Genomic DNA, 50,876 nt, shown 5'->3' on the forward strand with positions numbered 1-50,876 from the left:
GTAGTGCCGGCCGCTGGCCGGCAACCTCATGACGTCGGGACGTTTCCGTATTTGCCGGCCAGCGGCCGGTACTACCGACGGATGGTGCGCTGAGGTTGCCGGCCAGCGGCCGGCACTACCGGGGCTACTCTTCCTCTTCCGGCACATCCTGCGGGTTCAGCGTCTTGCTCTCCCGCTTCGGTGCGGTGAACGGCGTCGGCGTCGGTACGCCTTGCGGGCTGTTGCCGTAGATCATCCGTGCGCCGGCATTCAAACCGCCACCGGCAATTTCCAGCTCGAAGCGCTCGGCATCACGACGGCGGATCTGCTCTGCAATCTCCACCGCGTCATCCTCATCCGCACCCAGCTCCACCAGCGCGGCCTGGCCGAACAGCACTGCCGATTCAAAGGTCTCGCGGATCTGGAAATCGACACCGGCATGGATCAACCGCAGCGAATGCTCGCGGTCGAACGAGCGCACCATCAGCTTGGCCTGCGGGAACTCATGCGCCACCAGTTCCACGATGCGGTCAGCCGCTTCGGCCTTGTCCACGCACACTGCAATCGCGCGCGCGTTGGCCGCGCCGGAGGCATGCAGCACATCCAGCCGTGTGCCATCGCCGTAGTAGATCTTGAAACCGAAGCGCGCCGCGCTCTGGATCATCTCCACATCGTTGTCGATGATGGTCACGTCCACGTCGCGCGCAAGCAACGACTGGCTGGCGACCTGGCCGAAGCGGCCGAAGCCGATCAGCAGCACGCTGCCGGACAGGCCGTCGGCCTCGTCCACGCCGTCCATGTTAACCGTCGGCTTCGGTGCGATGCGCTTGTAGACCAGCACCACCAGCGGGGTCAGCGCCATCGACAGCACCACCACGGCGGTGAAGTTGGCATTGATCTCCAGATTGATCACGCCGGCCGATGCGGCGGCGGAGAACAGCACGAAGGCGAACTCGCCGCCCTGCGCCATCAGCACGCCACGGTCCAGCGCCTGTGCGTGGTCGCTGCCCATGATGCGCGCCACCACGTAGATGCACAGCGCCTTGGCCGCCATCAGCGCCAACACCAGGCCGAGGATCAGCTGCCAGTGCGCGGCCACCACGCTCAGGTCCAGCGCCATGCCGACGCTGAGGAAGAACAGGCCGAGCAGGATGCCGCGGAACGGTTCGATGTCCGCTTCAATCTGGTGGCGGAAGGTCGACTCGCTCAGCAGCACGCCGGCCAGGAACGCGCCCATCGCCATCGACAGGCCGGACAGCTGCATCAGCAGCGCCGCACCCAGCACCACCAGCAGCGCGGCGGCGGTCATCACCTCCCGCGCCTTCGATTCGGCCAGCACGCGGAACAGCGGGTTGAGCAGGAAGCGGCCGACCAGCACCAGGCCAAGGATGGCACCGACGCCGATCGCCACCGACAACCAACGCGAGCCCTCGCCGTCGGCACTGCCCGCGCTCGGGCCCATCCAGGCCACCAGCGCCAGCAACGGCACGATCAGCAGATCTTCGAACAGCAGGATGGAGACGATCTTCTGCCCCGACGGCAGCGCGATGTCGCCACGCTCGGCCAGCAGCTGCATGACCACCGCGGTGGAGGTGAGCACGAAGCCGGTGGCGCCGATGAAGGCCACCTGCCACGGCAGGCCGAACAGCTTGGCGATGCTGGTCAGCACCACCGCACAGGTGACGATCTGCAGCGTGCCCAGCCCGAAGATTTCCTTGCGCAGGCTCCACAGGTGCGAGGGCCGCATCTCCAGGCCGATCACGAACAGGAACATCACCACGCCGAGCTCGGCGGTATGCAGGATGGCCTGCGGGTCGGAGAACCAGCCCAGCCCGAACGGTCCGATCGCCAGGCCGGCAGCGAAGTAGCCCAGCACCGAGCCCAGGCCGGCCCGGCGGAACAAAGGCACCATCACCACCGCCGCGCCCAACAGGGCCACGACCTTGACCAGCTCGCTGGTCGCTGCTTCTACCGCCATGCGGTGTTTTCCCCAAGATCCAGAATCGGCTTCAACAATAGAGCAATGCCGATGACGGCAATAGCACGCATGTTGCGCCGGATTGTCTTGGAGGTGGAACGATGCTGGGAGCGACCCCCAGCATCATCCCGAAACCCGATACATCCATCCACGCATGGCGTGGATGAATCCCCGGACGGGTTCACCCACCCCGGCAAAACGCGGCGTAATCGATATACCCCGGGAACGGCACACCCGGCGCGCACACGGGGCAGTGCGGGTCCGGCCGGATGCCGGATTCCGAAACCATGCATCCGCGTCGGTGGGTGCCACCATGCACCCGCTTCGGTAGGTGCCAACCTTGGTTGGCACGAAAACGCCGACCAAGGTCGGCATCTACCAAGGCATTCCCCGGCCAGCCTCACCCACCCCGGCAAAACGCGGCGTAATCGATATACCCGGGGAACGGCACGCCCGGCGCGCACACCGGGCAATGCGGGTCCGGCCGGATGCCGGTCTCGCGGAAGCGCATGCCCAGCGCATCGAATCGCAGCAGGCGGCCGACCAGCGGCTCGCCGATGCCCAGCAGCAGCTTCAGCACCTCGGTGGCCTGCAGCACACCGGCCAATCCCGGCAGCACACCCAGCACGCCGGCCTCGGAACAGTTCGGCGCGAACTCCGGCGGCGGCGGCTCCGGGAACAGGCAGCGGTAGCACGGCGCCACGCCACGCTGGCGGCCAGCGTCAAACACGCTCACCTGGCCGTCGAAACGCTCGATGGCGGCGTACACCAGTGGCTTGGCGTGCTTGATGCAGGCGTCGTTGAGCAGGTAGCGCAGCGGAAAGTTGTCCGAGCCGTCCAGCACCACGTCCACGCCCTCCAGCAGCGCATCCACGTTCTCGGAGGTGACCCGCTCCGGCACCGCCTCGACCTCGATCGACGGGTTCAGCGCCAGCAATCGCTCGCGCGCCGAATCGACCTTGAGCTGGCCGACGCTGGCTTCGGTATGCACGATCTGCCGGTGCAGGTTGCTGCGCTCCACGCGGTCGTGGTCGGCGAAACGCAAGTGCCCTACCCCGGCCGCGGCCAGATAGAAACCGGCCGGCGCGCCCAGGCCACCCGCGCCCAGCACCAGCACCCGCGACTGCTGCAGCGTACGCTGGCCAGCCTCGCCCACCTGCGGCAGCAGCAGGTGGCGCGAATAGCGGTCGTAGAAGTCGCGGTCGGCGGCGCTGGCCAGCGGCTGCACCAGCGGCAGCGACTGCTCGCGCCAGGCCACGGTGCCGCCGCTCACGGAAGCCACATTGGTGTATCCAGCCTCCAGCAGGAACTGCGCAGCATCGGCCGAGCGCTTGCCGCTCTGGCAGATCAGCAGGATCTCCTGGTCGTGCTTTGGCAGATGCGCGGCCGGGTCGGCCTGCAGCTCGCCCTTGGCCACGCCGCGCGCGCCCTCGGCCATCCCGCCGGCCCGTTCGTGCGCCTCGCGCACATCGATCAGCACGGCGCCGTGGGCCAGGCGTTCACGCGCCTGCGCGGGGGAAAGCTCTTGGATGCTCATGGCCGCATTATCGCGCAGACACCCTCGACGCGCCTTGCCCCGAACATGGCACCATGCGGGCGTTGCTCCCTGCATCCCGGAACCGCTGCATGCGCTCTGCCACCGAATTCTGGCGTGACCCGCGCATGCCCTTCGTCGAAAGCCGACGGGCGTGCGACAGCCGCGCCTGCCATCGCCCGCACAGCCATGACACTTTCTCGATCGGCGCCGTGGACGCCGGCAGCAGTGTGTTCACCGGCGCGGTGGAAGGACCGCGCCTGCTGCAACCCGGCAATCTGGTCGGCGTACCCGCAGGCCGCGTGCATGCCTGCAACCCCCTGCCCGGCCAGGTCTGGAGCTACCAGATGCTGCACCTGGATGCGCGCTGGATGGCCGAAGTCCGCGCCGAGTATGACGGCCTGCCCGGACCCGACTGGCAGCAGGAACCCATCCGGATTTCCCACCATCGCCCGCGCTACCAGCAGTACTGCCAGCTCAACGAGACGCTGTTCTCCGACGATCCGGTCAGCGTCAAGGAAGCGGCCCTGATCGCGTTCGTCGGCGATCTGGATGAACACGATGGTGTAGCCGTCGCCGGCCCGCCTGAAGATGCCGCACTACAGCAGCGGATGCAGCCGGTGATGGACCTTCTGCGCCAGCGGCTCGAACACACCCCGGCCCTGCAGGAACTGGCATCGCTGGCAGGCATGAGCCGCTACCAGCTGATCCGCGCCTTCCGACGTGCCACGGGCCTGACGCCACACGCCTGGCAGATCGACCAGCGCATCCAGGAGGCTCGCCGACGGTTGTGCGAAGGCCAGGCACTGGCCGTGGTCGCGCATGCACTGGGCTTTGCCGACCAGAGTCATTTCCAGCGGGTCTTCAAGGCCCACGCCGGTGCGACCCCGGGCCAGTACCGGCGCTGAGCCTGCAATAACGTTCAATACCACCGCGCGGCACATCCTCAGACTGGCGCCCCAGCCAGCCGCCGCCGGACCCGATGGAACAGTTCCTGATCATCGCCACCGTTCATTTTTTCGCCCTGCTCTCACCCGGTCCCGATTTCTTCCTCGTTGCACGCACCGCGATCACCTCTGGCTGGCGCACCGCCAGTGGCGCCTGCGCAGGCATCGCCGTCGGCAACGGCGTCTTCATCGTGGCGGCTTTCACTGGAATGGCCATGCTGCGCGAGGGCAGCGCAGGATTCATTGCGGTGCAGTTGGCAGGCTGCGGCTTCCTGCTGTACCTCGGCACGCTGTTCCTGCGCCATGCGGGTTCGACGACGCTGCAGGCACCTGCCACGGAATCGCGCGCGGGCGATACGCACGGGTGGTGGAAGGCGGCAGGACTGGGCACTCTGTCTGCGCTGCTGAACCCGAAGAATGCGCTGTTCTACGCAACGTTGGCGGCAATGCTCAATGGCCCGCAGGCCAACGCCGCAACGAAATTCTTCTATGGCGCGTGGATGTTCGGCATCGTCCTGCTTTGGGATCTGCTGGTCGCCGCGCTGGTCGGCCACCCGTGGGTGCTGCGTCGGTTCGCCCGCGTCCTGCCCTGGCTGGAGCGGACCGCAGGGCTTCTGATGATCGCACTGGCGCTATGGATCGTCGTGTCGCTGTGGGCCGCCTGATGCCGGCGATTCGCGCCTGTCGCAATGGCGTTCAATACCGCGCGTTCACACCCGCCCACACTCTGCACTTTCTGTAGGTCAGTGGCAGGTTTACGTGCAGCAGTTCTTCATCGTCGCGGTGCTGTACGGCTTCGCCATGCTCCTGCCTGCTTCGCATCACGCGAAGATCCTGCGCACCGCGATGGGCGCGGGCGGGCACGCCGCCATGGCCGCGTCGTTCGGTATCGCCACCGGTACGGGCGTCATCTGCGCCACGGCTTTCGTTGCAGCGGCCATGCTGGGAAACCGCGGCCTGTGGACGCTGGCGATGCAGTGCACGGGCTGCCTCCTGCTGCTGCGCCTGGCGGGCATGTGCCTGCGCGACGCCGGCTTGACCCCGTTCTCTCCGCTTTCCCTGCAGATGCCCTTGGGCCGGCGCGCCCGCTCCCGTTGGCCGCACGCCGAAGCAGGATGCCTGCTGGCGCTCGCCAGCAGCAGCAACTGGATGCTGCAGTTCGCGATTGCAGCCCTGGTTACCGGCCTCGTTGCCGACACGGGCACCCAGGCCGCTTACGTGGCCTGCCTCAGTGGCGTCGCGCTGTCGCTCGGCCTGCTGATGGCGTGGCTCGGCAGCCATCCGCGCAGGGCACAGGGGTGTTGCCGATTGCTTCCATGGCTGGAGCATGCCGCGGGCCTGCTGATCGGGGCAGTGTCGGTGGCGTACCTGGCAGGTGCACTGGGTACGACCCTGGTCTGGGCAAGCATCACGGGGCAGGTGCAGCTGCCGGAATCGATCCCCGCCACAAGCCAGGTGCAACCGGCTTCAACATCGCAGCGCGGCCGAGGCATCCCATGCGCGTTGCCGCATTGCCGCGCTCGTCGCAGCAGTCCGCCCTGATCGAGTTCTGTAGATACACGGTAGTGGGGGGGGGGGGGGGGGGCGCCCGCGCCCGCCACCCCCCGCGCCGCGCGGGGGGGGGGCCGCGCCGCGCCCGCCCCCCCCCCCCCCCCCCCCCCCCCCCGCGGGCCCCCCCCCCCCCCCCCGCCACTACCACAAACGAAAAAGGCGGCCCTACGGCCGCCTTTCTCTGCATCACTTGCCCTTGACGTGCTTCATCAAGCGCCGCTTGGCCTTGACCTGCCGCTCGGTGAGGACGTTCTTCTTGCCCTCGTACGGGTTGGTACCCTCGCGGAAGATGAAGCTCACCGGCGTGCCGATCAGCTTGAAGCGCTTGCGGAAGAAGTTCTCCAGGTAGCGCTTGTACGATTCCTGCAGCTCCTTCAGGCGCGTGCCGTGCACGATGAAGGTCGGCGGGTTTGCCCCGGCCGGGTGCACGTAACGCAGCTTGGAGACATGGCCGCGGATGGTCGGCGGCGGGTTGGTCTCGTACGCCACTTCCAGCGCCTTGTTCACTTCGCTGGTGGTGAAGGTCTTGTTCGCCGATTCGTGCGCGCGGTGCACCGCACGGAACAGCTCACGCAGGCCCGAGCCATGCTTGGCCGAGATGCGCACCGACTCGGCCCACGGCACGAAGCCCAGCTTCAGCGACAGCATGGTTTCGGCCTGCTCGCGCTGGTACTCGGTCAGGCCATCCCACTTGTTGATGGCGATCACCAGCGCGCGGCCGGCGTCGAGCACGGCACCGAGCACGGTGGCGTCCTGGTCGGTCACGCCTTCGGTGGCGTCCAGCATCAGCACGGCCACCTGGCACTGCTCGATCGACTGCATGGTCTTGACCACCGAGAACTTCTCGACGACCTCGTCCACGCGCGAACGACGGCGCAGGCCGGCGGTGTCGATCAGGCGGTACTCGCGGCCATCACGCTCCAGGTCCACTGCGATCGAGTCGCGGGTGGTGCCCGGCACGTCGGAGGCGATCATGCGCTCCTCGCCGAGGATGCGGTTGACCAGCGTCGACTTGCCCACGTTCGGGCGGCCGACGAAGGCGATGCGGATGCGGTTCGGATCGTTGTCCAGCTCTTCGCCGCTGCCTTCTTCCGGCAGGCGCTGGATCACTTCGTCCAGCAGGTCGTCCAGACCCTGGCGGTGCGCAGCCGACACGGTCAGCATCTCGCCGAAGCCGTAACGGGCGAACTCCGAACGCACGGTGTCCTCGTCGGTGCCGTCGATCTTGTTGATCAGCAGCAGCGTCGGGCGCGACAGCTTGCGCAGCCAGGCCAGGATCTCGTCGTCCATCGCCGAGGTACCCTCACGGGCATCGACCACGAACAGGATCAGGTCGGCTTCCGCCGCAGCGGCACGGGCCTGGCGGGTGGTAGCCCCTGCCAGACCCTCTTCCTCTTCCGCGATACCGCCGGTGTCGACGACGAGGAAATGATTGTCCTCGTCCAGACGGCAGACACCGTAGTTGCGGTCGCGGGTGACGCCGGGCTGGTCATGGACCAGCGCGTCACGGGTGCGCGTAAGCGCATTGAAAATAGTCGACTTGCCGACATTCGGCCGTCCAACCAGGGCGACCAAAGGCAGCATCGCGATTACTCCAATTTTTAATTTGCCAACCGGAAGGCGGTCAGCTTGCCATCAACGTTCTGCACCAGCAGCACCCCGTCTACGACGATTGGCTGGGCCAGCAGGGCGTCACCGCCGCTCTTTGCCCGTGCCGCCATCGCACCATCGGAGGTCTGCAGCCAGTGCACGTATCCCTTGTAGTCGCCGACCACGACGTAGTCGCCGTGCAGTGCCGGGCCGGTCAGCGAGCGACGGGCCAGTGCGGTCTGCGACCACATCGCCGCACCGCTGGCCTTGTCCAGGCCGAACACGCCGCCCTTGTTGTCGGTGACGAACACATTGCCAGACGAGACCGCCACGCCACCGGCACCGCCATGGTCGCGCGCCCACAGCGGGCGACCGGTCGGGCCTTCGATGGCCATCGTCTGGTTCTTGAAGCTGCTCACGAACAGGGTGTTGCCATCCAGCACCGGCGCACCGTCGACATCGGCCATGCGCTCCAGCTCGGTACGGCCTTCACCGTTGCCCACATTCTGTTCCCACAGGGTGCGGCCATCCTGCTGGGCCAGGGCCGCAACCGCGCCCTCGTCCTTGCCGATGAACAGCACGCCCGGGCCGGTCACCACCGGCGCGTTGCCACGCACGGTCAGCGCCGGCAGCTCGCTCGGGTTGAACCACTTCTGGGTGCCGTTGCCGGCATCGAATGCGGTGATGCGGCCGTCATTGCTGCGCACGTAGACCGCGCCCTGAGCGATGGCCGGCGCGGCGATGACTTCACCCGGAACACGGGCGCGCCACTTCTCGCTGCCGTCGTTGATGTCCAGGGCGATGACCTGGCCATCGAGCGTGCCGATCACGACCAGGTTCTCACCGACCCCCGGGCCGCCGGACAGGCGCAGCTTGGCCTTCTTCTTTTCCTTCTTCGGCTCCCAGGTCCAGACCTTCTTGCCGGTCTGCAGGTCGATGGCGTGCACGCCACCGGTGAGTGCCGCAGCGAACACGTGGCCGTTGGCCACGGCCGGGCCCTGGCGCACGCCGATACGGCGCTCGCCCTTGCCGAGGTTGACCGACCAGGCCTTGTTGACCTTCACGGTCGGCTCGAACTTGACCAGCTCAGCCGGTTCCTGTGCCTTCTTCGCGGCCGCGTCCTTGCCGGCGAACCAGCCCTTCACGGTGCTGCAGCCGGTCAGGGCCATGCCCATCAGGAGCACGGTGGCGACGCGGGTGATCATGACCTTCTGACTCATCAAACCGACTCCGCAGGGGCGGCAACGGTGCCGCCGGCGTCCATAACCTTGGTTTCCAGCAGGCGCCGCTGCGGCGCTGCCACGTCCAGCGACTTCAGCGCTTTCTCGTACTGGCCTCGGGCGTCATCACGCTTGCCCTGCGCCATCAGCGCGTCGCCATGGATTTCCAGGCTGCTGCTGTCGGTGGCGCTGCCCAGCAGCTTGATCGCCTCGTCACTCTTGCCGGTGGCCACCAGCAGGCGGGCCACACGCTGGTCGACCACGCGCTGCAGGTCACCTTCGACCTTCACGCCGCGCAGGGTGGCCAGGGCTTCTTCGTTCTTGCCGGCGTCGACCTGGGCCTTGGCCAGCTGCAGCGCCGCGAGGTCGCCGTAGATGCTGGACGGGCCGGCTTCGAGCGCCTTGACCGCCTTGGAGGCGTCGTCGAGCTTGTTCTGCTGCAGGCCAACGAGCGCCTTCTGGTACTCGACATTGGCCGAGGCCAGCTTGCCGCCCTGATCCTTCTGGTACCACTGCCAGCCGGCAATGGCACCGATGGCGATGACTACGCCACCGAGGATGCTGGCGCCATTCTTCCGCAGCCAGCTGCGGACGCGTTCACTTTGTTCGTGCTCGTCGAGCAGATCGTCGATCGCCATGCGTACTCTCGCCCCGCCCATCGGGAGGGACCATTGGGATTAATCGAAGGTGGTGAAACCGCGCCTCAGTGCGAAACCGGGACTACGGAGCCTTCAGAGGATACCTGAAAGCGTGCCACGTTGGCTCGCTGGTAGGGGGTCAGATCGACGATAGCGCCGTTCTGCTGAACCTGGACCGCCGAGGCGTTGCCCAGGGTCACCCGGGTCACCTGGCCCGGCGTGAAGCTGCGGCTCTCGCCGGACTTGATCAGCGCCTTCTCGACGGTAGCGCCGTCCGGGCCGCCGATATCGACCCAGCTGTCGCCGCTGAACTGCATGTCCAGCGTGTTGGCGGCAGCCGCTGGTGCCGGGGCTGAACGCGGCACCGGGGCCAGCGAGGCTACGTACGGGGTGGCGGCCGGCTTGCTGGCCGGGGCGCTCGCCACGTCAGCCATGGCGGCCGGCTCGACGCCGGCGGCAGACGGGGTCACCGGCACAGCGGCCGGGATCGCGTCCAGCGAAGCGGTGTTCGGCGACGGCGTCGCACTGCCATCAAAATGACCACGGGTGGCGAACCACACCGGCACCGCCAGCACCGCGGTGATACCGACATACAGCACGCGACGGCCGAGATTCTCGGCAATGCGGCGCGCACGCGGGGTGTGGGTATGGCTGACCAGGGTGGGCGGAACCACCGGGCCGACCTGGGCCTGCTCCAGCAGCTGGCTCACATCCACGTCCAGCAGGCGCGCGTAGCTGCGCAGCTGGCCGCGCACGAACACCGGCGCCCCCAGCTTCTGCCATTGTTCCTCTTCCAGCGACTTGACCACCTGGACCGGCATGCGCAGGCGCGAGCCGACATCTTCGAGGGTCAGTCCGGCCGCCTCGCGGGCCTGGCGCAGGCGGCTGCCGCAGCCGGCCGCAGTCTCGAGAGCGCTCACAGTCTGGTCATCAATCACAATGCATCAACCCTGGAGTTAGGAGCCCGCTTCCTGCGGAAATTCCTGTCGAATGCGCTGAAGATAGCGGTCAGATGCCGCCCGATCACCCAGCCGCGCTTCGATTTGAGACGCAAGTTGTAACACGGAACGCGTTGCGGGTGCAGCCGCAATCCTACGTTCGGCGAAGGCCCGGGCCTCCATGAAGCGGCCCTGGCGGAAGCTGAGCTGGGCCATTGCCTCCAGCGCGACCGGGTTTCCCGGCAGCGTTGCCAGCGCCGCACGCAGGTCGCGCTCGGCACGTTCGAACTGGCCGGCGTCCAGCGCACAGCCCCCGGCATTGGCCTGGGACTCGGCCGGCGTGGCGTAGCCCGGCGCCTGCAGCGCACGATCGAACCAGACCAGCGACTCGGCCGGCCGGCCCTGCTGGCACAGCCACGCGCCGTAATTGTTGAGAATGTCCCCGCGCTGCGGCGCCTGCTCGGCAGCCCTGCGGAAGCTCTCGCCAGCCTGCTGGGTCCGGCCACGGCGCTCGTCGATGCCGGCCAGCAGCACCAGCGCATCGGGCGACTCGGGGGCCAGCTTCAGCGCCCCGCGCGCCTTGCGTTCGGCCGCATCGAGGTTGCCCACCTGCATGTCGCGGGCGGCCAGGGCCAGCAGGTCCTGCAGGCGCACCTGGCGGCGCACGCTGTCCGGATCACGGACCGAGTAGACCGGCGCCTCGCTGGGGCCCAGCTTGGCCTTGGGATGGGATTTGCAGCCGCCGATCGCAACGGCCAGCACGCCTGCGAACAGAACCAGCCAGAGGCGGTCAGGCCGCGGCATCGCTCCCCTTCCCCGCCTGCAGCGTCTTGTTGAACTCCGCCTGGCGGCGGGTGCGGTCCATCACCTGGCCCTTGAGCTGGCCACAGGCGGCGTCGATGTCGTCGCCACGGGTGCGGCGCACCATGGTCAGCACGTTGCTGTCGAGCAGGATCTTCTGGAAGGCACGGATGTGCGCTTCTTCCGAGCGCTCGTAGCGGGTACCCGGGAACGGATTGAACGGGATCAGGTTGACCTTGCCCGAATCCTTGGCCTGCACCGCGTTGTCGAACTGGCGCATCAGGCGGGCCAGCTCGCGGGCATGCTCGGGCTTGTCGTTGATGCCCTTCATCAGGGTGTATTCGAAGGTGACCGATTCGCGGCGCTTGTTGGCGCGCAGGTAGCGTGCGCACGAGGCCATCAGCTCGGCGATCGGGTACTTCTTGTTGAGCGGCACCAGGGTCTCGCGCAGCGCGTCGTTCGGCGCATGCAGCGACACCGCCAGCGACACGTCGCTTTCGGCAGACAGGCGGTCGATCTGCGGCACCAGGCCGGAGGTCGACAGGGTCACGCGCTTGTTGGCCAGGCCGTAGCCCAGGTCGTCGCGCATCACGCTCATGGCGCGCACGACGTTGTCGAAATTCATCAGCGGCTCGCCCATGCCCATCATCACCACGTTGGTGAGGCGGCGCATCTGGTGCGGCACGTTGCCCAGGTGGCGTGCGGCAACCCACACCTGGCCGATGATCTCGGCGGTGGTCAGGTTGCGGTTGAAGCCCTGGGTGGCGGTGGAGCAGAACGTGCAGTTCAGGCCGCAACCGACCTGCGAGGACACGCACAGCGTGCCGCGGGTCTTGTCCGGGATGTACACGGTCTCGATGGCGTTCTTGCCATCCACGCCCATCGCCAGCAGCCACTTGTGGGTGCCGTCGGCGGAGGGCTTGTCGAACACGATATTGGGAACCAGCACCTCGGCATGGGCCTGCAGCTTGGCGCGCAGGACCTTGCCGAGGTCGGTCATTTCATCGAAGTCGGTGACGTAGCGATGGTGGATCCACTTCATCACCTGATGGGCACGGAACTTCTTCTCGCCGAGAACCTCGACGAAGAACTTCTCCAGGCCCGCGCGATCGAGGTCGAGCAGGTTCTGCTTGCCAGCCGTGGGTGCCGACTTCGGCAGCGGCTGGATGGCGGGGGACTGTACGACCTCGTTCACGGCATTACTCTCAGCGCGAAACGACTTCGGTGGCGGCGAAGAAGTAGGCGATTTCAATCGCGGCATTCTCGACCGAGTCCGAGCCGTGGGCGGCGTTGGCATCGATGGATTCGGCGAAGTCGGCGCGGATGGTGCCCGCAGCGGCTTCCTTCGGGTTGGTGGCGCCCAGCAGGTCGCGGTGGGCCAGGACGGCGTTCTCGCCTTCCAGGGCCTGGATCATCACCGGGCCGGAGATCATGAACTCGACCAGCGCGTTGAAGAACGGACGCTCGCGGTGCACGGCGTAGAAGCCTTCGGCTTCACGGCGCGACAGCTGCTTGTACTTGGCGGCCACGACCTTCAGGCCGGCCTTCTCGAAGCGGGCGTAGATTTCGCCGATGACGTTCTTGGCAACGGCGTCCGGCTTGATGATCGAAAGGGTGCGCTCCAGCGCCATGGGATGTCTCCAATGGAATCGGGCCGCTGATGGCCCGAAGGGTAACATGAAAAAAACCCGCGTCGGGACGCGGGCTTAGCCTGATAAACGTAGGCGAATTGTAAAAGATCCCGTGCAGTAGTGCCAGCCCATGGCTGGCAGGCAGGATGCGGGATATCGAGCGCCGGAGCCTGCCCATTCAGGATCAAGCGTTGCCAGCCATGGGCTGGCACTACTGAATCCCTTGTAACCGGGCGACAGGATTTTGCTGCACTGCAAAATGCCATACGCTACCGTCTGGTCCTAGTATCAAACAATCGTTTGATTAAGGTCCGCCCGCCGATGGCCAAACCCGCCCACTTCTCGACCAAGGACCGGATCCTCGGCGCGGCCGAGGAGCTGTTCGCACAGCACGGCTTCGCCGGCACTTCGCTGCGCCAGGTGACCAGCCAGGCCGACGTCAACATCGCTGCGGTCAACTACCACTTCGGCTCCAAGGAAAACCTGGTCAACGAGGTGTTCCGCCGCCGCATGGACGAGATGACCGGCGCGCGCCTGGCGCAGCTCGAGCGCGCCCGCAGCGAACACCCCGGGCAGCTGCGCCCGGTGCTGGCCGCCTTCGTCGAGCCGGCACTGGCGCTGGCCCAGGACCGCCAGAACGGCGGCGCCTTCGTGCGCGTGATCGCCCGCGCCTACGCCGAGAAGAACGACAACCTGCGCAAGTTCCTGTCCGACCACTACGGTCACGTGCTGCGTGCGTTCGGCAAGGCGATTGCCGAATGCGCACCCGACCTGAGCAAGGAAGAGCTGTACTGGCGCCTGGATTTCCTGGCCGGCTCGCTCACCTATGCCATGGCCGACTTCGGGCTGATCAAGCGTCCCGCCGGTGTCACCGAAGCGGCGCATCGTGCCCATGCCGCCCACGAACTGATCCATTTCGCCGAAGCCGGGTTCCGCGCCGCCGCACGCGCCAGCGCCCTGCCCGCTTCCCCTTGATTCCACCCAGTAACTGCTGACCAACAAAGGCCCTACACCATGTCCAATTCCCTGCTAGTCCGCCGCGCCGCCGTGCTGGGTGCCGGCGTCATGGGTGCCCAGATCGCCGCCCACCTCACCAACGCTGGCGTCGACACCGTGCTGTTCGACCTGCCCGCCAAGGAGGGTCCGGCTGACGGCATCGTGCTGAAGGCGATCGCCAACCTGGGCAAGCTGAGCCCGGCGCCGCTGGCCAGCAAGTCGCTGGCCGAAGCCATCACCCCGGCCAACTACGAGTCCGGCCTGGAGCAGCTGAAGGACTGCGACCTGATCATCGAGGCCATCGCCGAGCGCATGGACTGGAAGCAGGACCTGTACAAGAAGATCGCGCCGTTCGTGGCCGACCACGCGGTGCTGGCCTCCAACACCTCGGGCCTGGGCATCAACAAGCTGGCCGACGTGCTGCCCGAGCAGCTGCGCCACCGCTTCTGCGGCGTGCACTTCTTCAACCCGCCGCGCTACATGCACCTGGCCGAGCTGATCCCGGCCACCACCACCGACGCCGCCGTGCTGGAAGGCCTGGAAGAATTCCTGGTCACCACCCTGGGCAAGGGCGTGGTGTACGCCAAGGACACCCCGAACTTCATCGGCAACCGCATCGGCGTGTTCTCGATCCTGTCCACCATCCACCACACCCAGCAGTTCGGCCTGGGCTTCGATGAAGTGGACGGCCTGACCGGCCCGCTGGTCGGCCGCCCGAAGTCGGCCACCTACCGCACCTCCGACGTGGTCGGCCTGGACACCATGGCCCACGTCATCAAGACCATGGGCGATACCCTGCCCAACGACCCGTGGCATGAATTCTTCAAGTCGCCGAAGTGGCTGGACGCGCTGATCTCCAAGGGCGCGCTGGGCCAGAAGACCGGCGCCGGCATCTTCCGCAAGGTCGGCAAGGACATCGTCGTCCTCGACCTGGAAAAGCAGGACTACCGCGCTGCTGATCGCACCGCCGCACCGGAAGTGGTCGAGATCCTGAAGATCAAGAACCCGGCGGAGAAGTTCGCCAAGCTGCGCGAGAGCCAGCACCCGCAGGCGCAGTTCCTGTGGGCGACCTTCCGCGACCTGTTCCACTACAGCGCCTACCACCTGGCCGACATCGCCGAGACCGCGCGCGACGTCGACCTCGCCATCCGCTGGGGCTACGGCTGGTCGCTGGGCCCGTTCGAAACCTGGCAGGCCGCCGGCTGGAAGCAGGTGGCACAGTGGATTGCTGATGACATCGTCGCCGGCAAGAGCATGAGCAACGCCCCGCTGCCGGATTGGGTGTTCGATGGCCGCGACGGCGTGCACGCCGCCGAGGGCAGCTACAGCCCGTCGCGCAACGCCAAGCTGCCGCGCTCGTCGCTGCCGGTGTATCAGCGCCAGCGCTTCCCCGATCCGCTGCTGGGCGAGAAGTTCGCGCCGGGCGAGACCGTGTTCGAGAACGACGGCCTGCGCATGTGGCACGACGGCGACGGCATCGCCGTGGTCAGCTTCAAGACCAAGATGAACACCGTGTCCGACCAGGTGCTGGACGGCCTGCAGGAATGCGTCAGCCGCGCCGAGAAGGACTTCCAGGGCCTGGTGATCTGGCAGCAGAAGGAACCCTTCTCCGCCGGCGCCGACCTGGCCGGCGCGCTGGGCCTGCTGCAGGCCGGCAAGGTCGACCAGTTCGAAGAAATGGTCGCCAACTTCCAGCGCACCAGCCAGCGCATCAAGTACTCGCTGGTGCCGGTGGTGGCCGCCGTGCGCGGCCTGGCCCTGGGTGGCGGCTGCGAGTTCCAGATGCACAGCGCCAAGACCGTGGCCTTCCTGGAAAGCTACATCGGCCTGGTCGAGGCCGGCGTCGGCCTGCTGCCGGCAGGCGGCGGCCTGAAGGAACTGGCCGTGCGCGCCTCGCAGGCCGCCGGTCCGGGCGGTGACGTGTTCGCCGAACTGAAGAAGACCTTCGAGACCGTGGCGATGGCCAAGGTGTCCAACTCGGCGGTCAACGCCAAGGAACTGGGCCTGCTGCGCAGCACCGACAAGGTGGTGTTCAACAGCTACGAGGCCCTGCACATCGCCAAGGCCGAAGCGCGCGCCCTGGCCGAAGCGGGCTACCGTCCGCCGCTGCCGGCACGCCGCATCCAGGTGGCCGGCGACGTAGGTATCGCTACCTTCAAGATGATGCTGGTCAACATGCTGGAAGGCCGTTTCATCAGCCCGTACGACTACGAGATCGCCGAGCGCATCGCCACCGTGCTGTGCGGCGGCAAGGTCGACCGCGGCACCCTGGTGGACGAAGAGTGGCTGCTGACCCTGGAGCGCAAGCACTTCGTCGAACTGGCCCAGCAGGAAAAGACCCAGGCCCGCATCGCGCACATGCTCAAGACCGGCAAGCCGCTGCGTAATTGATCGCCCCTCCCTGCTTTCGGTGGGTGCCGACCGTTGGTCGGCACTCCCTGATGTGGCAGTCGAGCATGGCTCGACTCTACAAAACCTATTCGAGAGATCACTGCAATGACCAAGCAAATCCAGGACGCCTACATCGTCGCCGCCACCCGTACCCCGGTTGGCAAGGCGCCCAAGGGCATGTTCCGCAACACCCGCCCCGACGACATGCTTGCGCACGTGCTGCGCAGCGTCGTCGCCCAGGCCCCGGGCGTGGACGTCAACCGCATCGATGACGCGATCATCGGCTGCGCCATGCCGGAAGCCGAGCAGGGCATGAACGTGGCGCGCATCGGCGTGCTGCTGGCTGGCCTGCCCAACACCATCGCCGCGCAGACCGTGAACCGCTTCTGCTCCTCCGGCCTGCAGGCCGTGGCGCAGGCCGCCGACGCGATCCGCCTGGGCAATGCCGACCTGATGCTGGCCGGTGGTACCGAATCGATGTCGATGGTGCCGATGATGGGCAACAAGATCGCCATGGCGCCGAGCGTGTTCGACAACGACCACGTCGCCATCGCCTACGGCATGGGCATCACCGCCGAGAAGGTCGCCGAAGAGTGGAAGGTCTCGCGCGAAGACCAGGACGCCTTCGCCCTGGCCTCGCACCAGAAGGCCATGGCCGCGATCCAGAACGGCGAGTTCAAGGACGAGATCAGCCCGTACGAGATCGTCTCGCACCTGCCGGACCTGGCCGATGGCCAGCGCATCATCACCCGCAACAAGATCGCCGACACCGACGAAGGCCCGCGCCCGGATTCCTCGGCTGAAGGCCTGGCCAAGCTGCGCCCGGTGTTCCGCAACGGCCAGTTCGGCGGCACCGTCACTGCTGGCAACTCGTCGCAGATGAGCGACGGCGCCGGTGCCGTGCTGCTGGCCTCGGAACAGGCGATCAAGGACTACGGCCTGACCCCGCTGGCTCGTTTCGTCAGCTTCTCGGTCGCCGGCGTGCGTCCGGAAGTGATGGGCATCGGCCCGATCGCCGCGATCCCGAAGGCACTGAAGCAGGCCGGCCTGACCCAGGACCAGCTGGACTGGATTGAACTGAACGAAGCCTTCGCCGCGCAGTCGCTGGCGGTGATCCGCGATTGCGGCCTGGACCCGAACAAGGTCAACCCGCTGGGCGGCGCGATCGCCCTGGGCCACCCGCTGGGCGCGACCGGCGCGATCCGCACCGCAACCCTGCTGCACGGCCTGCGCCGTCGCCAGCAGAAGTACGGCATGGTGACGATGTGCATCGGCACCGGCATGGGCGCAGCGGGTATTTTCGAGGCGCTGTAAGGTTCAAAGCGTTGCCGGTCGGGATGTCGGCTTACTGCAGGGCCCGGGTGGGTGAGACTGCCCGGGACACGCCGCAAGTACATCCCTGTAGGCTTGGCAGCGGCATCCATGCCGCTGACAGTCCCGGTCAGCCTCACCCACCCGTGCCATCCAACATTCCGCGCGGCGGAGGGGTGAGCAGAAGCAAAGGCTGGGGTCAGAGCCCTTTGCGGTGCAAAGGGATCTGACCCCGACTCGACGCTCGCGGAAACAGAAAAGGCAGCCATCGGCTGCCTTTCTGCTTTTGCTCTTGCCTTTGATTCCGCCCTTCCCGTCCGCGCCCGCAGGAAACATGACAGGCGGGGCGGGTGGGCCTTTGCAGGACCGTTCGCCGCATGGATGCGGCGACCGAGCCCCCATGGACGGGTTTACGGCGTGTCCTGCAAAGGCCCACCCGTCCCGCCCATCACGTATCAATCAAGGCGCAGCACGGAGCGCTTGATAAACCTTATTCCGCCAACATCGCCGTCAGTTTCTCCCGCGCCGGCCCTGCCAGCTTCGGGTTGTCCAGCGCGAAGCGGATCGTCGCCTCCACCAGCCCCAGGTGCGTGCCGCAGTCGAAGCGGGTGCCCTCGAAGCGGTAGGCATCGACCTCTTCGGTCTTCAGCAGCTGCGCGATCGCATCGGTCAGCTGGATCTCGCCACCGGCACCACTGCCGGTCTGTTCCAGCAGCTCGAAAATCTTCGGGCTCAGCACATAACGGCCAACCACCGCCAGGTCGCTCGGTGCGTCCTCCGGCTTCGGCTTCTCCACGATCTGCGAAATGCGACCCTTGCGGCCGTCGAACGCTTCAGTGGCAACGATGCCGTAGCTGGCAGTCTTGTCGTGCGGCACGTCTTCAACGGCGATCACGCTGGCACCACTGGCCTCGTTGAGGTCTGCCATCTGCTTCAGTGCGCCGTCGCCGCGGTTCCAGATCAGGTCGTCCGGCAGCAGCACCGCGAACGGCTCGTCACCGATCACGGCCTTGGCGCACAGCACCGCATGGCCCAGGCCCAGTGCTTCGGCCTGGGTCACGAAGATCGCGCGCACGCCATTGGGCAGCACATGGCGGATCATCTCCAGTTGCTCCTGCTTGCCGGCGCGCTCGAGCTTCTGCTCCAGTTCGTAGGCCTTGTCGAAGTAGTCGGCCACGGCATGCTTGTAGCGGTTGGTGATGAACACCAGCGTGTCGCAACCGGCTTCAATCGCTTCATCGACCGCGTACTGGATCAGCGGACGATCAATGATCGGCAACATTTCCTTCGGAACCGTCTTGGTTGCCGGCAAAAAGCGCGTCCCGAGCCCTGCCACTGGAAAAACTGCCTTGCGAATTCGCTTGCTCATTGGTGCCTGTTGGCCTCACGTGCCGGAAAGGGCACGACTTTAGCGGATGAAATGTAAGCATCCTGTTCGATGGGAGAGAACTCCGGCATCGTCGCGAACAGGATCTCCTGGATGCTGGTCGTGTCGTAACCAGCCACGGCATCGCGCAGGCGCGGGACATTGCCCAGCACCAGGTCACGCGAGAACGTACGTACACCGGCCTCGAGAATCTTCGGGTGCGCGGTGGAACGGTAGTCCTCGTCCGAATAGAACAGCGTCTCGTGCAGCTTCTCGCCCGGACGCAGCCCGGTGTAGATGATCGGAATGTCCTTGTACGGCTGCTTGCCGGCCAGGCGGATCATCTGCTCAGCCAGCACGCGGATCGGCACCGGCTCGCCCATGTCGAGCGTATAGATCGCACCATGCGATGCCGAAGCGGCCGCCTGCAGGATCAGCTGGCAGGCCTCCGGGATGGTCATGAAGTAGCGACTGACTTCCGGGTCGGTGACGGTCACCGGACCGCCACGCAGGATCTGTTCGCGGAACAGCGGCACGACGCTGCCGGCCGAGGCCAGCACGTTGCCGAAGCGCACCGTAACGAAACGGGTATGCGTGGACTTCTGGTCCAGGCTCTGGCAGATCATCTCCGCATAGCGCTTGCTGGCGCCCAGTGCATTGACCGGGTCGACCGCCTTGTCGGTGGAGATGAACACGAAATGCTCAACGCGCGCTTCCAGACAGGCGCGGGCCACGTTCTCGGTGGCCAGGATGTTGTTGCGCACCGCTTCGCGCAGCTGCCGCTCCAGCACCGGCACGTGCTTGTAGGCAGCCGCGTGGAAGGCGGTGTCGACCGGATGCAGCGACAGGGCGTGGCGGATCACCGCCGGGTCACCGCAGTCGCCCAGCACCGCTTCGATCTCGACATCGGGGAAGCTTCGCCGCAGCTCGCCTTCGATGGTCAGCAGCAGCAGTTCGCTGATCTCGAGCAGGATGATGCGGCCGGCACCATGCCGTGCGCACTGGCGGCAAAGCTCGGAGCCGATCGAACCGCCGGCACCGGTGACCATCACCGTACGCCCGCCCAGCCAGCCACGGATCAGGTTCCAGTCCGGCATGATCGGCTTGCGGCCCAGCAGATCCTCGATCGCCACTTCCTTCAGCTGCCCCGGCAGCGACTGGCCCTGCAGGATGTCGCTGAGCTTGGGCACGGTGCGGAACGGCACACCGGTGCTTTCACAGATGGCGACGATCCGCTGCATGCCCGCCGCGTCCAGCGACGGGATGGCGATCACCAGCAGCTTGGCCGCCGTCTCCCGGACCACTGTCGGCGCATCGTCCAGGGTGCCGAGGATCGGCAGGCCCTGCAGCTTGGCGCCGCGCAGGTGCGGCGCGTCGTCCAGCAGGCCGACCGGCTCGAAATTACCGGAACGGCGCAGGTCACGGACCAGGGTCTCGGCGGCCTGGCCGGCACCCAGGATCAGCACGCGGCGCGCGGACGAGTCCGACTGCAGTGCCTGATAGTCCTTCCAGGCCCGGTACAGCAGGCGCGGCGCGCCCAGCAGCGCCGACAGCGCGAACGGATAGATCACCAGCACCGACATCGGCACGCCGTCGAAGCGCTTCCACATCAGCACCAGCACGATGGCGACCATGCCGATGAAGCTGGCCTTGAAGATGTTCAGCAGGTCGCTGACGCTGGCGAACCGCCACAGGCCCCGATAGAGGCCCACGCGCCAGAACACCATGCCCTGCAGCAGCAGCACCAGCGTGGTGTCGACGTTCCAGAGAGGGAGCTCGGGGGCGTTGGCCAGGATCGAATACCGCCCCGCGTGGAGCAGCTGCCAGCATGCCCAGACCATGAACAGGTCGTGGCAGACGATGGCCGAACGCGGCATCAGGCCGAGGATTCTGTCCCGCCAGGGTGAAGCCATAAGTCAGGTATTTCCTTTTGGGTGGCGCAATCCATTGCGCAGGAGGAGCCAGAGGACGCTCAGCGCAATGAACCACGCGATCGCCACGGCAGCCTCCCACCTCGGCTGCAAATTGGAGCAGACATTAAGCACTGTAATACTGAACAGGCCCAAAGCAAAGTACATCCCTGTTACCTGGGCGTGACTGGCTCCTGCCTGCACCGCGCGCTGGTAGACATGCTGGGTATGGGGTTCCATCCAGCGTTGTCCCGAAATGATGCGCGCCAGCAGTGTGAAGCCTGCGTCCACAAAGAACGGCGATGCCGACACCAGCAGCAGGATCCAGTGGATGTCGGTCTTGACGCTGGCCAATGCCAGCACTGCCGCCACCGCGTAGCCCAGCGCGCCACTTCCGACATCGCCCATGAAGATCCGGGCCCGCGGGAAGTTGAACGGCAGGAAGCCCAGGCAGGCCAGGCCCAACGCGACCGCCGCCAGCGAGTACGGCCAGGGCAGCAGCGGCGCCAGCCCCAGCGCGACCACGATGGACTGGCTGGCCGCGATGCCGTTGATCCCATCCATGAAATTCCAGATGTTGATCAGCGAGGCGGTGAACAGCAGGACCAGCACGGCCAGCAGCCAGCTGCCACCGTGGACCTTGACCAGCGCGGCCAGCAGCGCGGCGGCGATGAAGTGCACCATCAGGCGGCGCATGGCCGGCAGCGGCCGGTGGTCGTCCCACCAGCCGATACCCGCCACCAGCGCCAGGCCAAGGCTGGCGACCAGCAGGCTCGGACGCGCTTCGGGCCAGGCCCACATGGCAACACCGGCGGTCACCAGCAGGCTGATGACAATGGCGATGCCGCCGCCGCGGGGTGTCGCCACGCTATGGCTGCGGCGCTCGCCCGGCTGGTCAAACAGTTGCCGGCGCAGCGCGTAACCCCGCGCCGCCCAGGTCAGTGCCGCACTCAGCAGGGCCAGGCCCAGCAGCGCGCCCATCACGAGCCACGGCATGGATCAGAGCACCGCGTAGTTCAGCAGCGGCTTGACCGTACCCCACTCCTTGCAGCTCGGGCACTGCCAGTGGTGGGTGCGCGCACCGAAACCACAACGGGTGCAGCGATAGGCCGGATTGCGCACCAGCAACTGGTCGGTGATGTGCTTGAGGTCGTGCAGGGTCGCCGTGGAATCGGCGCCTTCAGCCAGGGTCAGGTCGATCAGCGCGGACTCGCCACGCACCGACGGGCGATCCTTGAGCTGGCGGCCCAGGTAGGCACGGGCTGGCGCCACGCCCTCCTGCTCTTCCATCAGGCGGGTCAGCGCCAGCACCGGGGCGATGCCGCGATAGTGCTCGGTCATCTCCGACAGGAACGCGCGTGCGCCTGCCAGATCGCCCACCTTGCGGTAGTTCTGCATCAGCGCCGGCAGCAGTTCCGGCAGGTATTCGGGGTCGTTGCGCGCGGCACGCTCGAAGGCGCGTACGGCCGCTTCCGGATTGCCGGCATCGGTTTCCAGGCGTCCTTCAATGATGCCGGCACGTACCGACATCGCATCGGCCTGGTAGGCCCGGGCAATCGCTGCCCTCGCCTCTTCCAGCTTGCCAGCACCGCGGAAGCGTTCGGCCAGTTCGCACTCGAACTGCCCGATCAGCTTGCCCATCGGCTCGCCGGTGACGTCCTCGAAACGGGTCGCGTTGTCGATGGCCTTTTCCCAGTCGCGCTCGGCCTGGTAGATGCCGATCAGGTGCTTGAGTGCCTGCGGCGCACGCTGGTCCAGCTGGGCCAGTTCGGTGAACACGGTCTCGGCGCGGTCCAGCAGGCCGGACTTCATGTAGTCCTCGCCCAGTGCCAGCAGCGCCTGCACGCGTTGCGCATCGCTGAGGTCGTGGCGGTTGACCAGGCCCTGGTGCAGGCGGATGGCGCGGTCGACTTCGCCGCGGCGACGGAACAGGTGGCCCAGCGCGACCTGGGTCTCGAAGGTTTCCTTGTCCAGCTCGGCGATGTGCAGGAACAGCTCGATGGCCTTGTCCGGCTGTTCGTTGAGCAGGTAGTTCAGGCCGCGGAAGTAGGTGCTGGACAGGCGGCTGACCTGGCTGTCACCGTGGCGTTGACCACCACGCCGTCCGATCACCCACCCGGCCAGTGCGGCCAGCGGAACGAACAGGAAGAACCAGAACCACTCGGTGACGAAATCCATCTTCGATCAGCGTCCATCAAAAGATTGGGGGGAAGCAACCGGTGCCGGCGTGGCGACAGCGGACTTGTTGGCGCGGCGCAACTGGCTGTAGAGCGGAATGACCACGCTCACCAGCACCAGGCCGGCACCGACGATGACACCCACCAGCAGCGCGGCGATCAGGGCCACGCCCACCGAGGTATGCAGTTGGGTAAACAGCAGGTTGATCGACATCGCGGTCATGTTGACCGCACCGATGATCAATCCAAGGATCAGAACCGCCAGCAGGACCAGCAGACGAAAAACCTTCATGCGACAGCTCCAGTGGCAGGAGTCCGTAGCTTATCCGACTCGCGGCTGGATTCGCACGCGGTGGCGCGACGGGAGGCTCAGGCCGGATCGGCGTCCAGTGGCAGCACACTGCTGACCCGCTCACGCAGTTCCTTGCCCGGCTTGAAATGAGGGACGTGCTTGCCCGGCAGGGCAACCGATTCGCCGGTTTTCGGGTTGCGACCCAGGCGCGGCGGACGATAGTGCAGCGAGAAGCTGCCAAAACCACGGATTTCGATGCGATCGCCGGCGGACAGCGATCCGCCCATCATTTCCAGCAACGACTTCACCGCCAGATCGACATCATCGGCCTTCAGGTGCGCCTGGCGGCGCGCAAGGATTTCGATCAGTTCGGATTTGGTCATTACCGGCTCACATCAGGGGTATCTCAGCCTGAAACGGCCCGGGCAATGCCCGGGCCGTCCAGGAAACAACGAACAGCGTAAGGCCGATTACTCGGACTTGTTGCCGTTCAGCTGTGCACGCAGCAGCGCGCCCAGCTGGGTGGTGCCGCTGGAAGCCGAAGAGGACTGGTATTCCTCCAGCACTTCGCGCATTTCAGCGTCGTCCTTGGCCTTGATCGACAGCTGCAGGGTACGGCCCTTGCGGTCCATGCCCACGAACTTGGCTTCGACCTTGTCGCCGACCTTCAGGTGCTGGGTGGCGTCGTCAACGCGCTCGTTGGCGATGTCGCGTGCCGAGACGTAACCTTCGATGCCGTCAGCCAGCTCGATGATCGCGCCCTTGGCGTCGACTTCCTTCACCACGCCTTCGACCTTGGAGCCCTTCGGATTGGCAGCCATGTACTGGCCGAACGGATCCTGCTCCAGCTGCTTCACGCCCAGGGAGATGCGCTCGCGCTCCGGATCGACAGCCAGGACGACGGCGTCCAGGGTATCGCCCTTCTTGAAGTTGCGAACGACGTCTTCGCCGGTGGTGTTCCAGCTGATGTCGGACAGGTGGACCAGGCCGTCGATGCCGCCGTCCAGGCCGATGAAGATGCCGAAGTCGGTGATCGACTTGATCTGGCCCGACACCTTGTCACCCTTCTTGTGGGTGGCAGCGAAGGTTTCCCACGGATTGGCGGCAACCTGCTTCATGCCCAGCGAGATACGGCGACGCTCTTCATCGACGTCCAGCACCATCACTTCGACTTCATCACCAACCTGGACAACCTTGGACGGGTTGACGTTCTTGTTGGTCCAATCCATCTCGGAGACGTGCACCAGGCCTTCGACGCCCGGCTCGATCTCAACGAACGCACCGTAATCGGTGACGTTGGAGACCTTGCCGAAGACGCGGCTGTTGGCCGGGTAACGACGGCCGATGTTGTCCCACGGATCCTCGCCCAGCTGCTTCAGGCCCAGCGAAACGCGGTTGCGCTCGCGGTCGAACTTCAGCACGCGGACGTCCAGCTCGTCGCCGACGTTCACGACTTCCGACGGGTGACGCACGCGCTTCCACGCCATATCGGTGATGTGCAGCAGGCCGTCGATACCGCCCAGGTCCACGAACGCGCCGTAATCGGTCAGGTTCTTGACGACACCCTTCAGGATCGCGCCTTCCTGCAGCTTGTCCATCAGCTGCTCGCGCTCTTCCGAGTGCTCGCTTTCGACGACAGCGCGGCGCGAGACCACGACGTTGTTACGCTTGCGGTCCAGCTTGATGAGCTTGAACTCGAGTTCCTTGCCTTCCAGGTAGGCCGGATCGCGCACCGGGCGCACATCGACCAGGGAACCCGGCAGGAAGGCGCGGACATCCTTGATGTCCACGGTGAAACCACCCTTGACCTTGCCGCTGATGCGGCCGGTGATGGTTTCGTTCTTTTCCAACGCTTCTTCCAGCTCGTCCCACACCATCGCGCGCTTGGCCTTCTCGCGCGACAGGACGGTTTCGCCGAAGCCGTTCTCGATCGAGTCGAGGGCGACCTTGACGATGTCGCCTTCGGCGACGTCGATTTCGCCAGCGTCGTTACGGAACTGTTCGATCGGCACGATGCCTTCGGACTTCAGGCCAGCGTTGATCACCACGACGTCGCCGCGGACTTCAACAACGGTACCGCTGACGATGGCGCCCGGCTTCAGCTTGGCCAGATTGGCCTGGCTGGCTTCAAACAGTTCGGCAAATGATTCGGTCATTAGATTTACTCTGTTGGACACATGGGTCGGTGGCGTCCCCTTCAGGGGAATGGCGACCGCCCGCCTGTTGGTCGACCCCGGAAACGCAGGTCGTGTGTAGTAGGAAAACCGCCACGCATCATTGCGCGACGGAGCTGGTACAGCACTGCTATGCGCGACCACCACCGATGCTGCTGGCAGTGCTCCCGCGCGAACGGATCAGGCAGCCGGAACCGGAAGCAGATCCATCACTCTGGCAACGACATCTGCGATGCCGATGCCTGTGGTGTCGATGAGGACAGCATCGTCTGCCGGCTTCAGGGGCGCCACGGTACGCTGAGCATCACGGGCGTCGCGGGCCATGATCTCGCGCAGGAGGTCATCAAAGTTAACAGAAACCCCCTTGTCTTTCAACTGCTTATGCCGGCGCTCGGCGCGCTCCTCGGCACTGGCGGTCAGGAAGACCTTGTAGGAGGCGTCCGGGAAGATCACCGTGCCCATGTCGCGGCCATCGGCGACCAGGCCCGGCAGCTCCCTGAATGCGCGCTGGCGCTCCTTCAGGGCGGCACGGACCTCCGGGATGGCCGCAATGGCCGAGGCCAGTGCGCCCGTGGTCTCCAGGCGCAGCTCGTCGGTGGCATCGGTCCCGTTCACCATGACCCGCATGGCTTCACCCTGCTCGACAAACTGAACGTGGGTATCAAAGGTGCAGCGGACCAGCGCCGAGGCATCGGAGGTATCGATGTCGGCCCAGCTCGCGGCCACGCCCACCGCCCGGTACAGCGCGCCCGAATCCAGGTAATGCCAGCCCATCCGGCGCGCGATGATGCGGCTGATGGTACCCTTGCCAGCCCCTGAAGGGCCGTCGATGGTCAGGACGGGAGCGAGTGGATTCATGGGGTTCCCAGAGCGTGTGAAGGGGTCATTCTAGCCCCTGTCAGACGCCCCCAATGGGATCTTTTGTGCAACCACTTGAAACCACGAGGAAAAGCCCGGTAGAATGGCGGGCTTGAACGAGCGTCAACTGCCGATTGTCTTTCGCATATCGCGGCCACGCTCCACCCGAACAACTACTGTTTACGCCGAGGTATGCCATGAAAGTCCTGTCCTCCCTGAAGTCGGCGAAGGCCCGTCACCGTGACTGCAAGGTCGTGCGTCGTCGTGGCAAGATCTTCGTCATCTGCAAGTCGAACCCGCGTTTCAAGGCGCGTCAGCGCTAAGCCCAACAGCCTTCGCGGCTGCGGCTGGCCCTACGCGGGGCCGACCCGATGCAAAAAGCCGCCTTCGGGCGGTTTTTTGTTTATGCGGCTTTTTCCTGCCGTTTTTGCTGTAATCGCCTTTCTTGACCACTGGGGAGTAGATCGAGATGAAGCGTTACCTGTCCGCCCTGGCCGTGATGGCCACCCTGGCCACCGCCACGCCGGCGCTGGCCGATACCCTGCTTGTCGACCGTGCCCGCGAGAAGCCGGCCGGTGCCCTGCCCGTGCGCGGCCAGAGCATGCAGCAGGTACAGGCGCAGTTCGGCGCGCCGAGCGAGCAGCTGCAGCCGCGTGGCGGGCAGAAGCGGCAATGGCCGACCATCAACCGCTGGGTGTACCCGCAGTTCACCGTCTACTTCGAGAAGCAGAAGGTGATCGACGTGGTGGCCAACCAGGCGGACCCGAACGAAATCGGCCCGAAACCGCCGATCCGTTGATCCCTTTACCCGCCCTGGGCGGGCCTGTGTAGCGAGACCATGAACCAGACCCTTCGTTTTCCTGCCGAGTGGGAAGCCCAGAGCGGCGTCCTGATTGCCTGGCCCACCGCCGACACCGACTGGGCCGACCGCCTGGGCCAGGTGGAAGAGACCTACATCGCGCTGGTCGCGGCCATCACCCGCTTCCAGCCGGTGCTGATCTGCGTGGCCGACGACGATGTGGAGACCTATGCCGAGATGCGGCTGCGCTCCAACCGCATCGACATGGACAAGGTCCACTTCACCACGGCGGCCTACGACGATACCTGGTTGCGCGACTCCGGCCCGATCACCCTGCGCCGTGCCGACGGCGGCTTCCAGCTGCTGGATTTCCGCTTCACCGGCTGGGGCGGCAAGTTCGACGCCACCCTGGATGACCAGCTGGTGGGCGTGCTCGACCAGGCCGGCGTGTTCAACGACGCACCGGTGCGCAGCATTCCGTTCGCGCTGGAAGGCGGCGGCATCGAAACCGATGGCGAAGGCACCCTGCTGACCACCTGGAAGTGCCTGCACGAGCGCCACCCGGACCGCGACCGCGCCAGCCTGAGCGCCGACCTGGCCGACTGGCTGCAGCAGGACCGCGTGCTGTGGCTGGACCACGGCTACCTGGAAGGCGACGACACCGACGCGCACATCGATACCCTCGCCCGCTTCGCCTCGGCTGACAGCATCGTCTACCAGGCCTGCGACGACGAGAGCGACTCGCACTACGCCGAATTGCAGGCGATGGGCAATGAGCTGGCCGCGCTGCGCACCAAGGACGGCCAGCCGTATCGCCTGTTCCCGCTGCCGTGGGCACAGCCGGTGATCGACGAAGGCCGCCGCCTGGCTGCGTCGTACGCCAACTACCTGATCGTCAATGGTGCGGTGCTGATGCCGGCCTATGGCGATCCGGCCGACGACCTGGCCCGCGATGTACTGGCGCAGGCGCACCCGGGCCGCGAAATCGTGCAGGTGCCCTGCCGCTCGCTGATCTGGCAGAACGGCAGCCTGCACTGCATCACCATGCAGCTGCCGGCAGGGTTGTTGAAGGCCTGAGGATGGGTAGTGGCGGGGGGGGGGGGGGGCCCCCCGCCGCCCCCCCCGGGGTGTGGGGGGGGGGGGGGGGCGGGGGGCCGCGGCCCCCCGCCCCGCCACATCCCCCCTGCTCGTCGTTCCGCCGGCGCCCCCCCCCCCCCCCCCCGCCACTACCAGCACCCATTCAGCGCGCGACACGCCGTCGCCGCCCATCCGCGCTAACATGCAGGTTTTCCCCCGCAGGAACGCCCCGCATGAACTCGCGCAGCCCCCTTACCGTCGCCCTGATCCAGGAGCGCAACCACGGTGATGCCGCCGCCAACCTGGCGGTGATCGAAGCACGCGTGGCCGAGGCGGCTGCGCAGGGTGCCAAGCTGGTGCTGCTGCAGGAACTGCATAACGGCCCGTACTTCTGCCAGCACGAATCGGTGGACGAGTTCGACCTGGCCGAGCCGATCCCCGGCCCGAGCACCGAGCGCCTCGGCGCGCTGGCGAAGAAGCATGGCGTGGTGCTGGTCGGCTCGCTGTTCGAGCGCCGTGCTGCCGGCCTGTACCACAACACCGCGGTGGTGTTCGAGAAGGACGGTACGCTGCTCGGCAAGTACCGCAAGATGCATATCCCGGACGATCCGGGCTTCTACGAGAAGTTCTACTTCACCCCGGGCGACATCGGTTTCAAGCCGATCGATACCTCGGTGGGTCGCCTCGGCGTGCTGGTGTGCTGGGACCAGTGGTACCCGGAAGCGGCACGCCTGATGGCGCTGGCCGGCGCCGAGCTGCTGTTGTACCCGACCGCGATCGGCTGGGACCCGGACGACGTGCAGGACGAGAAGACCCGCCAGCGCGACGCCTGGGTGCTGAGCCACCGCGGCCACGCCGTGGCCAACGGCCTGCCGGTGCTGAGCTGCAACCGCGTCGGTCACGAAGCCTCGCCGCTGGGTGCTTCGGGCATCCAGTTCTGGGGCAACAGCCACGTGCTCGGCCCGCAGGGCGAATTCCTGGCCGAAGCCGGCACTGACGCCACCGTGCTGCTGTGCGATGTCGACCTGCAGCGCAGCGAGCACGTGCGCCGCATCTGGCCGTTCCTGCGCGATCGCCGCATCGACGCGTACGGTGACCTGCTCAAGCGCTACATCGACTGAGCCGGAGCCCGCGCATGGCCGTCCTCATCCGTGATGCCGGCCCGGCCGACATCGCCGCGATCACCGCGATCTACGCGGTGGAAGTGACCGACTTCGTCAACACCTACGAGTACGACATCCCCGACGCGACCGAGATGCTGCGCCGTATGCGAGACATCATCGATCGCGGCTTCCCCTACCTGGTCGCCGAGATCGACGGCCAGGTGGCCGGCTATGCCTACGCCAACACCTACCGCACCCGCGTTGCCTACCAGTGGACCGTGGAGAACTCGGTCTACGTCGATGCCGCGTTCCAGGGCCAGGGCGTGGGCACCGGCCTGCTGCAGGCCTTGATCGATGCCTGCGTGGCGCGTGGTTACCGGCAGATGGTGGCCGTGATCGGCGAACCGACCAACGCCGCGTCGATCAAGCTGCACGAACGCTTCGGCTTCGAGCTGGTCGGCGTGTTCCGTGGCCTTGGCCGCAAGCACGGCCGCTGGCTGGATACCGTGCAGATGCAGCGCGCGCTCGGCGATGGCGCCGACACCGCACCTTCCAATGAATGAACCCATGACCGAAACCCTTCCCGAAACCGGCGACGACCTGTTCGCCGGCCAGCCGGTGCGCGTCGTTGAACGCGACGGCGTGCGTTATACCCTGCTGGGCACTGCCCACGTCTCCCGCGCCAGCGTCGAGGCGGTGGAAAAAGCCATCGACAGCGGCCGCTTCGATGCCGTTGCCGTTGAACTGGACCCACAGCGCCTGCAGGCCCTGAGCGACCCGGACACCCTGGCCAAGCTCGACCTGGTCGAGGTGATCCGCAAGGGCCGCGTCGCCCTGTTCGCCGCCAACCTGGCCCTGTCCGCCTACCAGCGCCGCCTGGCCGAACAGCTCGACATCGAGCCGGGCGCCGAACTGAAGCGCGCGGTGGAACTGGCGCGCGAGCGCAACCTGCCGGTACACCTGATCGACCGTGAAGTCGGCCTGACCTTCCGCCGTGCCTCGCAACGGCTGGGCTTCTTCGGCAAGCTGAAGCTGGTCGCCGGGCTTGGCGCAGGTCTGTTCTCATCCGAGGAAGTGGGCGAAAACGAGATCGAGAAGCTCAAGCAGGGCGACATGCTGGAGTCGAGCTTCGGCGAGTTCGCCAGCGAGAGCCCGGCGCTGTACGAGACCATCATCGGCGAGCGTGACCGCTACATGGCCACGCGCCTGCGCGAAGAACACGATCCGCAGCAGCGTGAGGTGCTGGCAGTGGTCGGTGCCGGTCACCTTGCCGGGCTGGCCCGCTACCTGGAAACCGACACCGAAGCACCGGCACCGCTGCGCGCCGAGCTGGAAGCGGTGCCGAAGAAGCGCAACATTCCGTGGTTCACGCTGGGCATCCTGGCCATCGTAGCGACCGGCATCGGCGTAGGTTTCTACCGCGGTGGTCTGGGCGTGGGCACCGAACTGCTGGCAACCTGGGCGATGTATACCGGCGGCCTCGCCGGCCTGGGCTGCCTGTTGGCCGGCGGCCATCCGCTGAGCATCCTCACCGCGATCGCGGTGGCGCCGTTCAAGCCGTTCCGCCTGAGCATCCCGACCGGCGCATTCTCGGCCCTGGTGGAAGCGCGCCTGCGCAAGCCGGCGTATGAGGACTTCCTGAAGCTGCGCGACGATGCGCAGAGCCTGAAGGGCTGGTATCGCAACCGCGTCACCCGCGTGGTGCTGACCTTCATGCTGACCAACATCGGCAGCATGCTGGGCCTGTGGCTGACCACGTTCAAGGTGTGGGGCAAGGTCGCCGGTTGATTGCAACGCCCCGCCGGGCATGGCCCGGCGCTACCGGCCGCACGGCGTCTGCGCGCGCGACCGGCAGGTGCCAACCTTGGTTGGCACGCTTTACGCCGACCGCAAAGATCGGCCGAGCATGCTCTGCGCAGAACATCAAAAAAAGGGGGAGGCCGCCCCACTACGACCGGCCTCCCCCACACCACAACACGTTGGCGCGCATCACGGTCGAGCAAGCTCGACCACTACACCGGGGTACCCGGCACGATCTCCAGACCGCGGGCGCGGCGGATCAGTCGCGTGACCGCACTGCGCAGGTCATCCAGCACTGCATAGATCGTCGGCAGGAACAGCAGGCTGACCACGGTCGAGAACGCCAGGCCGCCGGCAATCGCGCGCGCCATCGGCGCGTACTCCGGGCCATTGCCGAACATCTGCGTACTGGTCAGCGAGATCGGCACCATCGCCAGGATCGCCGTGCCCATCGTCATCATGATTGGCCGCAATCGCTCGCGTGAGCCCTCCACCAGCGCCTGGGTGCGTCCCATGCCGCCGCGCCGCAGGTTGTTGATGTGCTCGATCATCACGATGCCGTTGTTCACCACCACACCCATCAGCACCAGGATGCCGATGAAGGACATGATCCCGAACGAGGTACCGGTGATCCAGAACAGCCAGAACACGCCGAAGATCGAGAACAGCACGCCACTCATGATCGCCGCCGGGAACAGCAGCGACTCGAACACCGCCGCCATCACCACGTAGATCATCACCAGCGCGATCAGCAGGTTGAACACCATCTGCTGCATCGCTTCGTCGTCGTTGCCGTAGTCACCGCCATCGAAGGTGAAGCCATAGCCGGCCGGGAAGTTCATCGGCTTGAGCACCGACTCCATCGCCTTGCGGCCATCCGGCGCAGTGACCTTCTCGGCCAGGTTGGCCTTGATGGTCAGCGTGGTCTGGCGGTTGGTGCGTCCGATCTGGGTGGCTGACGAACCAACGTCGACGGTGACCAGGCTCAGCAGTGGCACGCTGCGGCCATCGCCGGTGCGCACGCTGAAACCGGCCAGGTCTTCCGGGCTGCTCTGCTCGGCACCGGCGAAGCGCACCCATACCGGCACTTCGTTGTCGCCGCGGCGGAACTCGCGCATCGGTGCACCGCGCAGCGCCAGGCCGACGAAGCTGGCTACCTGCTCGGCATTGAAGCCGAATGCGGCGGCGCGCTCGCGGTCGACGCGCACCTTCAGTTCACCACCCTTCTCGCCGTTGTCGATGCGCACATCGCGCAGCTCGGCGCGCTGGGCCAGCAGCGGCACCACTTCCTGGCCGATCTCCTGCAGCATCGAACTGGAGTCGCCGACCAGCTGCACCTGCACGCCCTGGTTGCCGCCACCGCCGCCATCACCGCCCTGGTTGCCGACGAAGTAGTCGGTGCGGGCCGACTTCGGCAGGCCCTTGCGCAGCTCTTCCTGCAGCGCCTTGATGTCCTTGGCGTACTTTTCGTCCAGGGTGACCACGGTGGAGCTGCCTTCCTGCTCGCTGTACCAGGAATACACCTGCTTGACGTGCAGGCGCTCGCGGTTGGCGTCGATCCAGTTCTCCACACGCGCCACTTCCTCGGACATCTGCCGGTAGGTGTAGGCGCCCTTCCACATGTAGCCGATGAAGATGTCCTTGCCGCCGTCGCCACCGAACATGTCGACCTTGGTCAGCTTCATCGGCACCAGGCTGACCAGCACCACCAGCACGATGCCCAGCAGGCTCCAGCCACGATGGCGCAGCGACCAGTCCAGCAGTGTCGCGTAGCGCCGCTGCAGGCGCGCGATCACGCCGGTCTGCGAGTGCACCAGCTTCGGCGTGGCCATGCGCGCGGACAGCATCGGGATCAGGCTGACCGCCACCAGCCACGAGGCCAGCAGCGAGACCGAGATGGTGATCGCGATCTGCGCCATGAAGATGCTGATGTTGTTGGTCTCGCCGAACAGGTTCGGCACGAACACGATGCAGTGGCACAGCGTACCGGCACTGAGCGCGATGGCCACGTTGCGGGTGCCGATGATCGAGGCCAGCCGCGGCTGCCCCGGCATGCGCTCGCGTTCCTGGTAGATGCTCTCCACCACCACCACGGCGTTGTCGACCAGCATGCCCACCGCCAGCAGCAGGCCCATCATGGTCAGGATGTTCAGCGTCACCCCGGCGAAGTACATGAAACCCAGGGTGATGGTGAAGCAGATCGGAATGGCCAGGGTCACCATCAGCGTGGACGGCCAATGGCGCAGGAAGAAGAACAGCACCGTGATCGAAAGGATCAGGCCGACCGCACCGGCCTCGGCCAGTTCCAGCAGCGAGGAGGTCACCGCCTTGCCCTGGTTGTCGATCACCTTGATCTGCACGTCGCGCATCGACGCTTCGGCACGGATGGATTCAACCTCGGCCAGTGCCGCGCGCGACACCTCCACCAGATTGGCACTGCGCTCCTTGAAGATATCCAGGCCAACCGCCGGGTTGCCGTCCAGGCGGCGGCCGTAGTTCATCCGCGCCGGCTTCAGGCGAACATCGGCGATATCGCCCAGGCGCAGGCCCTTGGCGTTGATCACCAGATCGCGCATTTCCTGCAGGTCGGTGATCTCACCCACCGGCTGCACGCGCACCCGCTGGCCGTTGTCGTCGATCTGCCCGGCCGAGATCGAGAAGTTCAGCGTGCGCAGGCGCTCGCTCAGCTCGTTGATGCTCAGCCCGTGCGCGTTGAGCCGGTTCGGATCGATGGCGATCTCCACCTCGTTCGGCGGCGCGCCGGTGATGTCGACACGCGCCACGCCGGGAATGCGTTCGATGCGCCGCTTGAACTCGCGGTCGAGCATGTCATAGGCGGTGGTCAGGTCGGTGGTGCTGGCCAGGCGCACCTTCAGCACCGGCTGATCACTGCTGGACCACTTGAACACGTTGTAGCGCTGCAGGTCGTCGGGCAGGTCGCTGCGGATCGCATCGATGCGCTCGCGGGCATCCGAAGCGGCAATCGCAATGTCACGGTCCCAGTCACTGAACTCGATGTAGACCAGCGCCGCTTCGGAGGTGGCCGACGAGCGCATGCGCTTGATGCCGGTCATCGTCGCCAGCGATTCCTCCACCGGGCGGATGATGGTCCGCTCCACTTCCTCCGGCGTCGAACCGGTGTACGGGATCTGCACGAACAGGAACGGCGCGGAGATGTCCGGCAGCGCTTCCAGCGGCAGCCGGAACGAAGCGATCAGGCCGATCACCACCAGCGACACGAAACACATGATGGTGGTGACCGGGCGGCGGATCGAGAACTCGGCAACACTCATGCCGGTTCCTCCGTACCCGCCGCACTGCCCACTGCACCCGGCTCGATCTCACCGGCATGCTTGCGGCCACGTTCGCGGTAATACGCATCGCCACGACGGTCCATCAGGTCGTACACCACCGGGATCACCAGCAGGGTCAGCAGGGTCGACACCAGCAGGCCGCCGATCACGGTGATCGCCATCGGCGCGCGCACTTCAGCGCCCTCACCCATCGCCACCGCCAACGGCAGGAAGCCGAACAGCGTGCACAGCGTGGTCATGATGATCGGCCGCAGGCGCGAGCGCGCGCCTTCCACCAGCGCCTCGTGCTTGGCCACGCCGGCCTCGCGCAGCTGGTTGACCTTGTCGATCAGGATGATCGCGTTCTTGGTGACCAGGCCGACCAGAAGGATCAGGCCGATGAACACCACCACCGAGATGGGCTTGCCGGTCAGCATCAGCGCCAGGATCGCACCGACCAGCGCCAGCGGGATGGTGAACAGGATCACGAACGGGTGCAGCAGCGATTCGAACTGCGAGGCCATCACCAGGTAGACCAGGAAGATCGCCAGGCCAAAGGCGAAGATCAACGACTTCGCCGCCTGCGCCAGCTCCTCACCCTGGCCACCGATGTGCAGGCCGACACCCGCACCCAGCGGCTGCTCGGCGACCATCTGCTGCACTTCGCGCATGGCCGCGCCGAGGTCGATGTCGCGCAGGTTGGCCGACACCACCGCCACCCGGGTCTGGTCGGCACGGTGGATCTCACTGGGGCCGGTGGTGGCAACCACCTCGGCCACCGCGTCCAGCGTGACCGGACGGGTGCTGCCCGGGTTGACGATCAGCCGGCGAATGCTCTCCACGCTGGCGCGGTCGCCTTCCTGCGCACGCACCAGCACGTCGATCTTGCGGTCACGGAAGCTGTAGCGGGTGGCGACATCACCGCGCACCTTCTTCACCACCACGTCGGCGATCTGGCGCGTGGTCAGGCCGAGCGCACCTGCGCGTTCCTGATCGAAGCGGATCTGGATTTCCGGGAAGCCCTCTTCCACCGTCGACTTCACATCGGCGTAGTGCGCGTTGCCGCGCAGCATCGCCGCCAGGCGCTGGCCGGCCACTTCCAGGGTTGCCATGTCCTGCCCGCGCAACTCGATTTCCAGCGGCGTGGAGAAGCTGAACAACGCCGGCCGCGCGAAATCGACCTGTGCACCCGGATGCTGACCCATGGTGTCACGCAGGCGCTCGGTGATCTCCGCTTCGGTACGCGCGTTGCCGCCGCCTTCCATCACCACGGTCAACTTGCCGATGTTCTCGCCGCTCTCAGTGGGGCTGGCATCCAGGCGGGTGCCGCTGCCGCTGACACCGTACAGCGACGCCACGCCCTCGCCCTTGCCGTGCGCCAGCTGCAGCTCGCGTACCAGTGCATCAGTCTGCTTCAGCGGCGTGCCGGCCGGCAGCTTCACCGTCATCTCGAAACGGTCCTGCGCCAGCTGCGGAATCAGGTCGGCACCGAGCATCGGCACCAGCGCCATGGTCGCCACGAAGATGATCGAGGCGACACCCAGCACCTTGCCCGGATGCGCCAGTGCGCTCGGCAGCAGGCGCAGGTAGCCACGCTCGGCACCGGCGTACGGCTTCATCGCCAGATCGCTGGCCTTGCGCATCACCGGGCCCACCACCGCCACCACGCCACGCCACGCCCGCACGACCAGCCAGGCCAGCGCGTAGAAGCTCCAGCGCGCGGTCGCCACGGCACCACGACGGCCCAGTGCCACCGGCTTCTGCCAGCGGTTCTGCGGTTGCCACGGTTCGTTCGGCGCTTCTTCCGGGAACGCCAGCGGCGGCCGTCCCTTCAGCGAGCTCAGCATCGGGATCAGGGTCATCGACACCAGCAGCGAGATCGCGATGGCGATCGCCACGGTCAACGCCTGGTCGCGGAACAGCTGGCCAGCGATGCCATCGACGAACACCAGCGGCAAGAACACCGCGATGGTGGTCAGGGTGGAGGCGACCACCGCCATGCTCACTTCGCGGGTACCGACGATGGCGGCCTGCAGAATGCCCAGGCCACGCTCGCGGGCCTTGGCGATGCTCTCCAGCACCACGATCGAGTCATCCACCACCAGGCCGGTGGCCAGTGCCAGACCGCCCAGCGACATCACGTTCAAGCTCAGGCCGAGCTGGCCCATGAAGAAGAACGTGGCGATGATCGAGACCGGCAGCGACAGGCTGATCACGAACGTGCTCCAGCCATCACGCAGGAACAGGAAGATGATCAGGATCGCCAGCAGGCCACCGATCACCGCATCCTTCTTGACGTCGGCGATGGCGTGCTCGATGAAGCGCGACTGGTCCTCGATGGTGGTCATCTCGACGTCGGACGGGAACGTGCCCTTGATCTGCTCCAGGCGCTTGCGCAGCGCTTCGGCGGTGGACACGGTATTGGCGTCGCCTTCCTTGTAGATCGCCAGTTCGACCGATTCCTTGCCGCCCAGGCGGATCACCGCTTCGCGCTCCTTGTAGCCCTGGCGCACGGTGGCCACGTCCTTCAGGCGCACCGGCACACCGTTGGCGACCACGCTGGAACCACCGCCGGACGATGCGCTCTGCGCCGCCGATGCCGCCGCGATGGCGGCCGCCGAACCGGTCGACGCGGCGATGTTGAACATCTGCTGCAACGCCGAGTCGGCCGCGCTGCCGTTCGACGCCTGGGTGGTGACCAGCAGGTTGCGGATCTCCTCCAGATCGGCGAACTGGTTGACGGTACGCACCAGGAAGCGCTGCGAACCCTCCTCCAGGCGGCCGCCGGAGATGTTGATGTTCTCGTCCTTCAGGCGCTTGATGACGGTGTCGATCGGCAGGTTCAGCTGGGCCAGCTTCTGCTGGTCGATGTCGACCTGGATCTCGTCCTCGAGGCCGCCACCGACCTTGACCGCCGCCACGCCGCTGACCGGCTCCAGCTTCTTCTTCAGGTCTTCATCGGCATAGCGGCGCAGGCCGGTCAGCTCACGGACCGCATCGGCATCGCTGCTCGGCGCCACCTTGTTCGACAGCACCAGGCGCATGATCGGTTCGGTGGACGGATTGAAGCGCAGCAGCACCGGGGCCTTGGCCTCCAGTGGCAGGTTCAGCGCTTCCATCTTGTCGCGCACCTCCAGGCTGGCCTGGTCCATGTTGGTGCCCCAGGCGAACTCCAGCACTACATCGCTCTGGCCGGTGCGCGAGACCGACTTCAGCTTGCGCAGGTTCTTGACCACGCCGACCGCTTCTTCGACCGGCTGGGTGATCAGGGTTTCGATTTCGGTCGGCGCCGAACCGGTGTACTCGGTGCGCACGGTCAGCGTCGGGTAGCTCAGGTCGGGCAGCAGGTTGACCTTGAGGTTGCCCAGCGCGATCAGGCCAAACAGCAACAGGGTGACCGTGCACATGGCGATGGTCACGCGGCGGCGGGTGGCGAATTCCACCAGGCCGCCGCGCATGCTGGCGGCGGCGCCGTCGCTCGCCGGCGAGGCACCCATGCTGGCGGCGGCGCCGTCGCTCGCCGGCGAGGCACCGTGGTCGTGGCCCGGGGCGGTCATTGCGTGCTCCCGGCCTTGTCTGCCGGCTTGGCGGCCGCTGCGACCGTCTTCGGCTTTGCCTTCGGATCGGCGATCACCTGCACTGCGGTGCCGTCGCGCAGGGCGACCTTGCCGGCGGTGACCACCTGATCACCGGCCGCCAGGCCATCACGGATCTCCACCCACGGGCCCTCGGCGTAACCCAGCTTGACCGGAACGCGTGCGACCTTGCCTTCGCGCACCCGGAACACCGCCGGCTCACCATCGTCGAGCAGCGCCAGGCGCGGCACCACCAGCGCATCGGCACGCTGGTCGTAATCGATGCGGATGCGACCGAACATGCCGGGCTGCAACGCGTGCGCGGCGCCATCGAAGGCACTGACCACGCGAAACGTACCGCTGCCCGAATCCACCACCGGTGCGATGCGGTCGACGGTGCCGGTGAAGCTCTGCCCCGGCAGCGCATCGGCGGCCAGCGTCACCGGCTGGCCGGCGCGCAGGGTGGCCAGCTCGCGCTCGGGCACGTTGAGGGTGGCTTCCAGCCGCGAGTTGTCGACGATGCGGAAGATCGGCGTGTTGATCTGCACGAAGTTGCCGGTCTTGATCGAGCGCGACGCGATCACGCCGGAGATCGGCGCCACCACCGTGGTGTAGGACAGTTCCAGCGTGGCCAGGCGGTACTGCGCGCGTACGTTTTCCAGGTCGTAACGCAGCTGGTCGACATCGGCGGCGCTGACCATCTGCTGGCCCACCAGTTTCTGCGCGCGCTGGTAGTTGTTTTCCAGCTTGCGCATCTGCGCTTCGCTCTGTGCCACGGCCAGGCGCGCACGGTCCGGGTCCAGACGCACCAGTGGCTGGCCGGCAGTGACCCGCTGGCCTTCTTCAACCAGCACCGCCAGCGCCACGCCGGAAGTCTTGGCCACCACCTGCGACTCGGCGCGTGGTTCCAGCGCAGCGGTACCGGTGTAGCTGGCCGCGACAGCACGGTGGCTGGCCACGGCCACTTCGACCGGGACCGCATCGACCTTCTTCTCCTCCTTGGTCTCGGCGGCCTTGGCTTCGGAATTGGGCCCTGCGGCGCAACCGCCCAGCAGCAGGGAGGTGGAGATCAGCAGTGCGGCAGCGCAGATTCCGCTGCGACGGCCGGACAGGAAGGTTGGGTGCGACATCGTCAGATCCCTGGAGGATGCGTGGACAGGTGTGGTAGCAAAGTAATGCACCACTTCACGGCAACACCATATCCCAAAGGTCATGGTGTCTTCGTGCCACTGGTCGGCCCGCCCCCCATTTCAGCTAGATGAAACCTGGGGCTATACTCGGGTCGTTCCGTACCCCACGCCGGAACGACCAGACCCGAATCCCCGGAAACGACACCATGCGCCCGCAGCCGCTCGCCGCTTGTCTCGCTCTGGCCGTCCTCCTGCCCCTTGGGGCCGCCGCACAGCCCGCTCCTGCTCCTGCCACACCTGCCCCGGCCCCGGCTCCCGCCGCTGCCCCGGCGCCTGCCGCCCCCACCGGCAACTTCGACAATGGCCGTGTCCTGGCCTACACCTGCCAGGGGTGCCATGGCATCACCGGCTACAAGAACGCCTACCCCAGTTACCGGGTGCCGAAGATCGGCGGCCAGACCCAGCAGTACCTGGCCCAGGCCCTGACCGAGTACCGCCAGGGCAAGCGCAGGCATCCGACGATGCAGGCGCAGTCGATGAGTTTCAGCGAACAGGAGATCGCCGATCTCTCTGTTTACCTGTCCACCGTCAAGTAAGGCCCGCCCATGTCGAAAGCCGCGCATCCGATGCGTCACGCCATCGCCCTGTCCGTTGCCCTGCTGCTGGCCGCCTGTTCACAGTCGCAGGTGGAAAACAGCGAGAAATCCGCCGCCGACCCGGGCCATGCCAGCGGCGAACACGGTTCATCGTCCTCCGCCGGCCTGCCGCCGGGCCGCGAGGCCGCCGGCGAGGCCCGCGCCAAGGTGAAGAGCAAGGCCACCAACCAGAGCTGCATCGACTGCCACGGCGCCGACGGCAACGCGCCGATCGATGCGACCTACCCGAAGCTCGGTGGGCAGTACGGTGACTACCTGGCGCATGCGCTGCAGGCCTACCGTGCCGGTGACCGCCAGCATGCGCTGATGACGCCGCAGGCGAAGGACCTGAGCGATCAGGACATCGCTGATCTGGCGGCGTATTTCGGCAGCCGGCCGAGCCAGCTGCGGGATCTGCACGGGGTCAAATGACCACGCTGCGCGGATCATGACTGCTGCAATCTGAGGCGTTCATGGGCGTTACTTTTCTTTGCGCGCAAAGAAAAGTAACCAAAAGAAACGCTCCGCCGTCCGCGAGCCGATGCTGCGCACCGGTACCCTGCGCTCCTCGGCCCACCGAGGGACGGCGCGGGAACTCGCTGCGCTCAGACACCCGCGCCTCTTCGCCCTCGCCGGACCTGCGGTGCTCGGCTCGCTTCAAGGCGGAATCAGATCAAAAGCCACAGCCGCCCGCCGGGCGAGACGGCCGTGGCAGACGCTCAGCCTTCCAGCTCTTCCCAGCGCGCGTACGCGGCATCCAGCTCGGCCTGCACCTTGGCCAGCTGCTGGGTGTGCGCGGTCACTTCGGCGCTGCTGCGGGTGTAGAACGACGGGTCGTTCATCGCCGAGGTCAGCCCTTCGACATCGCCTTCCAGCTTCTCGATGGTCTTCGGCAGCTGCTCCAGCTCGCGCGCTTCCTTGTAGGCCAGCTTGCGCTTGGGCGCAGCCTGAGCAGCGGCCGTGGCGGCCGGTGCAGCGACCGCCGGCTTGGCTGCTGCCGGGGCCGCGGCAGGTGCAGCCACGCTGGCCGCATAGCGCTGCCAGTCGCTGTAGCCGCCGACGTACTCACCGATCACGCCGTCGCCTTCCATCACCAGCGTGGAGGTCACCACGTTGTCGATGAAGTCACGGTCGTGGCTGACCAGCAGCAGCGTGCCGGTGTACTCGCCCAGCAGCTCTTCCAGCAGCTCCAGGGTTTCCACGTCGAGGTCGTTGGTCGGTTCGTCCATTACCAGCAGGTTGGACGGCTGCGCGAACAGCTTGGCCAGCAGCAGGCGGTTGCGCTCACCGCCAGACAGGCGGGTGATCGGCGCACGCGCGCGCTCCGGCGTGAACATGAAGTCCTGCAGGTAGGCATGCACATGCTTGCGCTTGCCGTTGAATTCGAGGAAATCACGGCCCTCGGCCACGTTCTCGATGGCGCTCCAGTCTTCGCGCAGCACCGCGCGGTACTGGTCGAAATAGGCGATCTGCAGGTTGGTGCCGGGATTGACTTCACCCTTCTGCGGCTGCAATTCGCCCAGCAGCAGCTTCAGCAGCGTGGTCTTGCCGCTGCCGTTGGGACCGATCAGGCCGATGCGGTCGCCGCGCAGGATGGTGGTGCTGAAGTCACGGACCATGGTGCGCTCGCCGAAGGCGAACGAAATGTCCTTGACGTCGATGACCTTCTTGCCGGAGCTGACGCCCTGCGCGGCTTCCATCTTGACGTTGCCGCTGAGGTCGCGGCGCTGCGAGCGTTCGGTGCGCATCGCCTTGAGGCGGCGCACGCGGCCTTCATCGCGGGTACGGCGCGCCTTGATGCCCTGGCGGATCCAGACTTCTTCCTGCGCCAGCAGCTTGTCGAAGCGGGCGTTTTCCTGCGCCTGCGCATTGAGGCGTTCCTCGCGGCGGCGCTCGTAGTTGGCCCAGTCGCCCGGCCAGCTGGTGACCTGGCCGCGGTCGATCTCGACGATGCGGGTGGCCAGTGCACGCAGGAAGCGGCGGTCATGGGTGACAAACACCACGCTGCCGCTCCAGCCCTTCAGGAACGCTTCGAGCCAGTCGATGGCCTCGATGTCCAGGTGGTTGGTCGGTTCGTCCAGCAGCAGCACGTCGGGGCTGGACACCAGCGCGCGGGCGAGCAGCACGCGGCGCTTCATGCCACCGGACAAGCGGCCGAACTCAGCCTCGCCGTCCAGGTCGAGCTTGGTCAGGGTTTCGCTGACGCGCTGGTCCAGGCCCCAGCCGTTGGCGGCGTCGATCTTGGCCTGCACGTTGCCGAGCGCTTCGCCATCGAACACCTCGGCATGGCTTAGGTGGTGGAATTCGGCCAGCCACTGGCCCAGTTCGCCGAGGCCATCGGCGACGACGTCGAACACCGAGCCGGCGGCGCCATGCGGCACTTCCTGCTCCAGGCGGGTGACGCGCACGCCCTGCTGCACGCGGACTTCGCCATCATCAGGCTTGTGGTCGCCGGACAGCAGCTTGAGCAGGGTGGATTTGCCGGCGCCGTTGCGGCCGATCAGGGCGATGCGTTCGCCCGGCTCGATCGACAGTTCGGCCTTTTCCAGCAACAACGGGCCGCCGACGCTGAAGTCGACGTTCTGTAGGGTAATCAGAGGCATCCGGCCATTGTACCGGTTGGGGGCGTCGGCCGGGCTGCACCCGGCACCCGCGGTAGTGCCGGCCGCTGGCCGGCAACCTCAACGGCAACGTCAAAAGCGGGTCTCCTGCGGGATGGCGGAGTGGATCCCGCGATCTGTCGGAACGGCATTCTGCTCTGGTGGGTGTCGACCTTGGTCGACACAGTAGATCCACGCCATGCGTGGATGAGCACTACAAGAAGTGTCGATGGATGGAATCAACTGGGGTTCTGATGGATTGCCCCACCTCCCCCAACAACGCCTGCAACCCCGGCAACCATTGCTTGCCAGGATGGCGTACAAGCCACAGGGTGCGCTGCAGGGCGGGCAACGGGGTCTCAAGCACGCGCAGGCGGCCGAGGGCCAGTGGCTCTTCCAGCGCATGACGAGAAAGACAGGCCAGACCCAGTCCGGCGATGGCGGCCTGCTTGATCGCTTCGGTATTGCCCAGCTGCAGGGTCTGGGCGAAACCGCGCAGGTGCGGCAACAAGGCCTGCTCCACCGCTTCGCGGGTACCCGAGCCCGGTTCGCGCAGCAGCCAGCGTGCGCGGCGCAGTTCGTCCAGCGACCAGCGCGCGGGGGCATCGGTGGCGGCGACGATCACCAGCGGGTCCTGCTGCCAGGCGGTGACCTGCAGGCCGCGCTCGTGGCACGGGCCTTCGATCAGGCCGGCGTCCACATCCAGGCGCTGCACGGCAGCAACCACGCCGGCACTGTTGTCGATGCGCAGGTCGACCTCGGCCTGTGGCGCTTGGCGCAGCAGATCGGCGATGCGTGGGGGCAGCAGGTAATTGCCGATGGTGGTGCTGGCGGCCAGCACCAGCCGCAGTGGCGCGCCCTGCGACGGGTCACCGCCGGCGGCGAGCTGGCGCTCGAGGTCGGCGGCGTTGACCAGCAGCGTGCGCGCGGGTTCCAACAGGGCGCGGCCGTGGCCGTTCAGCGCCAGGCGGCGGCCGATGCGGTCGAACAACGGCGTGCCGAAGTGCGCTTCCAGCTCCTGCAGGGCGGCGCTGCTGGCCGACTGCGAAAGCGCAATGGCCTGGCCGGCAGCAGTGGTGCTGCCATGGTCGGCGATGGCGACGAAGACCTGCAGCTGGCGCAAGGTCAGGCGCATGCTATTTACCCGTTTGATAGGTAGGTTTCACCCATATTATTCGTTTTACAGGTCAGAGACCCAGGCGCACGCTTGCCACGTCACCCCAGCCCTGCCCCTGTCATGAACGCCCCCGCTCTCCCCTCTTGGTCCCTGCCCGCCCTGCGCCAACGCTGGCAGCCGCGTCTGCCCGGCCTTCTGCTGGTGGGCCTGATCGCGGCGGCGTCGCTGTACCTGGCCGAGCTTCCCTGGTTGCAGGCGCATGGCCTGAGTGCACTGACCGTCGCCATCGTCGCCGGCATCGTGGTCGGCAACACCCTCTACCCGCGGCTCGCGCCAAGCAGCGCGGCCGGCGTCGGTTTCTCCAAGCATTGGCTGCTACGCGCCGGCATCGTGCTGTACGGCCTGCGCCTGACCTTCCAGGACATCGGCCATGTCGGCGTCAGCGGCGTGCTGATGGACGTGCTGGTGGTGGCTAGCACCTTCGGCCTGGCCTGCTGGCTGGGCGTGCGTGTGTTCAAGATGGAGCGTGAGGCGGCAATGCTGATCGGTGCCGGCAGCGCGATCTGCGGCGCGGCAGCGGTGATGGCCGCCGAACCGGTGGTGCGTGGCCGCGCGGCACAGGTCACGGTGGCCGTGTCGACGGTGGTGGTGTTCGGCACGCTGGCGATGTTCCTGTACCCGGCGCTGTATGCCCTGGTGCAGTCGCACGGCTGGCTGGCGATGGACGCGCGACAGTACGGCCTGTTCACCGGTGCGACGGTGCATGAAGTGGCACAGGTGGTGGCGGCCGGCCGCGCGGTCAACGAAGCGGCAGCTGATACGGCAGTGATCACCAAGATGGTGCGGGTGATGCTGCTGGCGCCGTTCCTGGTCGCGCTGTCGCTGTGGCTGGCGCGTGGCGGCAAGGCCGGCGCCGACGGCAGCAAGGCGCGCATCGTGGTGCCGTGGTTCGCGTTCGGTTTCGTGGCGGTGGCCGGTTTCAACTCGCTGCATCTGCTGCCGGCCAGCCTGCAGGCGGGGCTGGTGCAGCTGGACACCGTGCTGCTGGCGATGGCGATGGCCGCGCTGGGCCTGACCACCCACGTCTCGGCGCTGCGCCAGGCAGGCCTGAAGCCGCTGCTGCTGGCACTGATCCTGTTCGCCTGGCTGCTGTTCGGTGGCCTGGCGATCCACCAGGGCGTGCTGGCGGTGCTTGGCTGATCGACCCTCCCCGCTTGCCGAATCCATCCGCAGGCCGTAAAAGAACGCCCCCTGCGCTGGTCGACACGGACGACATGACCATCCATCACCTTCCGAGCTTCCGTTACCATCCGGACCCGGTAGCGACGGGCAACGTGGCGCCCTCCACTACCACCTGCAGGGTCTGTCAGCAGGCGCGTGGATATGTGTATCTGCACGATGCCATCCACGCAGGGCGCGCAGATTACTCGGAACAGATCTGCCCTTGGTGCATTGCCGATGGCCGCGCCGCGTCGGCGTTGCATGTGGCGTTTGCCTGCCGCCTGGATATCGACGAAAGCGTCCCTGAAGCCGCGCTGGAAGAGCTGTCCCTGCGCATGCCGGGCTACGCCAGTTTCCAGGGGGAAACGTGGCTGGCACATTGCGGCGATGTCTGCCGATTCCTGGGCGACGCCACCCTGGAGCAGGTGACTCAGGCCTCGGCAGCGAGCATCGCGGCGTGGTGCGCAACCAACGACGCCGACGAGGCGGTCTGGTGGGCTCTGGCCAGCGACTACGCGCCCGGTGCAGATATCGGCTTCTATACGTTCGAGTGCCTGCACTGTGGCCTCGTTCAGTTCCATATTGACTCGGCCTGAACCTTCTCCTGCGCATGCCCGACGTGGACCGTTAGACTTGAGGCATGCCCGCCTCCGCCGCCCTGCTGGAAATCCCCTTGCGCCTGCTGGATGACCGCTATGGGCCAGGCAATGTCGATGAAGCCGAAGACATGCTGATTGGGATCGTGCAGGCGGAGATGGGCGAGCAGGCAACCTGTTCGTTCGACTTCGACACGCGGCACGCCAACCCGTGGTTCCACCAGCTGCTGCTGGAACCCCGGGTCGCCGGAAAGCCGGCCACCCAGGAGCAGCTGCAAGCGATGGCCGTACGGCTGGTGGCCCTCGGTTTGCACTGAAGGTTGGACAGTGTCATCCACGCATGGCGTGGATCTACTGGATCGCACACCCTGAGCGGGTGAAGAAGGCCGGGGGGCCCAGCCTTCCGGACGGGTACAATGCGCCATGACTGACTTCTCGACCCTGCCGCTGAGCCCGGCCCTGCAGCCCGGCCTGGATGCCCTCGGCTATACCACTCTCACCCCCGTGCAGGCGCAGAGCCTGCCGGCCATCCTGGATGGCCGCGATGTGATCGCACAGGCGCCGACCGGCAGCGGCAAGACCGCCGCCTTCGGCCTGGGCCTGCTGCAGGCCATCGACCCCAGCCTGATCCGCGTGCAGGCGCTGGTGCTGTGCCCGACCCGCGAACTGGCCGATCAGGTCGGCAAGCAGATCCGCAAGCTGGCCACCGGCATCCCCAACCTGAAGCTGCTGCTGCTGGTTGGCGGCGTGCCGCTGGGCCCGCAGCTGGCGTCGCTGGAAGGCCACGATCCGCATGTGGTGGTCGGCACGCCCGGCCGCGTGCAGGAGCTGGCACGCAAGCGCGCGCTGAATCTGGGCGCGGTGCGCACGCTGGTGCTGGATGAAGCCGACCGCATGCTCGACATGGGCTTCGAGGAGCCGATCCGCGAGATCGCCGGCCGCACCCACAAGGACCGCCAGAGCCTGCTGTTCTCGGCCACCTTCCCGGACAGCATCCGCGCCATGGCGCGTGACCTGCTGCGCGAGGCAGTGGAAGTGACCGTGGAAGGCGCCGACCAGGCACCGGCCATCCGCCACCTGTTCTGCGAGGTGGAACCGGCGCACCGCCAGAAGGCGCTGGCTGGCCTGCTGCTGAAGTACACGCCGGAATCGGCGGTGGTGTTCTGCAACACCCGCAAGGACGTGGACGAAGTAGCCAACTCACTGCAGCAGTTCGGCTTCTCCGCACTGGCTCTGCATGGCGACATGGAACAGCGCGACCGCGAGGAAGTGTTGTTGCTGCTGGCCAACCGCAGCTGCAACGTGCTGGTGGCCAGCGACGTGGCCGCACGTGGCCTGGACGTGGAAGAGCTGGCGGCAGTGATCAATTACGAGCTTCCGACCGACGTGGAAAGCTACCAGCACCGCGTCGGCCGTACCGGCCGTGCCGGTGCCAGTGGCCTGGCGATCAGCCTGGTGGCCGGCCGCGAGAAGACCCGCGCCGAAGCCATCGAAGCGCAGATGGGGCAGCCGCTGGACTGGCAGAAGACGCCGCTGGCAACCTCGCGCCCGGCCGAACTGCCGCAAGCCGCGATGCGCACGCTGCGGATCGACGGTGGCAAGACCGACAAGCTGCGCCCGGGCGACATTCTCGGTGCACTGACCGGCGACGCCGGCCTGTCGAGCAAGTTCATCGGCAAGATCGCGATCTTCCCAACCCGCTCCTATGTGGCGATCGCGCGAGAGCAGGCCAACAAGGCCGTGGCCAAGCTGGAAGCCGGCAAGATCAAGGGCCGTCGTTTCCGCGTGCGGATGATGTGATTGAAGCAGCGTTGCCAACCACGGTTGGCAACGACCTGACCTGGTAGCGGCCAACCTTGGTTGGCCCATCCGTGGCGCCAGTCGCGAAAGGCGCTGCCAACCAAGGTTGGCAACTACCGGCTCCAGGCCATTCGCTCTGGTAGATGCCAACCTTGGTTGGCACCTACCCTTCGATCAGAACACCAGTTCGGTGTGCAGCGGCAGGCCCGCTTCCCAACGGGCGCGGCCACCAAGGCCGTCCAGTTCGACCAGTACACCGGCACCGACCACGTCAACGCCCAGGCGGCGCACCAGCGACAACGCGGCGACCAGCGTGCCGCCCGTAGCCAGCACGTCGTCGATGATCGCCACGCGGGCACCGGCCGGCAGCGCATCGGCGTGCACTTCGATGCAGTCGCTGCGGTATTCCAGCGTGTATTCCTCGCGCAGCACCTGGCCCGGCAGCTTGCCCGGCTTACGCACCGGCACGAAGCCGACGCCCAGCTCCAGCGCCATAGCGGCACCGAGGATGAAGCCACGCGATTCGATGCCGATCACCGCGTCCAGCTTCTGGTCGCGCCAACGGTCGGCCATCGCGGTGATGGCGCCGCGGAAGTCCTCGCCGTGGGCGAGCAGCGGCATGATGTCCTTGAAGAGGATGCCGGGCTTGGGGAAGTCGGCGATGTCGCGCAGGCGGGAGGCCCACTGCGGAGCGACGATGGCGTCGGTCATGTCACATTGGCTATCTGATGGCGGCATAGGGTACCTGTTCCGGGCGCCGCCTGCCTGTTGAGGGGTATCGGCCGGGCTGCGCCCGGCACCTGCAGAGGCCACCGCGCAAGCAAAAGCGAAAGCAAAAGCCGCATTCCGAGAGATGGCGGGGTGGGGGGGGGGGGGGGGGGGGGGGCGGCGCCCCCCCCGGGGGGGGGGGGGGGGGCGCGCCCGCCCGGCGCCCCCCCCCCCCCCCCCCCCCCCCCCGCCTTCGACAGACTTCTGCGATCTGTTGATCCATGCGACGCGTGGATGGATCTCTATCGAAATCGAATGTTTCGAGAATTGAACGAAGAGCATCCACGCATGGCGTGGATCTACCGTGTCGACCAAGGTCGACACCTACCAACAGCCGCCGGAATCTGTCAGAGGTGGGGCGGTGTCGGAGTGCGGGGTGTCAGCCGCATGGATGCGGCTGCCAAGCCTACAGGGACGTACTTGCGGCGTCCCCGCACTCCGACACCACCCCGCCAAACCACGGAAGCCAGCTCTTGCCTTGGCTTTTGATCTGGCCTCTGCGGGTGCAGGGCGCAGCCCTGCCGAAACCCACCCTCAGGAACTGCAGGACAGCATCGAGCAGCCGGCGCGGTTGTCTGCCCACGCCGGGCGCTTGCCGGCGAAATGCTCCAGCCCGGCACGCTCGGTGTACGGATCACGCAGCACGTCCTGCAGTGCGTGAACGCCACCGAGGTCGCCCTGCTCTGCACGATCGATGGCTTCCTGCGCCAACCAGTTGCGCAGCACGTACAGCGGATTGGCCGCGGCCATCTTCGCCGTGCGCTCACTGGCCGACAGCGGATCGGCCTGCAACCGTGCCGCGTAGTCCTGCAGCCACTGCTGCAACGGCGCCTGCACCGCCTGCTGGCGCGCCTCGTCGTAGTACACCGCGTCCAGCAGCGCCGCATCCGGTGTCGCCGGATCGAGGCGCATCAGCGCGCGCCAGGCCAGGGTCATGTCCATGGCACCGTCCTGCATCAACTGCTGCCAGCGCAGGTAGAGCTGCAGGTCGTCATCGTCGGCCGCGGCCAGGCCCAGCTTGGCTGCGGCATCGCGACGGGTGCAGGCCACGAAGGTGGACTGGTAGGCCGCCAGACCGGCCTGCAGCGGCGCCACATCGGCGAACAACGGCGACAACGCCTGGGCCAATCGGCTCAGATTCCAGTACGCCACCTGCGGCTGGGTACCGAAGCGATAACGGCGGCCCTGCGCGTCGGTGGTGTTCGGCGTCCAGTCCGGATCGAAATCCTCGACCCAGCCGTAAGGGCCGTAATCAAGTGTGAGGCCGAGCACGGACAGGTTGTCGGTGTTCATCACGCCATGCACGAAACCCACGCGCATCCAGTGCGCGATCATCTCGGCGGTTCGCACCGCGATCTGCGCGAACCAGTCGCCGTACAGCGTCTCGCCCTCCCCTTCCAGCTCGGGGAAATCACGGGCGATGCAGGCATCGACCAGCTGCTGCAGCAGGGCGGTTTCACCACGCGACGCAGGCAGCTCGAACGAACCAAAGCGCAGGAACGACGGCGACACCCGGCATACGATGGCACCCGGCTCCGCGCGCGGGTGGCCGTCGTAGAACATGTCGCGTACCACGTCGTCGCCGGTGCCGACCAGCGACAACGCGCGGGTAGTTGGCACACCCAGGTGGTGCATGGCCTCGCTGCACAGGAATTCGCGGATGGACGAGCGCAGCACTGCGCGCCCATCGGCGCCGCGCGAGTAAGGCGTGGGGCCGGCCCCCTTCAGCTGCAGCTCCCAGTGGCGGCCATCCGGCGCGACCAATTCACCCAGCGAGATCGCACGGCCGTCGCCGAGCTGGCCGGCCCAATGGCCGAACTGATGGCCACCGTAGTTGGCCGCCCAAGGCTGCATGCCTGCATACAGTGCGTTGCCACCGAATACACGGGCGAAGCCTTCGCTCTCGACCTCAGCGGTATTGAAGCCAAGCATTTCGGCCACGTCCGGCGCCCAGGCCAGCAGCGTGGGCGCCGTCACCGGGGTCGGCATCACTGGCGACCAGGCTGCGCCCAGCACTTCACGCCTGCGCGGGCCGGATTCGGGGTCGCCCGGCAGGGTATACAGCAGGCGGTTGTCGAAACGGGGGCTGTCGGTATCCATGGTGCTGAAGATGGGGGCGACGGCCGCCCTCCTCAATTGCCGCTGAGCGCCTGCAGGTGGCCGCCGTGGGCCTCGGCACGCTGGTAGGCCGGGCGCTCACCGATACGCTTGAGGAAGCCACGCAGTGCCGGCTTGTCGTCGAGGCCACCACCGCGTGCGGCAGCGGCCTGGATCGGGAAGCTCATCTGGATGTCGGCCGCACTGAAGCGCTCGCCAGCAAACCACGGGCTTTCGGCCAGGCGGCGCTCCATCCAGTCCAGGTGCAGGCGCCGCTGCGGACCGATGAAGCCGCGCTCGGCCTTGTCGGCGATGCTGCGTGCGATCGGGCGCGCGAAGAACGGCATCGGTGCGCTGCGGATGCGACCGATCACCAGGGTCAGCAGCAGCGGCGGCATCGCCGAACCTTCGGCATAGTGCAGCCAGTAGCGGTAGGCGATGCGTTCAGCTCCGTCGGCCGGCATCGGTGACGGCGACAGCTGGCGCTGGGTGTCGTAACGGTCAGCGAGGTAGTCGAGGATCGCCCCGGACTCGGCCAGTACCAGTTCGCCATCCTGCAGCACCGGCGACTTGCCCAGCGGATGCACGTTGCGCAGTTCCGGCGGCGCCAGCAGCGTCTTCGGATCACGCGGATAGCGGCGCAGTTCGTAGTCCAGCCCCAGCTCCTCCAGCATCCACAGCACGCGCAGGGAACGGGAGTTTTCCAGGTGGTGGACGATGCGCATGGACGGTTCCGCGATGGGAGGATGCATCTGATCTTAGCCCGCCCGGCTGCATGCCTTTTGTAGAGTCGAGCTTGCTCGACTGCTTTCAAACGCAGTCGAGCAAGCTTGTATGTTCCTCCCGGCTCCTACGAGGTATGTAGGAGCCAGGGTGGAGGGACCGTCAAGCATGCATCTGCGGATACTAGCCGACAGACGAGTCGAGCGATCCCCATCCCGCACACGAACGTCGATAAAGGATCGTACGGCCCCCAAAGGGGA

Annotated in this window: 42 protein-coding genes and 1 pseudogene; 18 read left to right on the plus strand and 25 right to left on the minus strand. The window is 66.6% G+C overall.

Annotation, left to right across the window (positions count from 1 at the left end):
- Positions 1 to 124: 124 nt before the first annotated feature.
- Both V3B48_RS03700 and moeB read right to left on the minus strand, forming a co-directional pair.
- Entirely contained in the window at positions 125 to 1,957 is a 1,833-nt protein-coding gene (locus V3B48_RS03700; RefSeq protein ID WP_329893220.1) for a monovalent cation:proton antiporter-2 (CPA2) family protein, read from the minus strand.
- A 400-nt stretch (positions 1,958 to 2,357) separates the two neighbouring features.
- Entirely contained in the window at positions 2,358 to 3,494 is a 1,137-nt protein-coding gene (moeB, locus tag V3B48_RS03705; RefSeq protein WP_329893221.1) for a molybdopterin-synthase adenylyltransferase MoeB, read from the minus strand.
- Positions 3,495 to 3,583: 89 nt separating this feature from the next.
- Between moeB and V3B48_RS03710 the strand changes: the two genes are divergently transcribed.
- The 3 genes from V3B48_RS03710 (at position 3,584) to V3B48_RS03720 (ending at position 5,980) form a co-directional block, all read left to right on the plus strand.
- Positions 3,584 to 4,399, plus strand: a complete 816-nt coding sequence (locus V3B48_RS03710; RefSeq protein ID WP_329893222.1) for an AraC family transcriptional regulator — start codon at positions 3,584 to 3,586, stop codon at positions 4,397 to 4,399.
- Between the two features lie 74 nt (positions 4,400 to 4,473).
- Positions 4,474 to 5,103, plus strand: coding sequence for a LysE family translocator (locus V3B48_RS03715; protein WP_329893223.1), 630 nt, complete (start codon positions 4,474 to 4,476; stop codon positions 5,101 to 5,103).
- 94 nt (positions 5,104 to 5,197) lie between these two features.
- Positions 5,198 to 5,980, plus strand: coding sequence for a lysine transporter LysE (locus tag V3B48_RS03720; protein ID WP_329893224.1), 783 nt, complete (start codon positions 5,198 to 5,200; stop codon positions 5,978 to 5,980).
- Between the two features lie 195 nt (positions 5,981 to 6,175).
- Here V3B48_RS03720 and der read toward each other — a convergent pair whose 3' ends face one another.
- From der to ndk, 7 genes are all read right to left on the minus strand, one after another.
- On the minus strand, positions 6,176 to 7,573 hold the full coding sequence (gene der / locus V3B48_RS03725; RefSeq protein ID WP_014036905.1) for a ribosome biogenesis GTPase Der: 1,398 nt from the start codon (positions 7,571 to 7,573) through the stop codon (positions 6,176 to 6,178).
- A gap of 17 nt (positions 7,574 to 7,590) precedes the next feature.
- Positions 7,591 to 8,799 (minus strand): outer membrane protein assembly factor BamB, encoded by a 1,209-nt coding sequence (bamB, locus tag V3B48_RS03730; protein ID WP_032130494.1) that lies wholly within the window; start codon positions 8,797 to 8,799, stop codon positions 7,591 to 7,593.
- Positions 8,799 to 9,437 carry a tetratricopeptide repeat protein gene (locus tag V3B48_RS03735; RefSeq protein ID WP_032130493.1) on the minus strand — a complete coding sequence of 213 codons (639 nt, stop codon included), beginning with the start codon at positions 9,435 to 9,437 and terminating at the stop codon, positions 8,799 to 8,801. The genes bamB and V3B48_RS03735 overlap by 1 nt, the downstream gene beginning before the upstream one ends.
- Before the next feature lie 65 nt (positions 9,438 to 9,502).
- The gene (locus V3B48_RS03740) at positions 9,503 to 10,375 is read right to left on the minus strand and encodes a RodZ domain-containing protein (protein ID WP_277778553.1); all 873 of its coding nucleotides are present in this window, start codon (positions 10,373 to 10,375) and stop codon (positions 9,503 to 9,505) included.
- 18 nt (positions 10,376 to 10,393) lie between these two features.
- Positions 10,394 to 11,179 (minus strand): type IV pilus biogenesis/stability protein PilW, encoded by a 786-nt coding sequence (gene pilW / locus V3B48_RS03745; protein ID WP_329893225.1) that lies wholly within the window; start codon positions 11,177 to 11,179, stop codon positions 10,394 to 10,396.
- Positions 11,166 to 12,371, minus strand: a complete 1,206-nt coding sequence (gene rlmN / locus V3B48_RS03750) for a 23S rRNA (adenine(2503)-C(2))-methyltransferase RlmN (protein WP_005409296.1) — start codon at positions 12,369 to 12,371, stop codon at positions 11,166 to 11,168. The genes pilW and rlmN overlap by 14 nt, the downstream gene beginning before the upstream one ends.
- A gap of 10 nt (positions 12,372 to 12,381) precedes the next feature.
- Positions 12,382 to 12,807, minus strand: coding sequence for a nucleoside-diphosphate kinase (gene ndk, locus V3B48_RS03755; RefSeq protein WP_008265389.1), 426 nt, complete (start codon positions 12,805 to 12,807; stop codon positions 12,382 to 12,384).
- A gap of 321 nt (positions 12,808 to 13,128) precedes the next feature.
- Here ndk and V3B48_RS03760 point away from each other — a divergent pair, with 321 nt between their 5' ends.
- From V3B48_RS03760 to V3B48_RS03770, 3 genes are all read left to right on the plus strand, one after another.
- Positions 13,129 to 13,782 (plus strand): TetR family transcriptional regulator, encoded by a 654-nt coding sequence (locus V3B48_RS03760; protein WP_006431024.1) that lies wholly within the window; start codon positions 13,129 to 13,131, stop codon positions 13,780 to 13,782.
- 39 nt (positions 13,783 to 13,821) lie between these two features.
- Entirely contained in the window at positions 13,822 to 16,194 is a 2,373-nt protein-coding gene (locus V3B48_RS03765; protein ID WP_049399461.1) for a 3-hydroxyacyl-CoA dehydrogenase/enoyl-CoA hydratase family protein, read from the plus strand.
- Between the two features lie 105 nt (positions 16,195 to 16,299).
- Positions 16,300 to 17,508 (plus strand): acetyl-CoA C-acyltransferase, encoded by a 1,209-nt coding sequence (locus tag V3B48_RS03770; RefSeq protein ID WP_049399460.1) that lies wholly within the window; start codon positions 16,300 to 16,302, stop codon positions 17,506 to 17,508.
- Between the two features lie 487 nt (positions 17,509 to 17,995).
- On the opposite strand, the gene galU is transcribed toward V3B48_RS03770, so the two are convergent.
- The 8 genes from galU to cmk form a co-directional block, all read right to left on the minus strand.
- On the minus strand, positions 17,996 to 18,874 hold the full coding sequence (gene galU, locus V3B48_RS03775) for a UTP--glucose-1-phosphate uridylyltransferase GalU (RefSeq protein ID WP_019661303.1): 879 nt from the start codon (positions 18,872 to 18,874) through the stop codon (positions 17,996 to 17,998).
- Positions 18,871 to 20,784, minus strand: coding sequence for a nucleoside-diphosphate sugar epimerase/dehydratase (locus V3B48_RS03780; RefSeq protein ID WP_032130079.1), 1,914 nt, complete (start codon positions 20,782 to 20,784; stop codon positions 18,871 to 18,873). Before V3B48_RS03780 ends, galU begins: the two co-directional genes overlap by 4 nt.
- 3 nt (positions 20,785 to 20,787) lie before the next feature.
- A complete protein-coding gene (locus tag V3B48_RS03785) occupies positions 20,788 to 21,777 on the minus strand; it encodes a glycosyltransferase family 4 protein (protein WP_329893226.1) in 990 nt (329 codons plus the stop codon).
- 3 nt (positions 21,778 to 21,780) lie between these two features.
- The gene (gene lapB, locus V3B48_RS03790; RefSeq protein WP_005416232.1) at positions 21,781 to 22,959 is read right to left on the minus strand and encodes a lipopolysaccharide assembly protein LapB; all 1,179 of its coding nucleotides are present in this window, start codon (positions 22,957 to 22,959) and stop codon (positions 21,781 to 21,783) included.
- A 6-nt stretch (positions 22,960 to 22,965) separates the two neighbouring features.
- Positions 22,966 to 23,250, minus strand: coding sequence for a LapA family protein (locus V3B48_RS03795; RefSeq protein WP_010484569.1), 285 nt, complete (start codon positions 23,248 to 23,250; stop codon positions 22,966 to 22,968).
- A 77-nt stretch (positions 23,251 to 23,327) separates the two neighbouring features.
- A complete protein-coding gene (locus V3B48_RS03800; RefSeq protein ID WP_005409286.1) occupies positions 23,328 to 23,633 on the minus strand; it encodes an integration host factor subunit beta in 306 nt (101 codons plus the stop codon).
- Positions 23,634 to 23,720: 87 nt separating this feature from the next.
- Complete coding sequence (rpsA, locus tag V3B48_RS03805) at positions 23,721 to 25,406, minus strand: 30S ribosomal protein S1 (RefSeq protein ID WP_005416230.1); 1,686 nt, start codon at positions 25,404 to 25,406, stop codon at positions 23,721 to 23,723.
- Positions 25,407 to 25,604: 198 nt separating this feature from the next.
- Entirely contained in the window at positions 25,605 to 26,282 is a 678-nt protein-coding gene (gene cmk, locus V3B48_RS03810) for a (d)CMP kinase (protein WP_032130077.1), read from the minus strand.
- 197 nt (positions 26,283 to 26,479) lie between these two features.
- Here cmk and ykgO point away from each other — a divergent pair, with 197 nt between their 5' ends.
- From ykgO to V3B48_RS03840, 6 genes are all read left to right on the plus strand, one after another.
- Complete coding sequence (gene ykgO, locus V3B48_RS03815) at positions 26,480 to 26,605, plus strand: type B 50S ribosomal protein L36 (protein ID WP_005409283.1); 126 nt, start codon at positions 26,480 to 26,482, stop codon at positions 26,603 to 26,605.
- A gap of 146 nt (positions 26,606 to 26,751) precedes the next feature.
- Positions 26,752 to 27,081 (plus strand): hypothetical protein, encoded by a 330-nt coding sequence (locus tag V3B48_RS03820; protein WP_125895520.1) that lies wholly within the window; start codon positions 26,752 to 26,754, stop codon positions 27,079 to 27,081.
- Positions 27,082 to 27,120: 39 nt separating this feature from the next.
- Positions 27,121 to 28,158, plus strand: coding sequence for an agmatine deiminase family protein (locus V3B48_RS03825; protein WP_032130076.1), 1,038 nt, complete (start codon positions 27,121 to 27,123; stop codon positions 28,156 to 28,158).
- 233 nt (positions 28,159 to 28,391) lie between these two features.
- Complete coding sequence (locus tag V3B48_RS03830; RefSeq protein WP_005409280.1) at positions 28,392 to 29,279, plus strand: carbon-nitrogen hydrolase; 888 nt, start codon at positions 28,392 to 28,394, stop codon at positions 29,277 to 29,279.
- 14 nt (positions 29,280 to 29,293) lie between these two features.
- A complete protein-coding gene (locus V3B48_RS03835; protein WP_107432020.1) occupies positions 29,294 to 29,824 on the plus strand; it encodes a GNAT family N-acetyltransferase in 531 nt (176 codons plus the stop codon).
- On the plus strand, positions 29,817 to 31,049 hold the full coding sequence (locus V3B48_RS03840) for a TraB/GumN family protein (RefSeq protein WP_032130074.1): 1,233 nt from the start codon (positions 29,817 to 29,819) through the stop codon (positions 31,047 to 31,049). Before V3B48_RS03835 ends, V3B48_RS03840 begins: the two co-directional genes overlap by 8 nt.
- Positions 31,050 to 31,273: 224 nt before the next feature.
- Here the strand turns inward: V3B48_RS03840 and V3B48_RS03845 are convergent, their stop codons facing one another.
- The 3 genes and pseudogenes from V3B48_RS03845 to V3B48_RS03855 form a co-directional block, all read right to left on the minus strand.
- Complete coding sequence (locus tag V3B48_RS03845) at positions 31,274 to 34,354, minus strand: efflux RND transporter permease subunit (protein WP_329893227.1); 3,081 nt, start codon at positions 34,352 to 34,354, stop codon at positions 31,274 to 31,276.
- Positions 34,351 to 37,806, minus strand: a pseudogene (locus tag V3B48_RS03850) (efflux RND transporter permease subunit); the annotation flags it as partial. The pseudogene V3B48_RS03850 and the gene V3B48_RS03845, both read right to left, overlap by 4 nt.
- A gap of 101 nt (positions 37,807 to 37,907) precedes the next feature.
- A complete protein-coding gene (locus V3B48_RS03855; RefSeq protein WP_149909093.1) occupies positions 37,908 to 39,059 on the minus strand; it encodes an efflux RND transporter periplasmic adaptor subunit in 1,152 nt (383 codons plus the stop codon).
- A gap of 206 nt (positions 39,060 to 39,265) precedes the next feature.
- Between V3B48_RS03855 and V3B48_RS03860 the strand changes: the two genes are divergently transcribed.
- Positions 39,266 to 39,655, plus strand: a complete 390-nt coding sequence (locus V3B48_RS03860; RefSeq protein ID WP_005413034.1) for a c-type cytochrome — start codon at positions 39,266 to 39,268, stop codon at positions 39,653 to 39,655.
- A gap of 9 nt (positions 39,656 to 39,664) precedes the next feature.
- Positions 39,665 to 40,126, plus strand: coding sequence for a cytochrome c (locus V3B48_RS03865; protein ID WP_006361215.1), 462 nt, complete (start codon positions 39,665 to 39,667; stop codon positions 40,124 to 40,126).
- A 287-nt stretch (positions 40,127 to 40,413) separates the two neighbouring features.
- Here V3B48_RS03865 and abc-f read toward each other — a convergent pair whose 3' ends face one another.
- Both abc-f and V3B48_RS03875 read right to left on the minus strand, forming a co-directional pair.
- Positions 40,414 to 42,297 (minus strand): ribosomal protection-like ABC-F family protein, encoded by a 1,884-nt coding sequence (gene abc-f / locus V3B48_RS03870; protein WP_329893228.1) that lies wholly within the window; start codon positions 42,295 to 42,297, stop codon positions 40,414 to 40,416.
- Between the two features lie 211 nt (positions 42,298 to 42,508).
- Entirely contained in the window at positions 42,509 to 43,429 is a 921-nt protein-coding gene (locus V3B48_RS03875; RefSeq protein ID WP_329893229.1) for a LysR family transcriptional regulator, read from the minus strand.
- 102 nt (positions 43,430 to 43,531) lie between these two features.
- Here V3B48_RS03875 and V3B48_RS03880 point away from each other — a divergent pair, with 102 nt between their 5' ends.
- From V3B48_RS03880 to dbpA, 4 genes are all read left to right on the plus strand, one after another.
- Entirely contained in the window at positions 43,532 to 44,611 is a 1,080-nt protein-coding gene (locus V3B48_RS03880) for a YeiH family protein (RefSeq protein ID WP_125895770.1), read from the plus strand.
- 74 nt (positions 44,612 to 44,685) lie between these two features.
- Positions 44,686 to 45,228, plus strand: a complete 543-nt coding sequence (locus V3B48_RS03885; RefSeq protein ID WP_329893230.1) for a CbrC family protein — start codon at positions 44,686 to 44,688, stop codon at positions 45,226 to 45,228.
- 44 nt (positions 45,229 to 45,272) lie between these two features.
- Positions 45,273 to 45,545 carry a hypothetical protein gene (locus tag V3B48_RS03890; protein WP_329893231.1) on the plus strand — a complete coding sequence of 91 codons (273 nt, stop codon included), beginning with the start codon at positions 45,273 to 45,275 and terminating at the stop codon, positions 45,543 to 45,545.
- A 106-nt stretch (positions 45,546 to 45,651) separates the two neighbouring features.
- Positions 45,652 to 47,028 (plus strand): ATP-dependent RNA helicase DbpA, encoded by a 1,377-nt coding sequence (gene dbpA / locus V3B48_RS03895; protein ID WP_006360809.1) that lies wholly within the window; start codon positions 45,652 to 45,654, stop codon positions 47,026 to 47,028.
- A 174-nt stretch (positions 47,029 to 47,202) separates the two neighbouring features.
- On the opposite strand, the gene V3B48_RS03900 is transcribed toward dbpA, so the two are convergent.
- The 3 genes from V3B48_RS03900 to V3B48_RS03910 form a co-directional block, all read right to left on the minus strand.
- Positions 47,203 to 47,739 carry an adenine phosphoribosyltransferase gene (locus tag V3B48_RS03900; RefSeq protein ID WP_182267634.1) on the minus strand — a complete coding sequence of 179 codons (537 nt, stop codon included), beginning with the start codon at positions 47,737 to 47,739 and terminating at the stop codon, positions 47,203 to 47,205.
- A 591-nt stretch (positions 47,740 to 48,330) separates the two neighbouring features.
- Positions 48,331 to 49,896, minus strand: a complete 1,566-nt coding sequence (locus V3B48_RS03905; protein WP_329893232.1) for a protein adenylyltransferase SelO family protein — start codon at positions 49,894 to 49,896, stop codon at positions 48,331 to 48,333.
- Positions 49,897 to 49,928: 32 nt separating this feature from the next.
- The gene (locus V3B48_RS03910) at positions 49,929 to 50,618 is read right to left on the minus strand and encodes a glutathione S-transferase (protein ID WP_049461212.1); all 690 of its coding nucleotides are present in this window, start codon (positions 50,616 to 50,618) and stop codon (positions 49,929 to 49,931) included.
- Positions 50,619 to 50,876: the final 258 nt, after the last annotated feature.

Source organism: Stenotrophomonas sp. SMYL20, from assembly GCF_036320045.1.
GTDB lineage: Bacteria > Pseudomonadota > Gammaproteobacteria > Xanthomonadales > Xanthomonadaceae > Stenotrophomonas > Stenotrophomonas maltophilia_A.

Coding starts and splice junctions, on each gene's coding strand:
- V3B48_RS03760 (WP_006431024.1), top strand. CDS start 13,129: ATGGCCAAACCCGCCCACTTCTCGACCAAGGACCGGATCCTCGGCGCG.
- cmk (WP_032130077.1), bottom strand. CDS start 26,282: ATGAATCCACTCGCTCCCGTCCTGACCATCGACGGCCCTTCAGGGGCT.
- dbpA (WP_006360809.1), top strand. CDS start 45,652: ATGACTGACTTCTCGACCCTGCCGCTGAGCCCGGCCCTGCAGCCCGGC.
- abc-f (WP_329893228.1), bottom strand. CDS start 42,297: ATGCCTCTGATTACCCTACAGAACGTCGACTTCAGCGTCGGCGGCCCG.
- V3B48_RS03825 (WP_032130076.1), top strand. CDS start 27,121: ATGAACCAGACCCTTCGTTTTCCTGCCGAGTGGGAAGCCCAGAGCGGC.
- V3B48_RS03880 (WP_125895770.1), top strand. CDS start 43,532: ATGAACGCCCCCGCTCTCCCCTCTTGGTCCCTGCCCGCCCTGCGCCAA.
- V3B48_RS03910 (WP_049461212.1), bottom strand. CDS start 50,618: ATGCGCATCGTCCACCACCTGGAAAACTCCCGTTCCCTGCGCGTGCTG.
- V3B48_RS03875 (WP_329893229.1), bottom strand. CDS start 43,429: ATGCGCCTGACCTTGCGCCAGCTGCAGGTCTTCGTCGCCATCGCCGAC.
- V3B48_RS03800 (WP_005409286.1), bottom strand. CDS start 23,633: ATGACCAAATCCGAACTGATCGAAATCCTTGCGCGCCGCCAGGCGCAC.
- V3B48_RS03700 (WP_329893220.1), bottom strand. CDS start 1,957: ATGGCGGTAGAAGCAGCGACCAGCGAGCTGGTCAAGGTCGTGGCCCTG.
- V3B48_RS03900 (WP_182267634.1), bottom strand. CDS start 47,739: ATGACCGACGCCATCGTCGCTCCGCAGTGGGCCTCCCGCCTGCGCGAC.
- galU (WP_019661303.1), bottom strand. CDS start 18,874: ATGAGCAAGCGAATTCGCAAGGCAGTTTTTCCAGTGGCAGGGCTCGGG.
- V3B48_RS03855 (WP_149909093.1), bottom strand. CDS start 39,059: ATGTCGCACCCAACCTTCCTGTCCGGCCGTCGCAGCGGAATCTGCGCT.
- V3B48_RS03785 (WP_329893226.1), bottom strand. CDS start 21,777: ATGCCGTGGCTCGTGATGGGCGCGCTGCTGGGCCTGGCCCTGCTGAGT.
- V3B48_RS03820 (WP_125895520.1), top strand. CDS start 26,752: ATGAAGCGTTACCTGTCCGCCCTGGCCGTGATGGCCACCCTGGCCACC.
- ykgO (WP_005409283.1), top strand. CDS start 26,480: ATGAAAGTCCTGTCCTCCCTGAAGTCGGCGAAGGCCCGTCACCGTGAC.
- V3B48_RS03770 (WP_049399460.1), top strand. CDS start 16,300: ATGACCAAGCAAATCCAGGACGCCTACATCGTCGCCGCCACCCGTACC.
- V3B48_RS03735 (WP_032130493.1), bottom strand. CDS start 9,437: ATGGCGATCGACGATCTGCTCGACGAGCACGAACAAAGTGAACGCGTC.
- V3B48_RS03765 (WP_049399461.1), top strand. CDS start 13,822: ATGTCCAATTCCCTGCTAGTCCGCCGCGCCGCCGTGCTGGGTGCCGGC.
- V3B48_RS03715 (WP_329893223.1), top strand. CDS start 4,474: ATGGAACAGTTCCTGATCATCGCCACCGTTCATTTTTTCGCCCTGCTC.
- rpsA (WP_005416230.1), bottom strand. CDS start 25,406: ATGACCGAATCATTTGCCGAACTGTTTGAAGCCAGCCAGGCCAATCTG.
- V3B48_RS03845 (WP_329893227.1), bottom strand. CDS start 34,354: ATGAGTGTTGCCGAGTTCTCGATCCGCCGCCCGGTCACCACCATCATG.
- V3B48_RS03860 (WP_005413034.1), top strand. CDS start 39,266: ATGCGCCCGCAGCCGCTCGCCGCTTGTCTCGCTCTGGCCGTCCTCCTG.
- V3B48_RS03830 (WP_005409280.1), top strand. CDS start 28,392: ATGAACTCGCGCAGCCCCCTTACCGTCGCCCTGATCCAGGAGCGCAAC.
- V3B48_RS03905 (WP_329893232.1), bottom strand. CDS start 49,896: ATGGATACCGACAGCCCCCGTTTCGACAACCGCCTGCTGTATACCCTG.
- lapB (WP_005416232.1), bottom strand. CDS start 22,959: ATGGATTTCGTCACCGAGTGGTTCTGGTTCTTCCTGTTCGTTCCGCTG.
- V3B48_RS03795 (WP_010484569.1), bottom strand. CDS start 23,250: ATGAAGGTTTTTCGTCTGCTGGTCCTGCTGGCGGTTCTGATCCTTGGA.
- V3B48_RS03780 (WP_032130079.1), bottom strand. CDS start 20,784: ATGGCTTCACCCTGGCGGGACAGAATCCTCGGCCTGATGCCGCGTTCG.
- V3B48_RS03885 (WP_329893230.1), top strand. CDS start 44,686: ATGACCATCCATCACCTTCCGAGCTTCCGTTACCATCCGGACCCGGTA.
- V3B48_RS03890 (WP_329893231.1), top strand. CDS start 45,273: ATGCCCGCCTCCGCCGCCCTGCTGGAAATCCCCTTGCGCCTGCTGGAT.
- pilW (WP_329893225.1), bottom strand. CDS start 11,179: ATGCCGCGGCCTGACCGCCTCTGGCTGGTTCTGTTCGCAGGCGTGCTG.
- der (WP_014036905.1), bottom strand. CDS start 7,573: ATGCTGCCTTTGGTCGCCCTGGTTGGACGGCCGAATGTCGGCAAGTCG.
- V3B48_RS03865 (WP_006361215.1), top strand. CDS start 39,665: ATGTCGAAAGCCGCGCATCCGATGCGTCACGCCATCGCCCTGTCCGTT.
- V3B48_RS03710 (WP_329893222.1), top strand. CDS start 3,584: ATGCGCTCTGCCACCGAATTCTGGCGTGACCCGCGCATGCCCTTCGTC.
- bamB (WP_032130494.1), bottom strand. CDS start 8,799: ATGAGTCAGAAGGTCATGATCACCCGCGTCGCCACCGTGCTCCTGATG.
- V3B48_RS03840 (WP_032130074.1), top strand. CDS start 29,817: ATGAATGAACCCATGACCGAAACCCTTCCCGAAACCGGCGACGACCTG.
- V3B48_RS03835 (WP_107432020.1), top strand. CDS start 29,294: ATGGCCGTCCTCATCCGTGATGCCGGCCCGGCCGACATCGCCGCGATC.
- ndk (WP_008265389.1), bottom strand. CDS start 12,807: ATGGCGCTGGAGCGCACCCTTTCGATCATCAAGCCGGACGCCGTTGCC.
- moeB (WP_329893221.1), bottom strand. CDS start 3,494: ATGAGCATCCAAGAGCTTTCCCCCGCGCAGGCGCGTGAACGCCTGGCC.